General features: G+C 52.3%; 50 protein-coding genes, 4 pseudogenes and 1 riboswitch. Of the genes and pseudogenes, 12 read left to right on the top strand and 42 right to left on the bottom strand.

Features of this window, described 5'->3' with window-relative positions:
• The first annotated feature begins 52 nt into the window (after positions 1 to 52).
• Positions 53 to 424, top strand: coding sequence for a hypothetical protein (locus tag QJ48_RS10055; protein ID WP_054973485.1), 372 nt, complete (start codon positions 53 to 55; stop codon positions 422 to 424).
• Positions 425 to 588: 164 nt separating this feature from the next.
• Here QJ48_RS10055 and QJ48_RS10050 read toward each other — a convergent pair whose 3' ends face one another.
• From QJ48_RS10050 to QJ48_RS10040, 3 genes are all read right to left on the bottom strand, one after another.
• Complete coding sequence (locus QJ48_RS10050; protein WP_054973484.1) at positions 589 to 882, bottom strand: DUF6509 family protein; 294 nt, start codon at positions 880 to 882, stop codon at positions 589 to 591.
• A 103-nt stretch (positions 883 to 985) separates the two neighbouring features.
• Complete coding sequence (locus QJ48_RS10045) at positions 986 to 1,549, bottom strand: hypothetical protein (RefSeq protein ID WP_054973483.1); 564 nt, start codon at positions 1,547 to 1,549, stop codon at positions 986 to 988.
• 3 nt (positions 1,550 to 1,552) lie between these two features.
• On the bottom strand, positions 1,553 to 2,620 hold the full coding sequence (locus tag QJ48_RS10040; RefSeq protein ID WP_054973482.1) for a branched-chain amino acid aminotransferase: 1,068 nt from the start codon (positions 2,618 to 2,620) through the stop codon (positions 1,553 to 1,555).
• Between the two features lie 134 nt (positions 2,621 to 2,754).
• Here QJ48_RS10040 and QJ48_RS10035 point away from each other — a divergent pair, with 134 nt between their 5' ends.
• Together QJ48_RS10035 and QJ48_RS10030 are read left to right on the top strand one after the other, a co-directional pair.
• On the top strand, positions 2,755 to 3,645 hold the full coding sequence (locus QJ48_RS10035; protein WP_054973481.1) for a LysR family transcriptional regulator: 891 nt from the start codon (positions 2,755 to 2,757) through the stop codon (positions 3,643 to 3,645).
• A 93-nt stretch (positions 3,646 to 3,738) separates the two neighbouring features.
• Positions 3,739 to 4,716: a quinone oxidoreductase gene (locus QJ48_RS10030; RefSeq protein WP_054973480.1), complete on the top strand. Its 978-nt coding sequence runs from the start codon at positions 3,739 to 3,741 to the stop codon at positions 4,714 to 4,716.
• Positions 4,717 to 4,915: 199 nt separating this feature from the next.
• Here QJ48_RS10030 and QJ48_RS10025 read toward each other — a convergent pair whose 3' ends face one another.
• Entirely contained in the window at positions 4,916 to 5,629 is a 714-nt protein-coding gene (locus QJ48_RS10025; protein WP_054973479.1) for a hypothetical protein, read from the bottom strand.
• Between the two features lie 438 nt (positions 5,630 to 6,067).
• Here QJ48_RS10025 and QJ48_RS10020 point away from each other — a divergent pair.
• Positions 6,068 to 6,490 (top strand): annotated as a pseudogene (locus QJ48_RS10020) (zinc-binding dehydrogenase); the annotation flags it as partial.
• A gap of 311 nt (positions 6,491 to 6,801) precedes the next feature.
• Here QJ48_RS10020 and QJ48_RS10015 read toward each other — a convergent pair.
• A complete protein-coding gene (locus tag QJ48_RS10015) occupies positions 6,802 to 7,437 on the bottom strand; it encodes a LysE family translocator (RefSeq protein ID WP_054973478.1) in 636 nt (211 codons plus the stop codon).
• 161 nt (positions 7,438 to 7,598) lie between these two features.
• Between QJ48_RS10015 and hcp the strand changes: the two genes are divergently transcribed.
• Positions 7,599 to 8,894, top strand: a complete 1,296-nt coding sequence (gene hcp / locus QJ48_RS10010) for a hydroxylamine reductase (RefSeq protein WP_054973477.1) — start codon at positions 7,599 to 7,601, stop codon at positions 8,892 to 8,894.
• 131 nt (positions 8,895 to 9,025) lie between these two features.
• On the opposite strand, the pseudogene QJ48_RS10005 reads toward hcp, so the two are convergent.
• The 27 genes and pseudogenes from QJ48_RS10005 to QJ48_RS09880 form a co-directional block, all read right to left on the bottom strand.
• Positions 9,026 to 9,364 (bottom strand): annotated as a pseudogene (locus QJ48_RS10005) (DJ-1/PfpI family protein); the annotation flags it as partial.
• 80 nt (positions 9,365 to 9,444) lie between these two features.
• Complete coding sequence (locus QJ48_RS10000; protein ID WP_054973476.1) at positions 9,445 to 10,221, bottom strand: Cof-type HAD-IIB family hydrolase; 777 nt, start codon at positions 10,219 to 10,221, stop codon at positions 9,445 to 9,447.
• 194 nt (positions 10,222 to 10,415) lie between these two features.
• Complete coding sequence (locus QJ48_RS35785; protein ID WP_337589619.1) at positions 10,416 to 10,706, bottom strand: VOC family protein; 291 nt, start codon at positions 10,704 to 10,706, stop codon at positions 10,416 to 10,418.
• On the bottom strand, positions 10,660 to 12,195 hold the full coding sequence (locus QJ48_RS09990) for a Na+/H+ antiporter NhaC family protein (protein ID WP_054973474.1): 1,536 nt from the start codon (positions 12,193 to 12,195) through the stop codon (positions 10,660 to 10,662). Before QJ48_RS09990 ends, QJ48_RS35785 begins: the two co-directional genes overlap by 47 nt.
• Positions 12,196 to 12,276: 81 nt before the next feature.
• Entirely contained in the window at positions 12,277 to 13,290 is a 1,014-nt protein-coding gene (locus QJ48_RS09985; RefSeq protein WP_054973473.1) for an SIS domain-containing protein, read from the bottom strand.
• Positions 13,291 to 13,608: 318 nt separating this feature from the next.
• On the bottom strand, positions 13,609 to 14,442 hold the full coding sequence (locus QJ48_RS09980; protein ID WP_054973472.1) for a sugar phosphate isomerase/epimerase: 834 nt from the start codon (positions 14,440 to 14,442) through the stop codon (positions 13,609 to 13,611).
• Between the two features lie 55 nt (positions 14,443 to 14,497).
• A complete protein-coding gene (locus QJ48_RS09975) occupies positions 14,498 to 15,337 on the bottom strand; it encodes a PfkB family carbohydrate kinase (RefSeq protein ID WP_054973471.1) in 840 nt (279 codons plus the stop codon).
• 43 nt (positions 15,338 to 15,380) lie between these two features.
• The gene (locus tag QJ48_RS09970; protein ID WP_054973470.1) at positions 15,381 to 16,118 is read right to left on the bottom strand and encodes a GntR family transcriptional regulator; all 738 of its coding nucleotides are present in this window, start codon (positions 16,116 to 16,118) and stop codon (positions 15,381 to 15,383) included.
• 85 nt (positions 16,119 to 16,203) lie between these two features.
• Positions 16,204 to 16,869 carry an HAD family phosphatase gene (locus QJ48_RS09965; protein WP_054973469.1) on the bottom strand — a complete coding sequence of 222 codons (666 nt, stop codon included), beginning with the start codon at positions 16,867 to 16,869 and terminating at the stop codon, positions 16,204 to 16,206.
• A gap of 33 nt (positions 16,870 to 16,902) precedes the next feature.
• Positions 16,903 to 17,916: an SIS domain-containing protein gene (locus tag QJ48_RS09960; RefSeq protein WP_054973468.1), complete on the bottom strand. Its 1,014-nt coding sequence runs from the start codon at positions 17,914 to 17,916 to the stop codon at positions 16,903 to 16,905.
• Positions 17,917 to 17,962: 46 nt separating this feature from the next.
• Positions 17,963 to 18,787, bottom strand: a complete 825-nt coding sequence (locus tag QJ48_RS09955) for a sugar phosphate isomerase/epimerase (protein ID WP_063858060.1) — start codon at positions 18,785 to 18,787, stop codon at positions 17,963 to 17,965.
• A gap of 5 nt (positions 18,788 to 18,792) precedes the next feature.
• Complete coding sequence (locus QJ48_RS09950; RefSeq protein WP_054973466.1) at positions 18,793 to 19,653, bottom strand: sugar phosphate isomerase/epimerase; 861 nt, start codon at positions 19,651 to 19,653, stop codon at positions 18,793 to 18,795.
• 6 nt (positions 19,654 to 19,659) lie between these two features.
• Complete coding sequence (locus QJ48_RS09945; RefSeq protein ID WP_054973465.1) at positions 19,660 to 20,493, bottom strand: carbohydrate ABC transporter permease; 834 nt, start codon at positions 20,491 to 20,493, stop codon at positions 19,660 to 19,662.
• Between the two features lie 14 nt (positions 20,494 to 20,507).
• Positions 20,508 to 21,392 carry a carbohydrate ABC transporter permease gene (locus tag QJ48_RS09940; RefSeq protein WP_054973464.1) on the bottom strand — a complete coding sequence of 295 codons (885 nt, stop codon included), beginning with the start codon at positions 21,390 to 21,392 and terminating at the stop codon, positions 20,508 to 20,510.
• A gap of 68 nt (positions 21,393 to 21,460) precedes the next feature.
• Positions 21,461 to 22,765, bottom strand: coding sequence for an ABC transporter substrate-binding protein (locus QJ48_RS09935; protein WP_054973463.1), 1,305 nt, complete (start codon positions 22,763 to 22,765; stop codon positions 21,461 to 21,463).
• Positions 22,766 to 22,875: 110 nt separating this feature from the next.
• Positions 22,876 to 23,836 (bottom strand): annotated as a pseudogene (gene pfkA / locus QJ48_RS09930) (6-phosphofructokinase).
• Between the two features lie 254 nt (positions 23,837 to 24,090).
• Positions 24,091 to 24,699, bottom strand: a complete 609-nt coding sequence (locus QJ48_RS09925; protein ID WP_054973462.1) for an alpha/beta hydrolase — start codon at positions 24,697 to 24,699, stop codon at positions 24,091 to 24,093.
• Positions 24,696 to 25,646, bottom strand: coding sequence for a ring-cleaving dioxygenase (locus QJ48_RS09920; RefSeq protein WP_054973461.1), 951 nt, complete (start codon positions 25,644 to 25,646; stop codon positions 24,696 to 24,698). The genes QJ48_RS09925 and QJ48_RS09920 overlap by 4 nt, the downstream gene beginning before the upstream one ends.
• A gap of 45 nt (positions 25,647 to 25,691) precedes the next feature.
• Positions 25,692 to 26,090, bottom strand: coding sequence for a DoxX family protein (locus QJ48_RS09915; protein ID WP_054973497.1), 399 nt, complete (start codon positions 26,088 to 26,090; stop codon positions 25,692 to 25,694).
• A 326-nt stretch (positions 26,091 to 26,416) separates the two neighbouring features.
• On the bottom strand, positions 26,417 to 27,091 hold the full coding sequence (gene rpiA / locus QJ48_RS09910; RefSeq protein ID WP_054973460.1) for a ribose-5-phosphate isomerase RpiA: 675 nt from the start codon (positions 27,089 to 27,091) through the stop codon (positions 26,417 to 26,419).
• Between the two features lie 91 nt (positions 27,092 to 27,182).
• The gene (locus QJ48_RS09905; RefSeq protein ID WP_054973459.1) at positions 27,183 to 27,782 is read right to left on the bottom strand and encodes a nitroreductase family protein; all 600 of its coding nucleotides are present in this window, start codon (positions 27,780 to 27,782) and stop codon (positions 27,183 to 27,185) included.
• A gap of 170 nt (positions 27,783 to 27,952) precedes the next feature.
• On the bottom strand, positions 27,953 to 29,035 hold the full coding sequence (locus QJ48_RS09900; protein WP_054973458.1) for an LLM class flavin-dependent oxidoreductase: 1,083 nt from the start codon (positions 29,033 to 29,035) through the stop codon (positions 27,953 to 27,955).
• 1,109 nt (positions 29,036 to 30,144) lie between these two features.
• Positions 30,145 to 30,651, bottom strand: a complete 507-nt coding sequence (locus tag QJ48_RS09895) for a hypothetical protein (protein ID WP_054973457.1) — start codon at positions 30,649 to 30,651, stop codon at positions 30,145 to 30,147.
• A 1,049-nt stretch (positions 30,652 to 31,700) separates the two neighbouring features.
• Positions 31,701 to 32,795: a hypothetical protein gene (locus QJ48_RS09890; RefSeq protein WP_054973456.1), complete on the bottom strand. Its 1,095-nt coding sequence runs from the start codon at positions 32,793 to 32,795 to the stop codon at positions 31,701 to 31,703.
• 255 nt (positions 32,796 to 33,050) lie between these two features.
• Entirely contained in the window at positions 33,051 to 33,296 is a 246-nt protein-coding gene (locus tag QJ48_RS09885; RefSeq protein WP_054973455.1) for a hypothetical protein, read from the bottom strand.
• The gene (locus QJ48_RS35775; RefSeq protein WP_082420437.1) at positions 33,293 to 33,469 is read right to left on the bottom strand and encodes an aspartyl-phosphate phosphatase Spo0E family protein; all 177 of its coding nucleotides are present in this window, start codon (positions 33,467 to 33,469) and stop codon (positions 33,293 to 33,295) included. The genes QJ48_RS09885 and QJ48_RS35775 overlap by 4 nt, the downstream gene beginning before the upstream one ends.
• Before the next feature lie 262 nt (positions 33,470 to 33,731).
• Positions 33,732 to 35,072 (bottom strand): helix-turn-helix transcriptional regulator, encoded by a 1,341-nt coding sequence (locus QJ48_RS09880; RefSeq protein WP_082420436.1) that lies wholly within the window; start codon positions 35,070 to 35,072, stop codon positions 33,732 to 33,734.
• A 331-nt stretch (positions 35,073 to 35,403) separates the two neighbouring features.
• On the opposite strand from QJ48_RS09880, the gene QJ48_RS09875 reads away from it, so the two are divergent.
• The 6 genes and pseudogenes from QJ48_RS09875 (at position 35,404) to QJ48_RS09850 (ending at position 39,835) form a co-directional block, all read left to right on the top strand.
• Positions 35,404 to 36,075, top strand: a complete 672-nt coding sequence (locus QJ48_RS09875; protein ID WP_082420443.1) for a metalloregulator ArsR/SmtB family transcription factor — start codon at positions 35,404 to 35,406, stop codon at positions 36,073 to 36,075.
• Positions 36,076 to 36,159: 84 nt separating this feature from the next.
• Positions 36,160 to 37,464 (top strand): MFS transporter, encoded by a 1,305-nt coding sequence (locus QJ48_RS09870; protein WP_054973453.1) that lies wholly within the window; start codon positions 36,160 to 36,162, stop codon positions 37,462 to 37,464.
• Between the two features lie 108 nt (positions 37,465 to 37,572).
• Positions 37,573 to 38,505: a CapA family protein gene (locus QJ48_RS09865; protein ID WP_054973452.1), complete on the top strand. Its 933-nt coding sequence runs from the start codon at positions 37,573 to 37,575 to the stop codon at positions 38,503 to 38,505.
• Between the two features lie 309 nt (positions 38,506 to 38,814).
• Positions 38,815 to 39,033: pseudogene (locus tag QJ48_RS09860) on the top strand (DoxX family protein); the annotation flags it as partial.
• A 56-nt stretch (positions 39,034 to 39,089) separates the two neighbouring features.
• Positions 39,090 to 39,419, top strand: a complete 330-nt coding sequence (locus QJ48_RS09855; RefSeq protein ID WP_054973450.1) for a helix-turn-helix transcriptional regulator — start codon at positions 39,090 to 39,092, stop codon at positions 39,417 to 39,419.
• Complete coding sequence (locus tag QJ48_RS09850) at positions 39,416 to 39,835, top strand: SRPBCC domain-containing protein (RefSeq protein WP_054973449.1); 420 nt, start codon at positions 39,416 to 39,418, stop codon at positions 39,833 to 39,835. The genes QJ48_RS09855 and QJ48_RS09850 overlap by 4 nt, the downstream gene beginning before the upstream one ends.
• 56 nt (positions 39,836 to 39,891) lie before the next feature.
• On the opposite strand, the gene QJ48_RS09845 is transcribed toward QJ48_RS09850, so the two are convergent.
• Together QJ48_RS09845 and QJ48_RS09840 are read right to left on the bottom strand one after the other, a co-directional pair.
• A complete protein-coding gene (locus tag QJ48_RS09845) occupies positions 39,892 to 40,326 on the bottom strand; it encodes an SRPBCC family protein (protein WP_054973448.1) in 435 nt (144 codons plus the stop codon).
• A gap of 113 nt (positions 40,327 to 40,439) precedes the next feature.
• Positions 40,440 to 41,780 carry a PLP-dependent aminotransferase family protein gene (locus QJ48_RS09840; RefSeq protein WP_054973447.1) on the bottom strand — a complete coding sequence of 447 codons (1,341 nt, stop codon included), beginning with the start codon at positions 41,778 to 41,780 and terminating at the stop codon, positions 40,440 to 40,442.
• A 158-nt stretch (positions 41,781 to 41,938) separates the two neighbouring features.
• Between QJ48_RS09840 and QJ48_RS09835 the strand changes: the two genes are divergently transcribed.
• On the top strand, positions 41,939 to 42,886 hold the full coding sequence (locus QJ48_RS09835) for a DMT family transporter (protein WP_054973446.1): 948 nt from the start codon (positions 41,939 to 41,941) through the stop codon (positions 42,884 to 42,886).
• A 61-nt stretch (positions 42,887 to 42,947) separates the two neighbouring features.
• Here QJ48_RS09835 and QJ48_RS09830 read toward each other — a convergent pair whose 3' ends face one another.
• The 8 genes from QJ48_RS09830 to QJ48_RS09795 all read right to left on the bottom strand — a co-directional run.
• Positions 42,948 to 44,123, bottom strand: coding sequence for a KamA family radical SAM protein (locus tag QJ48_RS09830; RefSeq protein ID WP_054973445.1), 1,176 nt, complete (start codon positions 44,121 to 44,123; stop codon positions 42,948 to 42,950).
• 220 nt (positions 44,124 to 44,343) lie between these two features.
• A riboswitch (cyclic di-AMP (ydaO/yuaA leader) is annotated at positions 44,344 to 44,482 on the bottom strand.
• Between the two features lie 59 nt (positions 44,483 to 44,541).
• Entirely contained in the window at positions 44,542 to 45,756 is a 1,215-nt protein-coding gene (locus QJ48_RS09825) for an MFS transporter (RefSeq protein ID WP_054973444.1), read from the bottom strand.
• A 41-nt stretch (positions 45,757 to 45,797) separates the two neighbouring features.
• The gene (locus tag QJ48_RS09820) at positions 45,798 to 47,498 is read right to left on the bottom strand and encodes an ABC transporter ATP-binding protein (RefSeq protein ID WP_237762859.1); all 1,701 of its coding nucleotides are present in this window, start codon (positions 47,496 to 47,498) and stop codon (positions 45,798 to 45,800) included.
• A 122-nt stretch (positions 47,499 to 47,620) separates the two neighbouring features.
• Positions 47,621 to 48,175: a MarR family winged helix-turn-helix transcriptional regulator gene (locus QJ48_RS09815; protein ID WP_054973443.1), complete on the bottom strand. Its 555-nt coding sequence runs from the start codon at positions 48,173 to 48,175 to the stop codon at positions 47,621 to 47,623.
• 122 nt (positions 48,176 to 48,297) lie between these two features.
• On the bottom strand, positions 48,298 to 49,035 hold the full coding sequence (locus QJ48_RS09810; protein ID WP_054973495.1) for an MBL fold metallo-hydrolase: 738 nt from the start codon (positions 49,033 to 49,035) through the stop codon (positions 48,298 to 48,300).
• Between the two features lie 129 nt (positions 49,036 to 49,164).
• On the bottom strand, positions 49,165 to 49,932 hold the full coding sequence (locus QJ48_RS09805) for a hypothetical protein (protein WP_054973442.1): 768 nt from the start codon (positions 49,930 to 49,932) through the stop codon (positions 49,165 to 49,167).
• Between the two features lie 126 nt (positions 49,933 to 50,058).
• Positions 50,059 to 54,705 (bottom strand): AAA family ATPase, encoded by a 4,647-nt coding sequence (locus QJ48_RS09800; protein WP_272948120.1) that lies wholly within the window; start codon positions 54,703 to 54,705, stop codon positions 50,059 to 50,061.
• Between the two features lie 150 nt (positions 54,706 to 54,855).
• A partial coding sequence (locus QJ48_RS09795; protein WP_193394416.1) for an invasin domain 3-containing protein occupies positions 54,856 to 57,671 on the bottom strand: 2,816 nt, incomplete at its 5' end.

The raw sequence follows: 57,671 nt of genomic DNA, 5'->3' as shown, positions 1-57,671 counted from the left end.
ATTTTATTTACAATGACTTGGGCGAGAATGAGCAAGCAAGGAGGCTTTTTCCATGTATGTGGTCCGGCGGATGGCGACGATGGTCATGACGTTGTGGATGATCGCGACTTTAACTTTTTTTCTGATGCATCTGATTCCGGGGGACCCGCTCGCGCTGTTGGACCTATACCTGGGAGGTAGCCCTAACAACCAGACGAAGTGGGTCAATCCGAAGTATGACGAGCATCTGACGCAGGGTAAGACCGAGCAGGACGAGAACCAGCGTTTTGAAATTTTGCATCAGGCTGAAGATCTATTTATGCAAGATCTTCCGGTCATTCCGATTTACTTCGCCTCGAAAAACTACTTGAAGTCGAAAAACTTCGAGATTCCGTTCGTGCCGAATCAGGAGCCGAACCTGCGCTGGGCGAAGAAGATTTCGTAATCGCCGAGAAGCGAGGTCATGCCCCGTCAAAGGCTTGGCTTTAAGGAAATTCCCCGATACACTTTGAGCCGACTGATGAAAACGGCTTGAAGTGCATCGGTCTTTTCACTTGCAAAAGAAAAAGCGCCGACGTTGTTACGCCGCGCGCTTTTTCTCTGCATTTCTTATTCCGCTTCCCCGACATGCTCCTGACAGAAAGCTTTGACCACTTCCAGCTCGTCGTCTTCCAATTCAAAGTCGAGCAGCTGCTCCGTCGTCCGCTTGAAAATTTCGTGCTTCACGATGCTTGTCTGGTCCTCATTCACGCCGTAAATGACGCGGACATACAACCCCTGCTCGGAGTACAGCTCGTCATCCTCTTCAACTTCGATATCCAGTATAAACTCGTACCGTTTGCCGGACAAAATGCCGAACGGGTCTTTCACCAGCTCTACGCTGTAACCGGTAATGGTGAACATGGTATCATCCTTTCTCAACCGCCGAACCTTTATTCCGAACCTTTATATTATACACGAAATTCAGAGAAAGGCTTATGCCGCCGAGAAATGAATCATGATCATTTCAGGATCTGCCCCATTTGTTGACGTAGGCTTGCAAGAAGACGTCGTCCAACCTTTTGTCCGCCTCCGAATTCGGGATTTTGGATTGCGATTCCAGCAGAAACTTCCGAATTTCCTTCATCTCTTTGCTGTAATCTGTGACGTCCGTTAATAACCCCTTCTCCAGAGACAGTTCCAGCACCTGCCGATAACTATAGGGACGCTGCGTGCCCATATGCACATACATCTCGTTTATAAACCCGCGGCACAACACAATTCCGCCGGAATACTCCAGAGGCAGGCCAACTTGATGATACTCCCATGCTCCGTACTGTGCTTCCGCAGCAGAAATTCCGTTCCATACCGGAGGAACCGAATCCTCTAATCCAATAGTTAGCGTATCGAGATACAGCTTCTTATCTTCGATGACATAATGACATTTGTACCCCCTCCAGCACGCAGAGCTATAAGCGACCGGGGTAAAACCATACTGCTTAGGCTTAAACGGCCAGTCCTTTTCCACCGCCGCCAGCGAATAGTCGTGATGACCAAGGTAAATGAAAGAATGGGGGATCTGTGCCGTCAAATCCTACACCTGCACCATCCAGCCGAGCTTATCTTCGAGCTTCCCGCTCTGGATGCCGGTGAGCGTCTCGTACAGCTTCGCGGACAGCTCTCCGGTCTCGCCGCCGTTGATGATCAGCTTCTCGCCGCGCCAGTTCAGCTCGCCGACCGGGGAGATGACCGCCGCTGTGCCCGTGCCGAACGCCTCTTCAAGCGTGCCTGCCCGGTGCGCTTCGTACAGCTCCTCGATGCTGACCGGCCGCTCCTCGACCGGAACGCCCCAGCTTTGCAGCAATTGAATCATCGAATCGCGCGTGATCCCTTTCAGGATACTGCCGTTCAGCGCCGGAGTGATGACCTTCCCGTTTACTTTGAAAAAGACGTTCATGCTCCCGACTTCTTCCACGTACTTCTTATGCACGCCGTCGAGCCACAGCACCTGCGAATACCCTTCAAGCGCGGCTTCCTCCTGCGCCTTGAGACTCGCGGCGTAGTTCCCGGCCGTCTTCGCGCTACCGGTTCCGCCAGGGACGGCGCGGACGAATTCCGACTCGACATGGATTTTGACCGGACGAATGCCTTCGGCATAGTACGCTCCGACCGGCGACATGATGATCATGAAGATATACCGTTTCGAAGCGGCAACGCCCAGCACAGGCTCCGTCGCAATGACGAAAGGACGAATATACAGCGAAGTGCCTTCGTTGTCCGGTACCCAATCCCGATCCGTTTGGACCAGCTTCTTCAGCCCTTCCAGCGCCAGCTCCACGTCCAGATGCGGAATGCTCATCCGGTCGTTCGAATGGTTCAAGCGCTTGAAGTTTTGATCCGGGCGGAATACCAGAATGCGTCCGTCCGCGGTACGGTACGCTTTCAGCCCTTCGAATACCGTCTGGCCGTAATGAAACACTTTTGCCGCCGGGTCCAAGCTGATCGACTGGTACGGCACGACGCGGGGAGAATGCCACCCGCGGCCTTCCTCATAATCCAGCATAAACATGTGGTCCGTGAATACGGTTCCAAACCCGACTCGGCTTACATCGGGCTTTTGTTTTGGGGCCTTGGTCAGCTCCACTTCGATATTAAGCGCCATTCTTCGCATCTCCTCTTCAAAGGTATATTTCTTATTATATTAGTTGAATGGTATCAGTTCTTCCGATATATTGAAAATATCTGTTTTATTGGAGAACGATACCTTAAAGGTATGAATGAAGGGAGCGGCCCGGGATGGACTTGCGTCAGCTGAGATACTTTTTGGCGATTGTGAAGGAAGGGCAAATTACGCGCGCGGCCAAAGCGCTGAACATGGAGCAGCCCCCGCTCAGCCGGCAGCTCAAGCTGATGGAGGAGGAGCTCGGGGTGACCTTGTTCGACCGGGACGGCAAACGGCTGCGGCTGACGCACGCGGGAGAGCTGCTGCGGCAGAAGGCGGAAAGCCTGCTGCATCAGTTCAACGAGTCGATGCAGGAAGTGAAGGAGCTGGATGAGAGCGTCCAAGGCGTACTGTCCATCGGCGCGGTCGTCTCGTGCATCTCGCTTCTGCCCCAGCGCATCGAGACGTTCCGGGAAAAGTACCCGGAGGTCACCTTCCGCATCTGGGAGGGCGATCATTTCCTCCTCGGGGAGCAATTGGAGAAGCGGAGCGTCGAGCTGATCGTCGCCCGGCTCCCTTTCGAGGCTTCCTCCGAGTCGCAGTCGTATGCGGTTCGGCCGCTGCCGTCCGATCCGTTCGTCGTCGTCATCCCCGGCAAGTGGCTGCCGGACCCGGCGCAGGAAACGATCCGCATGCAGGAGCTGGCGGACTTCCCGTTTCTGACGCTCAAAACAGACCGGACGACCGGCATGCACGACCGGGTGGTCACCGAGTGCCGCCGTCACGGCTTCAAGCCGCGCATCATCTGCGAGTGCTCCAGCGTCGCGGTTATCATCGCGATGGTCGCGGCCGGCCTCGGGGCGACGGTGCTGCCCAAATCCGTCATGACGGCGTTCCCTCTCCCGTCGATCCGGACGCTTCCGCTGGCCGATGCCGATTTTCAATCCGATGTCGGCATTTTGTGGCTGAACAACCGCTATTTGTCCAGAGCCGCCCGCCGCTTTATCGATCATTTTCTGGAGTAGCAGCCGATCGCCTTCGCCCCACCTAAAAAAGGAATTTCCCGGCGGTCCGGCGAAGTCTTCCTTGTCATCTGCTCACAGAGGAGGAAGCAAGCCATGAAAGCCATTCAGGTAACGCAATTCGGCGGTCCGGAGCATATGAGCTACACGGACGTCGATAAGCCGAGTATCGGCCCGAACCAAGTGTTGATCCGCGTGGAGACGACCAGCGTCAACTTCGCCGATATCAAGTCGAGGTACGGGAAAAAGGGCGGGACTCTTCTGTTCATCCCGGGACTGGATGCGGCCGGGACGATTGAGCAAGTCGGGTCCGAGGTCCGGCAGCTGCAGGTCGGACAGCGCGTCATCGCTTTTCCTCATCACGGCTCTTATGCCGAATATATCGCGGCGGACGAAAATCTGACGTTCGCCATCCCGGACAGCCTTAGCTTCGATACGGCGGCCGCCTGCCCGATCGTATCGTTCCTTTCGTATAAGCTGCTCGCGGACATTGCCAGACTGGAGCCGGGCGAGACCGTCCTGATCCACGCGGCGGCAGGCGGCGTCGGTACGACGGCCATCCAGCTGGCGAAGCTCTTGGGCGCAGGGAAGGTGATCGGAACCGTCGGCAGCGAGAGCAAGGCGGGCATCGCTTTGGAGGCGGGCGCGGATCATGTGCTCTCTTACCAGCAGGGAGATTTTTCCGCGAAGGTCAACGAATTGACGAACGGGGAAGGCGTAAACGTCGTTCTGGACTCGATAGCAGGAACCGTGACGGAGCAAAGCCTGCTCTGCCTGGCTCCCTATGGCCGTCTGGTTCATTTCGGCAATTCAGGCGGTCCCGCGGGGAACATCAAGACCTCTGACTTGCATGCGAGCTGCCGTTCCGTCCTCGGGTTCAGCCTGGGCACGACCCGGAGCAAGCGCCCTCACCTGCTGCGCGGCGTCGCCGAGCGGGTGCTGCCGTACTTGGCCGACGGGCGCCTGACGATCAAGATCGGCGCACGCTTTCCTTTGGCCGAAGCCGCCAAAGCCCACGAGTGGGTGGAAAGCCGCCAAAGCACGGGGAAAGTGCTGCTCGACGTCAGAAGCTAACACCGCTTGCAGCTAAGCATACGGCCCACAGACCCATGTCACCTGACGCGTGGCGAAAAACTTACTTATCCACAAATTTATACACATTTTATCCACGTTATCCACAAATCGTGAAAAATTGTACTTGCCCTAACCATAAAAAAGATCGTCTACCGCCAACCCTTTCGGCCGGAGACGATCTTTTGTTGTTCGGTGAAAATCATAACAAACCTCCTAAAAATGCGGCCAAAGGCGCAAATGCTCCTTGCATATTTGCTACAACTATCACCATCAATAACAGAGAAAGTACAACCGTGGCAATTCCAAAAATAAAGTATGCATTTTCTTTATATCTCCATTTTGAATCAATTTCTTTAGTCCTTTTTATTAATGCGTTCCAAAGAAATCTACTAAGCGCCACAAATATGATAAACAAAACCCCACAAACAATTGCTTTTGTAGTATGAAACTCAATACGTTCATTAATCTGTTGCTTAAGGATGGACGGAATATTTTCATTACCTGATTTTATCCATTCAATAAAAGCATAGCGCAATTCACCCTTGTATGTTTCTCCATTTGATATTTCAAACGAACCAACAAGCAAAGAAAACCCATGTAACGGATTAAATGTATTTGTAGCGTTTGCCACAACAACCAAAATCATCAATAAAGCGACACTACAACTCAGAATTCCAAAAGAAAAGTATACCTTTTTTTCAAATTTCCATTTTGACTTGCTTATCTTAGGCATTCTTTTAAATTTTGCCCAAAATCTTATGCTAAGCCATGCAAATATCATCAGCAGGACTCCGCCAACAATAACGAGTACAGCATGATACATAGCATAATCATTGATGACTGTATTCAAGGCAGGATTAGATTGTGGGCCTGATTCAATCATCTCATGTAGCGCATTCTGTAACTCATTCAATAAAATTGCCTCCAATTCCAGCCTTTTCGTTTTTATTGCAAAATTTTAACAAAAAGAAACCCGTAGTAACCTCTCTTTGAAATCAGAATAAGCACGCAAAGTTCGAGCGCCCTTATTAAATTGCACATTCAAACCGCATCCCCCCTTTTCACTCCCGCATCTCAAGAATTGTCTTTCCGCTTCCGACTTCCGCCTCTCAGTGCCGCGGTGTCTTCGAGATTGACGGCGGATTCGATCTGATGAACCGGCCGCCGGACGGATTCGCCTTCAACCATAGCCTGCTGCCAGAGAAAGAACAGGCTCGCCCCAATAAGGGACCCGCCATAGTCAAGAGGTTCAAGTAATACGTTTGGTGAATCATCCGCGTGTATAGAGATTATCAGAGGATTGTCAATTGAATGTTAACAACCCCGTAAAAAATGAAAGGCTGCTTCCTTCGGATATGACGAATTATTGTCCGGTCAGATTTTGTGGAGCAGACCTTTGAAGGCAACTGGACGGAAGGGCCTTCATGCCGTCTTTGACCCGGTCGGGGGAACGATGCGTAAACAAAGCTTAGAGGTGCTTCGTCCGTTGGGGCAGTTGATTGTCGTGGGAAACGCAAGCGGTGAACAGGATGTTTTGCATTCTTTTAACGAAATATGGTTTTCCAATCGTCAACTCGCAGGCTTTACATTAGGCGGATACAGCGACAGCAATTCCGTTGAGACCGGGAAAGCGGCGCGGGAAGCGTTAAGCATGCTGGCAAGAAAAGAGATCCATGCCGAGATTCACGGCGTATATCCTCTGGAAAACGCGGCAGAAGCTCTTGCTCTCTTGGAAGAAAAGAACACCGTCGGCAAACTGGTTTTGCAGATATAAGCCTGAATAAAAAAGAGAGAGCTTCACTGAGGCTCTCTTCAGAGTGTTGAGAAAGTGGTCTAAGCAAAAATAGAGAAACATACGGAGGTGGGGTATCCACTGGAGAAGCGATAGCGGCCGCCTTTGTCTTCGGGAAATGTCCGCTATTAAGCGGCTTCCAATCAAATTTCCCGAAGACAAGAGTGGTCGGAAGTGGATACCCCACCCCTTCGTTACCTCTATAATCCCATTTGATCACTTTCTCAACAAGCTCGAGAGAGCTTCACTGAGGCTCTCTTTCTTTTACGCTAATGGACATTTGGGTTCTGTTGTCAGTTGGAAATTTTGGCGCGGAACAGGTTGGCTCCCATCAGGATGAACACGCCGCCGGTGATCCGGTTCAGCCATAGGCCGATCTTGGGGTTTTTCCTTAGCTTTCCCGTCGCAAAAGAAGCGAGATACGAAACGAGAATACTCCACAGTATTCCGGTGAAAATAAACGTTGCGCCCAGAATCATGAACGGCAACGGACTATGAGCCTGATTGTCCACAAACTGGGGAAGGAAGGCGATAAAGAACAACGCTACCTTCGGATTGGTTACATTTGTAATCATGCCCTGGACGAAAATTTTGCGCGTGCTCATCGGCTCCAGCGATCCGGTGTCCGATGCAACGGCGGAGGATTTCGACAAAATCATCGTAATCCCGAGATAGATCAGGTAAGCGACCCCGATCATTTTGATGACCGTAAACAGCAATAGCGATTTCGCCAAAAGAAAAGATAACCCCAGCGCCGCGAGCAGCGTGTGGATAAGCGTACCGGCCGCAATCCCCATGGTGGACCAGATGCCCGCTCTTCTGCCCTGCGCCACGCTTCTGGCAATGATGTACATCGTATCCGAGCCTGGGGTCATGATAAGCAATATTCCAGCGATTACAAACAAGAAATAATGATGAATGCCAAACACGCTCGTACGCTCCTTTACGTAAATAAGTAATGTAGGTTGCCGCCCAGCGGACTCGGATGTTGCGACTTTGCCATCATTGTTGTGCTTTCAATCACATATTTCCGTGCTTCCCCGTGTTACTCTTGTCACATAGCAAACCAAACGTAACGGAGGGATTCGCGATGTTTTGTTATCAATGTGAACAGACCCCGACAGGCGGCTGTAAGGTGATCGGCGTATGCGGCAAAGATGAAACGATTGCAAGTCTGCAGGATACGATGATTTTCGCTTTGAAAGGCATTGCCGCCTATGCCACGCATGCAAGACAGCTCGGCTATTCCGACCCCGAGGTCGACCGCATTACACACGAAGCTTTGTACATGACGCTGACGAACTCCAACTTCAACCTGCAGGAGCACATCGACATGGCGATGAAGGTCGGCTCGGCGGCCGTCCGCATCATGGATGTGCTGGACCGGGCGCATACGACGCACTTCGGCATCCCGCAGCCCGTAGCCGTGCCGCAGAACAGCATCGAAGGGCATGCCATTGTCGTTACCGGGCATAACCTGTACGCGTTGGAGGAGCTGCTCAAGCAGACCGAAGGAAAAGGAATCAACATCTATACGCACTCCGAGATGCTGCCCGCCCACGGTTATCCCAAGCTGAAGCAGTATTCGCACTTGAAGGGCAACATCGGAAAAGCGTGGTACGACCAGCGCCGCCTGTTCGAGAAGTTCCCGGGCGCCATCCTGGCAACCACGAACTGTGTCATGCCGATCAAAGGCACCTACGCCGACCGGTTCTTCTCCTACGATATCGCGGGTCTGGAAGGGGTTACAAAAATCATCAACGACGATTTTACCCCGCTGATCGAGAAAGCCTTGTCGCTGCCGGAAGCCCGGATTGAGTCGGATCAGACGCTCATGACCGGCTATCATCACGAGACCGTGATCGGCCTGGCCCCGGAAATCATTCAAGCAGTCAAAGCGGGCAAAATCAAACGCTTCTTCGTCATCGCCGGCTGTGACGCTCCGGGAAGCGGAGGCGAATATTACCGCGAGCTCGCCACCTCGCTGCCTAACGATACCGTGATCCTAACGACATCCTGTGGGAAGTTCCGCTTCAACGACGTCGATTACGGCACCGTTGCCGATACGGGCATCCCGCGCTACATCGATTTGGGCCAGTGCAACAACTCCGGCTCCACGGTCAAAATCGCCTTAGCGCTAGCCGACGCGTTCGGATGCAGCGTGAACGACCTGCCGGTCAGCATCGTGCTCTCCTGGTTCGAGCAAAAGGCGGTCGCGATCCTTCTCGGCCTGTTCAGCCTCGGCATCAAAGATATCCGCATCGGCCCGAAACCGCCGGAATTCATCAATCCGGGCGTCATGAACGTGCTTGTCGACACATTCGGACTGAAGCTGATCGGCAACGCTCAAGAGGATATGAAGGAAATGCTGTCGCTTTCTCACTAAGAAAGCTAGCATAAAGAAGCTCCCGCGGCACCCTGCTGCTCGTACGGAGCAGGAGATGAAAAGCGGGAGCGGGCGTCTTGGACATCAGTTTCAAGGCGCCCGCTCCCTTTTTCCCGTTCACCATCCGTCAACTAGGCCCTCCAAACGACGCCTCGCCGCTCGTACTCCATCCGGTGTTCGACGGCGGCCGCGATCGAAGCCCCGGCGAATCGCTCGATGATCCACAGCGCCAGATCTACGCCGGAAGTCACCCCTCTGGCCGTAATGACGTCCCCGTGATCGACAATCCGGTAGACTAGGACGTCCGCATCGTAGCGCTTCAGCTCGTCCTTCGCCAAGTAATGCATGGCGGCTCGCTTTTGCTTCAAAATTCCGGCTTCGGCGAGCAGCATGCCGCCCGTACATACTCCGGCCACGACCGTTCCAGCGGCGTGCAGCTCCCGGATCAATCGGGGCAGATCTCCCCTCTCATCGCTCGCGCCGCTGCTCCTTCCATAACGCATTCTCCAAGCCATTGTACCATAAAAGGGGTTTCGCGCACGTCCTTCTTTTAAGCGATCAATCCGGCTTTCGCCAATCCGTTGCGGATACCGCCTTCATCCACATGGCTGGTTACATAATCGGCATAGGGAAGCAGCTCCTGATGCGAATTCCCCATCGCGATGCCCAGGCCTACGAATTCCAGCATCTCCTTGTCGTTCAAGCCGTCCCCGAACGCTACCGCCTCGGACGGCGTGATTCCGAGCCGCTCCAGCATCGCCTCGATCCCTTGCGCCTTCGACCCGCCGGCCGGCAGCACGTCCATCGCTTTGGGATGCCAGCGAATCAGCTTGAGCTCCGGCACCTCCCCTTGATACAAGTGCTCCTCATGGCTCTCGCAGTGGAGAAACATCTGAAGAATGTCATTGGCTTTCCAAAACTCCGGGTCATGTCCAGGAAGCTCTACTTTTAAAGACAAGACCGATTCCGTCACAAAAGGATGCTCCGCCCGGTCGGAGCAGTACGCATGCTCCCCTTCAAAGACGAGCGAGTGTCCGTGCCCTGCCGCCAGGTTAACCAGAGCCTCGATGCTTTCCTTCGGAATCACCCGTTTATATACCGGCTTCCCCCGGTAAACGGCATAAGCGCCGTTCATGCAAACGAACGATTCGATCCCCAATTGATCGGCCAACGGTTTAATAAAATAGGGGGGGCGCCCCGTGGCGATGACCGGCTCCACCCCGTTTGCCTTGAGCGCCCGGACGGCTTCGACCGTATCCGGGGGAACCTCCTTGTTCTCGTTGACCAATGTCCCGTCGATATCAAAAAATACGATTTTGTACGCCATTGCCTTCATGTCCCCTATTCCTCGATGAATGTTCCTCAAAACAAGCCTAAAAACCAAGTATAGCACCGGCGCCGAAGATGACAAGAACCTCCCGTTCGATTTTTCCGAAATGCCGCCTTCTCCAAAAAGGGAAAGAAAGGAACAAAGCCGAAGCTTCGTTCCTTTCGGTTATGGTATATACCATTTATTCATTCCTAATCTTCTACGGACAAACGGTTGCCGTCCGGATCTTCAAAAAAGAAATATTTTTGCACTCCCTCGTAGAGCAAAATATCGGTAACAGAGACGCCGTGATCCATCAGCCGACGGTGAGCGGCCTCCGCATCGGGCGTTTTGAAAATAAAAAAGTTGCCGTCGATATGCCGGTTGCTCGGAAAGCGCACGGGAACGTCTTGTTCCGCTTGGAACAGCACCAATACCGGCCCGCCGTCACTGACCTTAAACTCGACCGTGATGTCGCCGCGCTGGAATTCCTGCAGCCCCAATACCGTACTGTACCAGGCTGCGGACCGGTTCAAATCCCGGACGGGTACAAAAATCCCCGGAATGCCGGTAAATAAAGCGTTGTTGTTTTGTTTTGAAATGCCGGTACACCGTCGTTTTCGTGGAATACGCCGTCAGCAGTCCGATATCGGACGTGATGCAAGTGGAGGCGCCCCAGATGCCGGCCGAAAGCAAGGCCGCCAACGTTAAAGGCGTGTTGGCTCCGACGGAGGCCGACAATTGCAGAAGGACGGGAATCGCCATAATATACAGGCTCCAGTTCAATGTCACCAAAAATTCCGTAGCCGAGAATACCAGGAAAATGATGAACGGCAGCCATTTCGGAATGACGAAAACGGATACAATTCCGACAACATAATTGGTAAAGCCGATATCGGTAATGGAGTCCGCCAGCACGAAAGCCGCAGCCATAATCACGGCGAGCTCCAGCATATTTTTCATTCCATCTAGTACCGTGACAATATACGTTTCTGCTGTAAAGATGCCTCTGGCTACGTAAATGACGCCGGTGGCGAGAATCGTAATAAACGCGCCCAATTGGGTGTTTGACTTGAAATAAATCGTTGAGGCAATAAAGATCGCAATGGGAATGAAAAAATAAATGAGATGAGGTGACGGTTTGCCGGCGGGATCGCCTTGGCTTCTGTCCGAAGCATGCTCTGCAGCCGCTCGTTCCGGTTCCTGTTCTTCTGTGAGCGAATCCGCTTTCAATTCGGCGTCATCGCGGTTGGCGTAAGCTTGCTTCATCGGGCCCATATTCGGTAGAACCCCTATCACATTCAGAAGCGTGACCAATAAAAAAGCCAAAGGAAAAAACAGCAGTGGCACCAGCCCGGTAAACACCCGGATGCCTTCCCCCTCCGCCGCGTATCCGTTCGTGACCAATAACCCCGCGATAAAGATCGCGCCCGTTCCGATCGGATACAAATGAGTCAGCGTAATGGCGGTCGAAAGCGTAACGTACGCCGTCTTTTCTCTCGGCGTCTTGTATTTGTCATTCACCGGCGTCATGCAGGTGCCTACGGTCGAGGAGCTTAGATAAAGATCGAACGATAGGAAGAAGCCCATCAAGTAATTGATGAGTAAAGCCGTCTTGCCGCTCTTGGCCCTGCTTCCGGCCCACAGACCGAATTGCCGGGACAGGCCGCTTTTGTCCAGAATCGCTACGATGCTGCCGATCGTCAGCAGGACCAGGATCAGCCACAGGTTTCCTTCGGTCGTCACCTGCTTCAGCAGCTTTTCGTTATAGGTAAGAAGGAAGCCCCACTTATATTTCATAAAGACCGCCAGCAAGCCTCCCCATACAAACCCTTCCAGCACCTTCTGGGTCAGCAGAATGAAGGCGAACATAACGACCGGCGGAATCAAGGACCAGGCCCCGTACGTTCCCGGGTTCGCCGGAGCACCGAGAGCAACGGCGACGAACACGGCCAGTATTCCGGCATAGATGTACGTATTCTTGTTTTTCATCGCCATACTCCCGTATTTGAAGGATATCCGTTGCGAGAAAGAAAGGAATGAAGCCGGAGCTTCATTCCACTCTTCGTCTTCTTAATACTTGACGACGCGGTAATAACGGCGGGTCGTCAGCGGATGGTTCCGCTGCACTTCAAGATGGGCGCTGACGCGCTCCATCACCGTTGCAATTGTGACGGTCGACAGGAACTCGCGGAATTCCGGATGGATTCCGTCCAGCGCGTAATTCTTCGCGTCGAAGATCGTGACTTCATCCGAGTATTGCGTAACGAACCGTTCGACGCGCTCCATCAACGGACGAGTGGCATCTTCTCCCTTAAAGAGTATAATGCTCATATCTTTTTCGACCAATTCGATCGTCCCGTGGAAAAACTCCGCGGCATGGATGGATTTCGCGTGAATCCACTGCATCTCTTCCAGCACACACATGGCGTACAGATACGTCCAGCCCCACAGGTTGCCGGAGCCGACGAGCATATGATACTTCTCGTCCTTATATTTTTTCGCGAAGGCTTCCGCTCTTGCGTCTTCCTTCTCTTTGATCGCCGCAAGCGCTTCGGGAACCGTGGCCAGTTGGTCGGCGAACAGAGCGTAATTGTCAAATTCTCCCCGGCTGTTCAGGAACTTCAGCACGATCAGCAGCAGCTGCAGATGGAACGACTCGACGAGCGTATCGTTGGCCGCCGCGTTGGCGAAGACGTAGTCGCTGGCCTGCGCCAACGGCGTTGTCGCATCGCCGACGATTCCGATTACCGTCGCGCCTTTCTCTCTGCAATACTTGGCGGCATCGACGGTTTCCTGCGTCGTGCCCGACAAAGAGGAGGTGATGACAAGAGACTTGTCCGTCAGCTGTTTGTGTCCTTCCACCAGCAGCTCCGCCGCGATCTCCGCATAAACGGGAATGCTGGAATGCGTTTTGATGATATATTCGAACGGATACTTAATGGCGATCGTTCCGCCGCTGCCGACCAGAAAGACGTTGTCGATCTGTTTTTTCGTAATTTCATCCATCGCTTGTTCGATCTGGCTCCGGAGGCCGACTGCCCCTTTCATAATGCCGACGAACCGCTGACGATCAAAGTTTAACATGTGACTCATTCCTCCTGATTAAGGGTTTGCTTTGCACGATTAGCGAACTTAGTGGTATATACCATTTTCGACGCGGGCGAGCCGCGCGAGGGTCGCCCCGCCATTCATATTGGTATATACCAATAATAAAATATTAGCTTGCTTTTCCATTCTTGTCAATGCAAACGCTCTAATTTCAAGCCCGCCGAGCCCGCTCGTTGCTTGCACTGACGTGCCTCGCATGCTTCCACACCGGGATGTGCCCCGGCTGCCGGCCGTTCCCGCTCCCGGTCCCGGCCGGCACACATCCGGTCTCGCGCATCGGCGCTTCTTCGAAGATTAAGGCAAGAGCAGCGGACGAAGCCTGTCTACCGACCGGCCGAAGGCGACGTCCGGGTCCGTCAAATAGGCGGAATCCGCCAGCTCCAGGGTCAAATACCCCGCGTAGCCATGCTCCGCCAGCTGCTTGAGGTATGCTTCCACCGGCAAATTGCCGTCCCCCAACGCGAGATGGCCCGAAGGCGTCCCGTCAATCAAATGAACGTGCGGAACGCCGCCAAGTGCTTGGAAATAATCGTCGATCGTTTCTCCGGCGACCGCCATCGCCACCGTATCGATCAGACCGGTCATCGCACCGGAGCCGACCTCGTTCAGCATCCGCCGCAGCGAAGCGAGATCGGTCACCAGATTCGATTCCATCGGCTGTAATACCTCGAGCAGCAGCGTGACTCCCTGACGCTTCGCGTTGTCCGCAAGAGTCCGAAGCGCCTCGCACGATCGCTTCCAGGCTTCTTCCCGGGGTTCGTTATAATAGCCCCAGCCGGAGGTGATCAGCATGTACTTCGCTTCGAGAGCCGAGGCGATCTCGATGTTTTTGCCGAAATAAGCGATGCCCGCTCGGCGGGCCGCTTCGTCTTGGGCCGCGATATTGAACGGATACATAATCTGTTCGGGCGTATAACAGACCAGACTGAGCCGCCGGCGGTTCAGCTCTTGACGGATCTGTTTCACCTGCGCATCCGTCGCCGTGTCCGAATACAGATGCGGCGAGCCTCCCCACAGCTCGATATGGGATACCCCGTGCTTGTCCATCGAATCGAAGAAATAGTCCAACGAATACATCCGGTAATGCAGGTTCATCCCTGCGATCTGCGCGAACCGAAGATGAGCCATCGTCGTTCCCCCTGTCTTCATGGTATATACCATTAATCCGGAGCCGCTCCGGGCTTTAATAAGGCTTCCCGTAACCGAAAGCTCCTTCGACCAGACATGTTTTGGCGGCAAACGCCGCGCCCGCGTCGAGCGCCTTCCGAACGGACGCCTCCGGGGCCTTGTTCCACTCCCCTTCCGTCAACAGCGCGAGCACAAAGGCGGTAAAGAACGAATCGCCCGCACCCAGCGTATCGACCGGCTGCACGAAATGAGGCTTTTGCAAATAAAACGCGCCGTTATAATAAAGCAGCGCGCCCCGGCTGCCCATCGTCCCCAGCACACCCGTGCAGCCATATTCCGAGGCGACGAACGCCAGCTTCTCCCGGACGGCGTCCTCCCCCATCGTCCCGCACGAAAGCAGGCAAAGATCGACATGCGGACATACCCGCTTCAAATCGTCGTCGTCCCATTCGTCGGAGCAGTCGAAGGACAAGGGAACGCCCAGCGCCCGAAGCTCCTGCAGTTGGGACTCGATGCCGCTGTAAATGCTGGTATGAATCCATTGAAACTGCTTCATATAGGCATAGTCCGAATCATCGAATACGAGCGGATGCTCCTGCTGGACGCCGCCTTTGTTCCATCCGACCATCACCCGGTCCCCGTCGATCAATTCGATGAGCGAGCAGCCGTTCTCGCCCTTCGCCGAACGGCAGCGGGACGTATCGACGCCAAGCTCATTCAGCACCTGATGCACATGACGGCCTTCCTCATCGGTGCCGAAAATGCCGAGATATGCCGCCTGCGCTCCCAATTGTTTAGCATATACGCTGAAATTCACCGCGTTGCCGCCCGGATACATCATGCTTTTATATACGTATTTATCGACGACGTTATCACCTAAGCCCAGTACATTCATGGTTTGCCTCCACTTTTGGTATATACCACTATCAATAAAAAAATTAGTTATTTTTCACATTCAGCTTCGAAAAGAATCGGACGATATCCCCGCGGGTCAGCGCCTGCGAGAACTCGATCAACTTGTCGTTCTTATCGAAGGCCTGCGCCTCGACCAGAATGCACGGGCTGTCGTTGCCGACGCGCAGCAGCTTGCTTTCCGCTTCGTCGCTAAGGGAAATCCGCATCGTCTGGTCCGCACGCACGAGCTTGATCCCGTAATGCTCCTCCAGCACCTCGTACAAGGAGATGTCCTCCAAATTCATATGCGCTTCGATTCCCGGGCAGTAAGCGTAAGGAATATACGAAAGCTCGATGGAGACGGGAATTTCGTCGGCATAGCGGACCCGTTTGATCGACCAGATCTCCTCTTCTTCCGCAATCCCGAGCATCTTGGCCACGAAGCCATTGGCCGGTTCCTTGCGCTTGTAGATCGTATTCGTCGAAGGACGAAGCCCTTTGCTCAATATATTTTTGGAAAAGCTGGTGAATTCGACGAAATCCAATTGAATCCGCCGGTTCGTCACGAACGTGCCCGATCCGACGACCCGTTCCACGAAGCCCTCCCGCTCTAAAATAGAAATCGCATGACGGGCGGTCATCCGGCTGATCTGATACTGCGCGGCTAACTCACGCTCCGAAGGAAGCTTGTCGCCTTGCTTCCATTTCCCGCTTTCGATTTCTTGAATGAACAAATTTTTAATTTGCTGGTAAAACGGGATATGGTCTCCTGCTTTATTCATATGGAACCCCTGTCACGCGCTCGATTAGCGAATTACCGTCCCCATGGACGGCCAATTCCAGCATAGCAGATGACCGTAAAAACGGTCAAGGAAGCGGCGAAGCCTGCAATTCCCCGATCACGTCCTCCAGCGGCCGGTCGGTCATGGAACGAAGACGGCCGTCCACGCTGCCAAAGGCCAGCTGCTCGGTAACCGGATTCGGAACGATGACGCACCATAACCCGGCCGCTTTCGCGGCGGCGGCTCCGTTGGCGGAATCCTCGAAGGCCAGAGCTTCATGCGCCTCGATTCCCAGCGCTTGGATCGCCTTGAGATACAGCTCGGGGTCCGGCTTCACGTTCGCGACGTCGTCTTTGGTCTTGATAACCTCGAACGAATCGAGCAAGCCGAATCTGCGCAGAAACGATTCCACCCACGCCCGATCTGAGCTGGAAGCCAGTCCCACTTTCAGCCCTAACCGCTGCGCCGCTTCGATATATTCCGCAACCCCGTCGCGCAGCGTGACCGTCTCCATCTTCACGGCATGCAGCTTGGCCGCCGCTTTCCTCACTTCGGAGATATCCGTCCGTCCTTCGGCCATTTGCCGGATATAGGCTTCGATCTGGCCTCCGTGCGATCCGACACAGGCCGCAAATACTTCCGTCGGAAAGGGGATGTTGTAACCGCCAAACACCTCGGCATAGCAGTCGAACCATGCGGATTCCGTATCCACGATTAAACCGTCGAAATCAAATACAATCGCTTTAATAATAGTCGCTCACTCCTGCCGGTTCTGTCGATTCCCTCAATATTGAACCCGCCTGTAGTACCTTCTGGTCGTTAAAGGGTGGTTGCGGACGTGCTCCAAATGACAGCTTACGCGTTCGAGCAAGGCCGCCGCGACGACCGGCGACACATATTTCCGATAGGCCGGCGATATGCCCGCCAGCTCGTAGTCCGCCGTATCGAATACGGTCAGCTCGTCCGTATAGCTCTTGGCAAAACGCTCCACCCGATCCATCAGCGGACGGGTCTCATCCTCCCCTTTGAGCAGGATCAGACTCATGTCCTTCTCGATCAACTCAAGCGCTCCATGAAAGAAATCGGAAGCATGGACCGGTCTTGTTTTGATCCACTGCATTTCCTCCAGAATACACATCGCGTAATAATACGCCTCGCCCCAGGTATTCCCGGAGCCGACCATCATATGATAGTCTTCGTTCCGGTAGCGCCCGGCAAAAGCTTTCGCGCGCGCCTCCGTTCGTTCCTTCACGTCAAGCAACGCTTCGGGGAGCCGCTCCCACTCCGCGACCAGGCGGTCATAATCGGGAAACTCCCCTCTATTATACATAATCCGGAAAGCCAACAAGTAAAATTGGATGAAAAAAGATTCGCAGGACGTGTCGTCCTCGGCGAAATTGACGATGCTGTAGTCGGTCAGCCCGGCTAACGGAGTCCCGGCTTTACCCGTAAAGCTGATCGTCGCTGCGCCCCGATCCTTGCAATATTGTGCCGCTTCGACGGTTTCCTGGGTCGTGCCGGACAAGGAAGCCAGAACGACAAGCGACCGCTCGTTAAAATGCTTATGATCCATCGTCACGAACTCCGCGGCAATTTCTCGATACACCGGAAGCGTCGAGTGAGTCCGAAGCACGTATTCGACGGGTGACATCAAGATTCCCGCGCCTCCGGAGCCGATCAGAAACAAATTCGTAAAGCCGCGCGCGGTGACCTCCTCTAGGGCTTGATTGATTTGGTCCCGGCAAGCCACGGCACCGCTCTGGATTCTCTGATAACGGTCTCTATCGAAATTGAACATGTGGATTTGCCTCCCGGTGTGTGAATTTTTCCACGATTGATTTTTATTAACCAAGCGCCTCGCGAACCGCTCGCAGCCCCTTTTTTAAAGGCCCGATCGGATCGAGCAAGTACCTTTCCGCACAAATTTCGAGAGTCAGGTACCCCGGATAGCCGTGCTTCGAGAGCTGATTCAAATAATCGCGCAGGGGAAGCTGGCCGTCTCCCCAAGTCAGATGATCGCTATCGATAAAATGAATATGGCGCAGGTCGTTCCCCAGCGCTTGAAAGCAATCGTCGAACGTTTCGCCCGCCGCATGCATCGGACAAGTATCGACGACCGTCTTCAGCCGGTCGGAACCGACCTCCCGCAGCATTCGGGCCTGCATCTCCGTGTTCGTCACCAGATTGGATTCGAAAGGCTCCAACTGCTCCAGCACCATCGTCATCCCCAGCTCCTCCGCCTTGCTGGAGAGCTGCTGCAGCGAGTCACGCGAGCGTTCCCACGCCTCCCCGACCGGTTCGCTCCGGTAGCCCCACCCGGGCACGATCTGCAAGAGGTCCGTCCCGAGCTCCGCGGCGGCCTCCAGCGCTTTCGTGAAGTAACGGAGACTGCGCTCGCGGATATCCTTCTCCCTGGCGGCAATATTAACCGGATACACGCACTGCTCGGGCGTGAAGCAGATGACGTTTAAGCCTCTCCGCTCGATTTCTCTTCGAATGCCGCCGACCTGGCGCAGCGTTACATCCTCCACATACAGATGCGGCGAGCCTCCCCACAGCTCGATATGCTCCAGTTCGAGCTCGACCATGGCATCCAGAAAATAATCCAGTGTATACAGCGGAAAATGCTCGTTCATTCCCGCAAGGCGCGTCAGCGAAATCGTTCCCATCACCGTCAGACCTTCCTCCCTTCCGGCCCCTGCAGGCCCAACGCCTTCCGGATCGTGCCGATCGATTGCTCCAAATGCCGGTCAGGCTCCAAGTAGTGCTTGACTCCGCACGTCTCCAGGCCGATGTACCCTTGATATCCCCACTCGCCCAGCTCCTTCAGGAACGAGGCAATCGGCAGGTTCCCCGACCCGAGCGGCACGTGCCCCTGCGGACTGCCGTCGCACAAATGGATATGGTTCACGCGTCCCGCCAATTCGCTAAAATAAGCTTCCAGCGAGTCGCCTGCGACGACCATGGGCACCGTATCCACATTGCAGCCCAAATGCGGCGATCCGATCTCTTGCATCATCCGTTTGGCGGTTTGCAGATTGTGAACGAGGTTCGACTCATGGTACAGCAGCGGCTCCATCGTCAGATGTATCCCAAGCGTCTCCGCTTTCCTGGCGATGAGCTCGAGGGCGTCCCTGGACCTTTTCCAGGCGTCGTCCGTCGGTTTATCGTAATACCCTCTCCCGGCCACGATTTGCATCCGTCCGGTGCCGAGCTCGGACGCGATATCCAGGCTCTTGAGCGCGTAGGCAATACTGCGTCGGCGCAAAGCCTCGTCTTCGGCCGCAAGGTTGATCGGATAGACGCACGTTTCCGGCGTGAAGCAGGCGATCGTAAGCCCCCGCGCTTCAATTCCGCGCCGGAGGCTGCTCACGTCAGGCAGCTTCAAGTCTTCAATCGGCACGTGCGGCGAGCCGCCCCATAATTCGACGGCCTGCAGCTCCAGCGAAACCAGCTTATCGAGAAAGTAATCCAGCGGATACAGCACATAGTGAATATTCATCGGCGCAATCTGAGACATCGTCACGGTTCCCACGCCCGATCACCCCTTTACGCTTCCAGCCGACAATCCGCGGACGAATTGCCGCTGGAACAGGATAAAGACAATAATCATCGGCAGCGCCGCCATCGATAACGCGGCCAACTGCATGCCGAAGCCGGCGGTCAGTCTGCCTTTCAGGTTCAGGATGCCGACCGGAATCGTCCATTGGTTGCCATTTTCGAGGAACGTGATCGCGAACATAAATTCATTCCAGATGACGATCGTCGCAAGCAAAGCCGCAGAGATGATAATCGGCCGGCTCATCGGAATAATGACGCTCCACAGAAGCTTCCACGAATTCCCTCCGTCCAGAAAGGTCGCCTCCTCCACATCCCGCGGAATCGATAGGAAGTAAGAGCGGATCAAGAAGACGGAGAAAGGAATCTGAAAGGCCGCATAAGGAATAATGAGTCCCCAATACGTGTTGTACAGATGAAACAACTTCAAAATTTGATATAAAGAGACGATGCTTGCTTGGGGGGCCATCATTAGTCCGCTTAGAATAATCAAAAAGATGACATGCCTGCCTTTAAACTGAAACCGGGAGATCGCGTAAGCGGCCAGCGTGCTGATCAGCACGGCCAGCAGAACGGATACGGCGGTGACGAAGACGCTGTTGAAAAAATACCGTCCCACCCCCGACTCCCAGGCGACTTGGAAATTGCTGAATTTCCACTGATTCGGCAAAATCCAGCTGTTGGCAAAAAACTCCTGATTGTTTTTGAAGCCGTTCATCATCATCCACAGGATCGGATAAATCACGCTTAAGGCGTATAGGACGAAAAAGACGAGCAGCAACCAAAAGAAGATACGGCTTTTTATTGTTCTGTGCACGTTCCTTTCGCCTCCTAGTCGTCTTTGGCCGTACCGGATAGTTTGATTTGACATAGGGACAGGAGCATCGTAATCACGAAGACGACCGTCGCAATCGAAGCGGCGTAGCCCATCTCGTCGTTCCGGAAAGCCGCTCGGTAGAGCATGGTGCCCAGGACCTCCGTGGAGCGGCCGGGACCGCCCGAGGTCAAAATGTAAATTTCGTCGAACAGCTTGTATGCGCCCAGCACCGTGATCATCGACGCGACCAGAATCATCTCTTTGACGCTAGGGAGCGTCACGGCGAAAAAGCTTCGGACGGGGCCGGCCCCGTCGAGATCGGCGGCTTCGTAGAAATCCTTCGGGATATTATGCATCGCGATCAAAAACAGCATCACGTTATAGCCGATATACTGCCATTGGGACACCCAGATTGCCGCATAAATGGCCAGGTTGCTGTCTCCCAGCCAAGGCTGTGCCAAGGAATGCAGCCCCAGCGCCTTGAGGCCCAGATTGATGATGCCCGTATCCGGGTTATAGATAAATTGCCACAGCAAGCCGATCACCACGAACGAGATCACGGATGGGATAAAAAATACGGTACGGAAAAAAGGCTGCATCTTCTGAAACAGCTTATGCTCCAGGATGGCGGCAATCACGAGCGCCGCGCCGACCTGAAACACGAAAGAAATGACGGCATACAGCGAATTGTTACGGATCGCCGTGTAGAATACGGGATCGGCGAACAAACGCTTAAAGTTAGCGAAGCCGATAAAGGTCTTATTCGGGGAAAAGGCATTGAAGCTGAACAGGCTATAGTAAAGATTCAAGGCGATCGGAGCGAGAACAAAAACGCTTACAAATACCAATGCCGGTAAAGCGTACAAGCTTGCCAGCCTGCGATTCCGGAAAACATTCATGTGCCTTTTCTCCTTTCGGGAAGATCAAGGGGCTGCCGATTCGGCAACCCTTTGACGGGGACTTCCGGTTATTTAAGCTCTTTGACTTCCTTCGCGACCTGCTGAACTTCCTTCATAATGTCCTCGGGCGACTTAAAGCCTTCCATCAACGGAGCGGCAGAGGTCCAGTATACGTCGACCAGCTTGGAATTGATCTGCACGTCGAGCCATTCGTTCACTCCGTGATCCAGCAGCAGCTGCATGGCTTTCACGTTTTGCGGGAATGAAGTGTCTTTGTTCACCGCGCCGATGACGGAGCTTTGCCATGTATTCATCTTCACCATTTTTTCCGCATTCGCCTTGCTGGTCAAAAACTTCAGGAAATCGATGGCTTCGTCCGGATGCTTGGACTCGGACGAGACGACGAAGCCGTCCGCCCCTCCGACAATGGACTTCAGATCGCCGTCCTCCCCTTCCATCGGCGGCATCGGGAACACATCCCAGTTATCCCCCATCGCCTCGACCATTTGCGGGAATTCTTCAGAGTAGGAGTAGTACATGGCGCTTTTGCCGGCCAGGAACGATTGGAGCGCCATATCGGCCGGAGTTGTATTGACATTCGAGTTAAAGTAGCCTTTGTCTTGCAGCTCCTTGAATTTTTTAAGCGCATCCACATAGCCGGGATTCGTCCATTCGCCGGTTTTGTAATTGTAGTCCTTCGCGCGGACCTCCGGATTGACCATCATGAGATTGAAGGCTGTCTCGTAGTGAATCGATGCCCAGATATCTTGCTGGCCATAAGCGATTGGCGTCACGCCCGCATTTTTCAGGGTCTCGCATAATTTCATGAATTCGTCGTACGTTTTAGGCTCCTGCAAATGATGCTTGGCGAAAATTTCTTTATTGTAGACGAAAAATTTGCCCAAGAGACGCAGCGGAACCCCGTAGGTCTTCCCTTCGTACTGGTAAGACTTCAGCGCCGAAGGAATGAAGCTGTTTTTCCATGCCGGATCGTTCTCCAGATAGGAGCTTACATCCTTGACCACACCGGCCCGAATATATTTTTGGGCGTATTCGCTGCCCCAGGAGAAGAAAATATCCGGTACGTCGCTGCCTCCCAGGATGACCTTCATTTTATCCTTCAACGTCTCGTCATAAATGGCCTCCGCCTGAATCTTGATGTTCGGATGGGTTTGCTCGTATTCCTTGATCACTTCATCGAAATAACCGCTGTAAACGGGCTGCGGCCACGATCGGAGCACCTTGAGCGTAATTTGCTTGCCGTCGCCGGCTGCCTTGCCGCCTCCTTCGTCGGATTTGGAATTGGAGCAAGCCGTCATCGTGAGCGCCAAGCACAGGGTTGCCGTCGTAGCCAGGCTAATTGTTTTGTTCATCGCAGTCACTCCCGCCTTTTTGTTATATGGTATATACCATTTATTTGAAGCTTCGGCTCTCTTGCAGCCAAGATGCTGACAAGAAGCGTGCCAACCTGTCGTTGTCCTTTTTAGATCGATAAATTTTGCAGGATCGTCGCCAGCGACACGTCGTTGTGATTCTCTTGTCGAATCGGGTCGTCGTACCGGTGTGCCACGATTTTATTGTTTACGATGCCCAGCAGCCTGCCCCGCTCGCCGCGGGTTAGCAGATGAACGGCCTCCACGCCCCAGCGGCTTCCGAGCACCCTGTCCGCCGCCGTCGGACTCCCGCCTCTTTGAAGGTGGCCGAGCACGGTGGTCCGGACGTCGTAGCCCGCCATCGCTTTGATGCGGCTTGCAATATCCGCGCCCGATCCGACACCCTCCGCCGAAAGAATGATGCTGTGCCGCTTGCCGTCCCGGATCGAAGCCTGCAATTTCCGGATCAGACCGTCGATTCTAAATTCAATCTCCGGAACAATCACATATTCCGCGCCGCAGGCGACTCCGGCCCATAGGGCGATGCTGCCGCTGTTGCGTCCCATCACCTCGATCAGGCCGATACGGTCATGAGAGAACGAGGTGTCCCGAATCCGGTCCGCGGCTTCCACCACCGTATTGACCGCCGTATCCGAAGCCCAGGGTCATCTCCGTTCCCGGCATGTCGTTGTCGATCGTTCCCGGGATGCAGACCGTAGCGACGCCTTCCGCCTCCAGCTTCTTCGCTCCCTCGAAGGACCCGTTCCCGCCGATCACGACAATCCCCTCGATCCCGGAAGCCTGAAGCTGCCTGACCGCCTGGGCTCTGCCTTCCTCGGTGCGGAATCTTTCCGACCGGCTGGTCTGCAGCATCGTTCCTCCGCGATGAATGATTCCCCCCACATCGCGCTCGGACAGCCTCTTGATTCGCCCTTCGATCAGCCCCTCGTAGCCTCCGTATATCCCGAATACTTCGCAGCCGAGTCGGATGCCTTCCCGTACGACGGCCCGGATGGCGACATTCATGCCCGGAGAATCCCCGCCGCTTGTCAATACAGCTATTTTTCTCATCCGTATCCCCCTATGTCCAATTTACTGTAAGCGTTTTAATGGTATATACCAATATTACATGACTTCCTCCGTTCCCGCAAGTCTTTTCTTCCGGGGCCTTGCGAAGGATCGAATGGTTTACATGAAAAAAAAGGCCTCCGGCCGTCGGAAAAACAAGGTTCATCCCTGCTTCCGGACGGCCCAAAGCCCAACTGCTTTATACAAACATTTACTTGCTGCGCTTTCGTTTCGTTCGTTTCGCCAATCCCGGCTTATTACTCAAATTGCGCTTGGAACCATGTTGCGGCTGCATCGGCTTCCATCGGCGTAAGCTGGTGGCCGTACCGCTCCCAATGAACCGTCACGGAAGCCCCCGCCCCGCTAAGCAGCCCCTTCAGCTCTTCGGTTTCACGCGCCGAGCAGATCGGATCGTTCGTCCCCGCTCCGATAAATACCGGGACCCCGGACAAATCCGGAAGCGCGATGCCCCTCCTCGGAACCATGGGATGATGCAGGATCGCGCCTTGCAGGGCGTTCCGGTAGTGAAACAACAGACTGCCTGCGATGTTGGCTCCGTTCGAATAGCCTACCGCGACGAGGCGGCTGCGGTCAAATCCGTATTGTGCGGCGGCCTGATCCAGAAACTCATTGACCTCCTGCGTACGGAAGACGAGATCCTCTTCGTCGAACACGCCTTCGGCGAGCCGCCGGAAGAAACGCGGCATGCCGTTTTCCAGCACATTGCCCCGAAGGCTGAGTACGGAGGAATCCGGCGATATGCGCTTCGCCAGCGGCAGCAGGTCCCGCTCGGTTCCCCCCGTACCATGGAAGAGCACCAAGGTCGGCGCTTCTTCCCGGCGGCCCTTTTCGAAAATATGCTTCATGGGCGTTTCCCCTCCAATGCTCTCACTTGAATCGGCAGCAGATTCGCCTCAATCGCGGCGCGATGGGGCTCATACCACGCGGGCAGCATTAATTTCTCGCCGAGTGTTTCGGCCGGTTCGTCACGGGCGAAGCCCGGCGGATCGGTTGCGATCTCGAAGAGAATGCCCCCGGCCTCGCGGAAATAGAGCGCGTTGAAATATTGGCGGTCGACGATGGACGTCGGGCGGTAGCCGTAGCTCTGCACTTCGCCCTGCCACTGGGCATGCTGCTCGAAATCCGCCGCGCGCCAGGCGATATGATGAATGGTGCCCGCACCTTCGCTGCCCCGGCTCACAGCCGCGAGCGGGACATCAATCACGTTGCCGAGCTCCCCTGCGGACCGGAAGCGGGCATACTCGCCGTCTTCCGCGACCTTCTCCAAGCCGAGCAGATGTACCAGCGCGTCCGTCGTTTTGTTCGGGTCGGTGCTGAATAGAACGGCGCCCCCGAAGCCCTTGATCGCTTTGTCGGCCGGAATCCCGCCGAACGACCAGCCGCTGTTCGGGCCTTCCTCCCGTTCGACCAGCTCCAGCCGCAGCCCTTCATTATCCTCGAACTGCAGGAACGTCTCCGAGAAGCGGCTTGCTTTGGTTACGGCAATCCCGAAGCTTGCGAGACGGTCCTCCCAATACCCGAGAGCGCCCGTAGGGACGGCATACGTCGTTATGCCGACTTGACCGCCGCCGACCCGGCCTTTGCGCGAGTTCGGCCACGGGAAGAACGTTATGATCGTTCCCGGGCTTCCCGCTTCGTTGCCAAAGTACAAATGGTATACCTCAGGAGCGTCGAAGTTGATCGTTTTCTTCACCAGACGCAGCCCCAGAATGCCTGCGTAAAAATCAACGTTGGCCTGCGGATCTCTTGCAAAAGCCGTAATATGATGAATACCGGATGTTTGTAATGTCATAAGAAACTCCTCCTCTATATTAGTCATTTCATGATTCGTGCCCAATTATTTAAGCAATGCATCCAGCGAATAAGCGCCGGCGCCCGTCAAAGCCACGCCGATAGCGACAACCAGCAGCACGAGTTGGTATTCGTACCCGTTGGCGGTAGACCACAGGCCGTTTGGACCGTGCACCTTCACGATCGCGCCGAGCATAGTCGCGGCAATCAGCACTGCAGCCAGCGGGGTAAGCAGACCGGCTGCAAAAAGGACGCCTCCGAGCAATTCCATCAGTCCGGCCAGTACCGCCATGACAACGCCCGGCTTAATGCCGACCGACTCCATCCACCCGCCGGTTCCTTTCGGACCGTAGCCGCCGAACCAGCCGAACAGCTTTTGCGCCCCGTGCCCGATAAACAGCAGCCCAACCACCAACCGAACCAACAACAATCCCAATGCCAACATCATCATCATCATCCTCCATTATTTTCAATTTGTTATTCTTAAATTTAAGATATTTGGCGCAACTTCCTTACAAACACATGACCGCATAAGCTTATGGCTTCTCGGCGCCACATACATGACCAATTACACTACTTTACGCCTTCATTCCAAGCAAGCCGCCTTACTTCCCAACCCCACGGCCTACGCTTTCCCCAATCGCTCCACCCTTTCGTTCGCTACCGTTTATACACCCCGAACTCCTCCTTGCTTATATCTTTAATTTAATTATCTTTATTTAAAGATAAATCATTTTACGATCCGTGTCAATAGTCAATTTAGAAATAAAATCAGGATCTGGACTTCGTCCTGACCTTCCCGTCGGGATGCCCTACCACGATCAGATCCGCCATGTTGACGAACAACCCGTTCTCCACGACTCCGGGCAGCTTATTCAGCTCCACAGTCAATTCGCCGGGATTCGGAATCGACCCGAACCGGCAGTCTATCACGTAATTGCCGTTATCCGTTACGAAGGGAGCTCCGTCCCTCATCCGCAGAACCGGCTCGCAGCCCATTTGCCCCAGCTGCTTGCTTGTCATCTCCCAGCCGAACGGCACGACTTCGACCGGAAGCGGAAACCGGCCCAGTGCGGACACGCATTTGGAATCATCGACGACAACAATGAACCGGGCCGAAAATGACGCAATCATTTTCTCCCGCAGCAAAGCTCCTCCCCCGCCCTTAATCAGCTCATCCTTCGGACTGACCTCGTCCGCACCGTCCACGGTCAGATCCAACGGAGCCTGCAGCCTGTCAAGCGGAAGAAGAGGAATACCCGCCTCGCGCGCCAGCTTTTCGGTCTGGACGGACGTCGGCACGGCCTCGATCCGCAGCCCTTCCTTTACCAACTCGCCGATTCGGAGAATGGTCCAATATACCGTCGATCCGGTTCCAAGGCCAATTTTCATCCCATCGCTGATGTATTCCGCCGCTTTCACGCCGGCTGCTTTTTTCGCATCCATCTTAGCGCCCCCGATTGTGCAGACTTCCCCCCGGCAGCCGGTAGACCGGCAGGACTAACCTCCACACCGGTCGGCTGCTCATGCAGGCTCTTTAAGTATAAATTTTAACACGCTCTTCCAACGGTTTAAACTCCTTGTCGCCAGGAGGCGCTGTAGGCTTGCCGAACGGCATTTGCGCGATAAGCTCCCACGTTTCCGGCAGGCCCCATTCCGCTCTCACCTGTTCGTCGATCAGAGGATTGTAGTGCTGCAGCGATGCCCCCAAGCCTTCGTTTGCCAACGCGGTCCAGATGACATACTGGAGCATGCCCGACGACTGCTGGGCCCAGGTCGGAAAACGCTCCTGATAGGTAGGGAATTGAGCTTGCAGCGCTTCGATCACGGCCATGTCTTCGAAGTACAAAATCGTGCCATAGGCAGCGCGGAACCCGTCCATGCGCTGCTGGGTCGAGGCAAACTGGTCTTCCGGCACAATCGCCTTCAACACCTGCGTCGTAATCTCCCACAGCTTATCGTGATGGTTTCCGAACAAAACAACGGCCCGCGCGCTTTGCGAGTTGAAGGAGGAAGGCGTGTGCTTCACCGCTTCATAGACGATTTCCCGGATTTTATCGTCCGGAACGGTCGATTCTTTGCTTAATGTGTAAATGGTCCGCCTTTTCTTCGCCAAGGTTAGAAATTCATTTGCCACTGTTCCACAACTCCTATCGCAGAATGGGTATTAGCTTTACACCTCTTACAAGCTTCCCGAAAAACTATCGCCTTTATTCGTTGACTTGTCTCGATAAGCTTCATTAACCGTTCTGCCCCATCCGTGAACCGCCCTCTACCATCTACCGCAGCCCCGCTTCCGCTCTCGCTCTATGCCTGCTGAACGGAGAGTATGTCTTGCCGCGGCGTCGCGGATTGGCTCTCCCAGACGGTGCTGGGAATCTCGCGCCGCAGCACCGGGGCTACATCGGACGCGAACCGTTCGATCTGCTCGCGCTGCTCCGCTTCCGTCAATCCGTCGACACTGATGCTGAGCACTTGATGCCCATAGGCCTGATGGTAATTCAGAATCTTTTCAATCACGAAGTCTGCGCTCCCGATGAGAACAGGGCCGTTCTTGATGTTATCCTCCAGATCCCGGAAGGGCGATTGGTTATGCTGGGCCGCTGCTGTGGAGGTAAATGCGTCGTAGTAAGGGCGAAAGCGTCTGACCGCTTCCTCGGAGGTATTGGCCAAATACAAGCTTCCTGCGCCTGCGCCGACGACGGCATCCTTCGGATCGCGGCCGTAATAGGCCCAGCGTTCGCGGTAATGATCGATTAGCGCTTTATACTTGGCTTGGGGATGAAATGTATTGGACGAAAAGATCGGCTCGCCGTATTTTGCAGCCAATTCGGTGGATATCTTGCTGGATGCGCTGCCGTGCCATACGGGAATAGACTGCTGGAGAGGTCTTGGCTGTGTGGTCACGTTGTCCAGCGACGGGCGATAGCGCCCCTGCCAACTGACGTTCTCTTCATTCCATAATCGCTTGAGCAGAGCATACCGTTCCGACAGCGATTCCCACTGCTCCTCCTCGGTGATACCGAAAAGCGGATAGTGGCGGGGATCGTTGCCTTTGCCGATGATCAGCTCCAGCCGACCGCCGCTGAGGTGGTCAAGCGTGGCGTAGTCTTCGGCCACACGCACCGGGTCGAGCACGCTCATGACGGTTACGGTAGTCAATAAGCGGATTCGTGAGGTTCTGGCCGCAATGGCGCTCAGGATCACCGGCGGCGAGGTGGACAGAAACGGGGCACCATGCCGCTCGCCCACGCCATAAGCGTCGAAGCCGAGCTCTTCCGCGAGCATCGCTTGCTTCAGCACGTTCTGAAATTTCTGCTGCGCCGTCAAAGCCTCCCCCGTTACGGCGTTGGGGAGATTCATCACAAGGCTGGACAAAACAAATTTCATTCACACGACCTCCTTCGCTACAACGAAGTCTTTGGATTATGAAAATGTTACCATATGCCCGGTGAACCTACAATGAATTTTTCTTACTATTCCAATTAAAATACTATGTATAAACATCATAGCTTTACAGCGTGCCTCGGGAGCTTCCATTAACGGAAAATCGCCCTCAGCTGCAAGTTGGAGTGATTCGAGCAATTAGCAAGCGGGTGGGCTCCTGCATAAGATGCCTTATCACTTACAGAAACACCGAAACCCCTTCAAAAGGAGTGAAGTCAAATGGCATATATGCCGGTGTCTCCCCCTCCTCCATTCGTCCCAGAAGAACCTGCTACATCTTATATTATTGACTGCGTATTTCAATACACCTATGTCTGGTTATGGAACGGTGACAGCTTCTGGTTTTACCCAACTCGAGTCGAGTATGGTGAAGTTTCAGGTTATCGTTGGAACGGGCTGTTCTGGTCTTATTATGGAATAGATCCAAGATTGATCAGATCCGTTTCATGTCCTCCAGTTCCCACGTTATATTAAAAAATAGAAAACCATATTAGTCAGCGCCGTCGAGGGCTCTACATAATATGTATGACTAATATGTAGAACCCTTTATGTGTTAGCCAAAGCTGGTCGAAATACACGTTTAGCGAATTTTAAGACCATGCTCCGAGGTAGTAAACGCGGGATCTGGTCCATGAAATAATTATTTCCTCCAGCTATCTATGTTGTTGCGATCATGGTTTTTTCTTTTTTGCGTCTAACATAGCAACAAAAAGTGTCATAAGAACAGAGTACAAATAAAGACTTAGCATGGCTTGGTTCAGGGAAAATGTAGTAAGTTAGCACACAGTTGGCTATGAAAAAAATTAAGTAATTCATGATGATATTCATGTAGGTTTAACCGTCCTATTCTTAGAACCAAGGTTCTATAATAGTGGGTCTTCGAGCATCAATACTATACTAACCGTCAGTACCCTTTATGCTTTAGTTCGGTAAAAAACTTAAACATTCTTATATGTTAAAAAATCCCCTACAAATTAAAGGACAACTAACAAAGATTGGCCCTTGCCGCAAAGGATGCGAACAAGAGCCTTTTTTTTGTGGAGACGATCTTTTTATTTAAGATTATTTACCGGAAGATTTAACTCTTTACGTAATTCTTTTACTGTTTTTTCCCCGTTTAGGTAGGCTTGCTTTTCTTTTTCAAACCTTTCAATTTTTTTCTTAATTTCTTCAGCTTGTTTTAAGAACTCCGGATTTTGTTCTCTTTCCGCGCGTTCTTTCAGCTCAACTACTCCCGTGCCCATACCGCTAATGTACGAAGTCAATTGCATTAAGAAATTAGCTTCGTCATCCGGGTCCGTTTCTCGTCTCAATTTTTCTTTTTCAATATCAAGCTGTTTGATCCTTTTTCCTTCCGCAACAACGGCATCCTGTTCCTCTTTGGTTTGATTTGGCATCGCATAGAACTGATTTACTTTAGCGTCATACTCAGATTCGAGTTCCATCAGTCTCGCGGATTTCGCAAATGGATCAATTTTTGCGATTGCGGAAGTACCGATAGCGCTGAGTGCAACTACACAACATAAAGCAGTTGCTATTAAAGCGAATTTTTTATTCATTCTGTTTTCCTCCGATCCCACTCAAATTAGTTTGAGCTATATTTGATTTTAATGGAATAGACATAAGCTGAGGTACCATTATCCATTCTTGATTGAATTATATCCTTAAGACTTCGACCACTAAACCAATAAGCATAGTTATCATCATTGGTCGAGTGTTGAGATACATACAGATTTCCGCCCCCATAGGAATCTACCGTTACGGTATGAGTTGTATGGCCGCTGCTATCCGCAAACTGAACTTGATCCCCAAGCCATAGGTCAGCATTGAGTTCATCAAAATGATCATAAGCGTCATTTATACTATATTTTACCATCGAAAAGGCGTGCCGGCCATTTCCACTGTCGGTATTCCTCCAGAAGGGCCGGTGAACCGGGGCAACCATGTAGAAAAAAGGGCTTCAGCGCAAGGCTGAAGCTCGGTCGATTTTGCCCGATACGGACCGACGTTTTACGAAAAACTCAATCGTTATTATTCATTAAACAACGATCTTTAGGAATATATCGGTAATAAGAATACCCCCTACTGGTAGGCATGGCCTTATCCAACTACACTTACGGCCCGTTTACATGCGGGCTGCTTTGAAGACATTTTCATTCTATCGTTTGAAAAGCCAAGACAACCAAAATAAATTCGAAGAAAAACAAAAATAGCCCTTCGCCGCGTAGATGCGAACAAGAGCCATTTTTTGTATTGTTCCACGAAATCGAAGTCGCCGCTCAGGGCTAAAATTGGAACTTTCGTTAATTCGTTGTGGTTACAGGGCGACCGCCAACATTACATTTTTCCTTGGATTATCCATTTTCTTATAGTAATAACTCCCAGAATAATTACCCCTAATAGCAATAATGAAAAAATGAGGTACATAATTCTTACACCTTGAAGCTCTTCCCATTTTATAAATGTAAATACAAAAAGAGCGATATCTAATAAGGTCAAAAATATTTGTGGAATAATCCAAGCCCAACGTAACTTAGTGTTCTTTATGTTGATCCCTCCTTTTCTAAAGAGAAGAGTAAGCGCGTCGAGTTGACGCGCTTACTTAATTTTAAAATCCATTAACGACGCTGAATGAGGTATTTTCCCAGTATGCCCCACCGTTGAAATTCATCACTCTTGCATTTTCACAGTATTGTGCTGCCACTCTGCTCAGCTCCAATCGAGAAACAGTTGCATAAACTGTGGAAGTTAATCCAGCAAATGTGGACAGAGCACCGCCATAATATAGTGCTATTGTAATCCAACCTGCTGGTCCTGTACCATAGCCAGCAACAATTGTAATAAGTCCCATAATTGCCGATCCCCAACCTACTACTTCTGGCCATTTCGGTGCTTCCATGTATTGATTAATGTAACTATCGTAACCATTAATACTAGTCTTAAATTGAGTCATAGAATTTGCATTTTTAGAACTTCCATAAGTGGAACCTTCATATCTTAAGTACAGATGACCTTGTGCACCTAGCGTTTGTACACGGAACCATCCTGTACTTGTATTGTGATTATAATAATTATCATATGCTCCGGCCATTTCAATAGAAGCGGCGGCGTTACTTAGCGCAGCAAATGCTTTTTTTGCTTCAGGATCATTTTTTAATTTTTCAAGATCAGCCTTCTTCAAACCCTGTGCTTTCTGTGGAGCAGCCTCGGGGAGTTTAGCTACATAACCTTCAATTTCCTTCTTAATTTTAGTTTTTTCGTCATCCGACAAGTTTACTTGGACGAATTTTTCTGTTTTCTTTGCGGTAAGCCCTACTTTTTGTTGGACATGTGGAGTATTTGACGTTTCTGTTTGTTTAATAAATGTAGCTTCTCCTGAATCCCAATTATTATAGTATTCCTCGTGTTTGATAACAGAGTTCTTAAAGGAATTGTTCTGATCAAAATAGTCTTCAACAACACTTATCTTCGTCTTGATTTCTCCGTCCACATCAGTAATTTCAGTTATTGCATTGACGTTTTTGTACCCCGTGGGAACATACAATCCTTCAGCATTTTTAGTATCCGATAAAGTTTCAATACTGTAAGATTCAACAGTAATTTTAGCGTTATCAACGGGTTGGGCATTAACTGCGGGGACTACGACTGAGACACAGATCATTGTAGCTGTTAAAATAGAGCTTAAAGTCTTTTTAAATACCATTGATAACGCCTCCGATAGATTAAGATGAATTTGCTGAAAATGAGTCTTTTGCGAATACACCTGAAGGAGCTGTTCCAATGTAACTCATGGTGGAAATTTTTTTGATAGCAATATTCGTACTTACTTTTGTGGGATTATTGCATTTCTCCCCCCCTCCAATTTTGGCCAATATTTCAATATTTTGGTGTTTCAAGCATATTAACGTAAGTTGGGTCAAAAAGGTTTCGCAGGAAAAAAATTTTTTTTAAAATAATGCTAACGTCCCATGTTGTTCATCCGATAAAAAAACAATCGCTCGCGTAACAGTTTCTCAACTTGCTCATCGCTGTAACCAAGCTCTGCCAATCTTCGGGCGGCAAACCCGGCACCTGTCGATGCCCTGTATACCGCGTCATGTAAATCCTTTATACCGTATAACCGTTCAAAGATTGCACCGATCCGGGCAAGGTAGACAATCCGCACCTCACTTTCCCCGACCAATAACATTTCATACTGCATCATCCACACACCTTCAGCTTCAGCTTAGAAGAAGACTTTTGAGCCATCAGAATATACCGATCTAAACGCTGGCTGAGCTTCACCACCTCCTTATCCGAAAACGAACCCTTTTTCTCAACTAACCGTACCAATTGCCGCTGTAATTTTCTGATTTTCCGCTTTAGCTTTTTATTCATATCATCCATCCCTCGAATTCAATTATAATACTTCAATTCCAAATAAAGGGTATTTAGATTTTATGAAGAATTTTTATTGACATAAAAAAGCACTCTGCTTTGTGCAGAATGCTTCAAGGGATGGGTATTGATTGTTCAAAATGTTATTCTGTGCCGTGTTGGTCAAGCGGCTTAACTATCGGGCCGTCACTCGGACCCGGCACAAAAGGTCCGGCTGTACCAAATAGCCCCAAGGCTATAACCAGGGCCAGGAAATATGCCTTCATTCTAAATACACCTCCTCTCTCACGCCCATAGCTAACTGATACGTTTTCAATTGCTCCGCCGATGCTTGTTCTCGATACGATTCAAATAACGAAACACATTGAAAACCATCTTCATACTTTTTCATATCTTTTGCCAAGGAAAGACAATACAACGTCTCATCGAGTCCTTCTTCAATACGGCCATTCCTAAACTCATAAATAGCTTTGTGGTACCTATATTGAAGATGTCGATCTGAAAGAATCAGATGCTTGTTAAATATATCGAAACGTTCAATAAAACCAGAAAAACGCGCCAGCACATGATCAACATTAAACCCATGAGTATTCGCTGATGAAACGATAGCAATCAGCCCGGCCACAACGTCGTTTAACTGGTTTAAACTCGCCAAATAATCGGCATATTCGTCAATAATGTCTTCGTTCCCCGTTAGCACCTCAAGCGTATATAAATTCGCTTTTCCCCATATCTTAAACTGCTCTACTTCTTTCTGACCAGATTCATCGAGTGGCTCTGGCCATTCCAGACCAGCATAGCTACGTACATATTTTTTTGACTGCTCATATAACCCTCGTCTTTCCAACACAGACCCCAAATACAAGAGTCCCTTGCCATAATAATACACCGGATGCTTTTTAAGCGCTACCACTTCATCGCCAGATACAACAGTGCTTAGCTCCACCAGCTCGCCCGCATATTCTTCTACCTCTCTCCACTTTTTCAATGAATAACAAACTCGCGCTAATTGATACAACGCGTCCAAACGATAACCCTCCGGTAACCGGTTTCGAAACGGATCAAAACGGATAACGGCCTTCCAATTCCTTTCCGCATCTGTACCTTGCGTGACCGTAAATAACCGATAATGACTTATCGCCAGCATTTCGGAAAAGCTGTCTTTGACGTTCTCCACGACAAGCTCATAAAAGCGTTCCGATTCTTTTTGTTTCCCCTTATGAAAGAGCTTCTCGGCTGCCGCAAAGATGACTTTAACGTTTTTCGGGTTATCGAGAATTTTAGATACGACGGCGTCAATACAATCATTTCGGCCCACTTCTGCACATCGTACCAAATAAGGAACTAACCGTGGCCGGGACAATCTTTCTTCGGAGATGCATTCTTCCGTGTACAGCTCATATAACCATCCAGGCACCTTTCCGAAAATATTGCCCAAGGCATCTAGTTGGTTTATCGTCATTGATCGGGAAATGCCATTCAAGGCCATGCTTAGATTACCTGGGTTAATCCCAGAGAGTTCCGCCAATTGATTGATATTATAACCATGCAGCTTCATTTGGTCTTCAATTTCCCAACGCAAAGAGCGATTAACGACCCGCACGAAAAAACCAACCTCCCCTAAAAATATAAAACAATATTACCACATTATTCCATAAAAATAAACAAAAAATTTGCAGTTGTTAAAATAATGAGGTTGATGTTTACATATAGTAAAATTCGATCCTTCCATACCCTTCGGCCACACTTGATGAATCAGGCTTTTTCCGTTTTGCATAGGATGGAGGTTACGAAAGGGAATTACACGAATATTAACCTTTGGTGAAGAGGCGGATAATTTCAATACAGTTATTTCTTGACACTACAAGAAGGAGACTTTACACTTTATCTATTCAATAAAACAATTGAATGATTGAGGTGTCACTCTTATGAGTATGGAACGAATATGGAAAGATCAGTTGTACCAAGAATTTGCTCGTATAGGTAAATGTTTATCCAGTCCTAAACGCTTGGAATTGCTTGACTTGCTTTCTCAAGGCCCCAAATCTGTAGATCAGCTCGCTAAAATAACAGGGATGAGTGTCGCAAATGTATCCCAACACTTACAAACGTTGCATGAATCCAGACTGGTTCGATCCCACAAACAAGGCAACTTTGTGATATACGGACTTGCTGAACTTTCTGTGGCCGATTTCATGGTGTCATTGCATCGTCTCGGTGAAAAACAACTAGTAGAGGTACAGAAGCTTAAATCCGATATCTTGCTAAATCATGTAAGTATGGAGCCTATAGCTTTAGAAGAGCTCCTCGAGCGGATGCATAGAGGAGAAGTTGTATTACTGGATGTCCGACCAAAAGATGAATATGCTACGGGCCATATTCCAGGCGCAATCTCTATACCTATGGAAGAGCTGGAGAAGCACCTAGCGTCCTTACCAGCGGATAAGGAAATCGTGGCTTATTGCAGAGGACCCTATTGTCTAATGTCCGCACAAGCCGTTGAATACTTAAAAAGCAAGGGGATCAAAGCATCCCGTTTGGAAGAAGGCGTACACGAATGGAAACGCTTTGTGGATTCAACTACGTCAAACAAGGAGATTATTTAGTATGAATCCAGAAGATGAAACCACTTGTCCAATCTCTACCATGAACGATTGTGTTGAACATACCTAGAAAGGTGGTTCTAAGCGATGACGCGTGAACCCCAATTATTTGACAGGCATATTCATCAATACATTAATTCAACGGATATGCAAAGAAAGCTGTATAAGCGTTCCCTATTCATAGTGGTCCTATCCCAAATTTTCGGAGGTGCAGGTCTTGCTGCCGGTGTAACGGTCGGCGCGCTTCTTGCTCAAGAGATGTTGGGAACCGAAAGTCTCGCAGGTGTTCCTGCCGCTTTGCTTACCCTTGGCTCAGCTGCAGCCGCCTTGTGGGTAGGCCGACTTTCAGAACATTACGGGCGAAGGTTAGGACTTGCTGCAGGATTCTTAGCAGGCGGGCTTGGTGCTGTGGGGGTAATATTGGCTGCGGTAAATAATAGTGCAGCGCTTCTGTTCATATCGTTGCTAATCTACGGTGCAGGAACAGCAACAAACTTGCAAGCCCGTTATGCCGGAACAGACTTAGCTAGGCCTAATCAGCGGGCCAAAGCAATTAGTATCGCTATGGTTTCGACAACATTAGGTGCAGTTGCTGGCCCTAATATGGTAGATGTTACTGGTCGTTTTGCAACTTCCATTGGGGTTCCAGCGCTTGCAGGTCCATTTATCCTAGCTGCTGTAGCGTATATCCTCGCAGGAATGGTTTTCTTAATTTTTCTGCGGCCCGATCCATACGTCGTTGCAAAGGCAGTGTTTGAATCACAACAATCTTTGGGACAGAAAGCAGCTGAGGGTAAAAGGGGTCATAAAAGCAGCAACAGCGGTCTGGTTGTAGGAGCAACAGTAATGATCTTAACCCAAATAGTTATGATTGCAATAATGACAATGACCCCAATCCACATGAAACATCACGGTCATAGCTTGGCAGAGGTAGGATTAGTTATCGGTATTCATATAGGCTCCATGTATTTCCCTTCACTCATTACCGGTGTACTGGTTGATAAAATCGGTCGTACAGCCATGTCAATTGCTTCGGGAGGCGTTTTATTGCTTGCAGGTATTGCAGCCGCAGTAGCTCCTCCGGATTCTATGCTGGTACTAGTTCTTGCTCTATCGCTGTTGGGAATCGGTTGGAATTTCGGCTTAATCAGTGGGACAGCAATCATTGTAGATGCAACTGATCCAACCACACGTGCAAAAACACAAGGAACGATCGATGTGTTGATAGCACTTGCCGGGGCTTCCGGTGGAGCGCTATCCGGTATGGTAGTCGCTCATTCAAGCTATGCGATATTGTCGCTTGCTGGCGGGGGTCTGGCCCTTTTACTTGTACCTGTGGTTATATGGTCTCGAAGCAAATCAACTGCACAAAATCAACCTATAGAGGGTTAGAATGCAAAAGCTCAAGCCGATCCAGGCTTGGGCTTTTTTCTTCTGGCTATACCGAGGGTGCCCAACTTACAAGCATTTCGCTTGTCCATCGCATAAGGTGGTGTAATCATGAAAGGAGTGGGTGAATTGACGAAAATCACAATCGCTGCCGTCGGGGATTTGTTGATGAAAAAGAAGATGATCGCCTCGGCCGCGCGGGAAGGCGGATTCGCCCCTATTTTTTCCAAAGTGAAACCCTATCTGCGGAAAGCTGATTTAACGATAGGCAATCTGGAGACGACCTTCTCCGGCAAAAATTTTCGCGGAGAGCCCGGAAAACTGTTGTTCAACTCCCCGGACAAATTCGCTGCTACGCTCCGGAACTTGGGCTTCGATGTATTAGGCACAGCCAATAACCATTGTATGGACGGGAAACGATCCGGTTTGAAGCGGACATTAAACGTCCTCGATCGACACGGTCTGCGGCATACGGGCACGTATCGCTCCGCCCGGGAAGCCCGCCGGAAACTGATTGTTAACGTAAAGGGAATAAACATCGGAATATTGGCTTATACCAAAGGAACAAACGGGATCCCCGTGCCGAAGCCGTGGTTAGTCAACAGGCTAAACCGGAAAAAAATGATAGCGGACGTGCGCAGCTTGAAGAGTAGAACAGATTTTATCATCGCTTGCCTGCATTTCGGGAAAGAATTTCGAACTTATCCCGACCGCAACCAAATCCGGCTCATGCGGCTGTTGTTTAAGAATGGTGTGAATGTCGTGCTGGGAGCGCATCCCCATGTGCTGCATCCGATAAGAATGTTTAAGGTGAAGGACATCGACGGACTCGTTAGAAATCGGGTAGCGGCGTCTTCTCTAGGAAATTTCGTATCCACCGAACTTCCCCGGCATACCGCTAGACTGCGAGGAACAATCTTGATGTTAACCTTGACGAAAAATGCAAAAGGGATAACGGATGTGTTGAAAATGTCATGTGTACCAACCCGCATTTTGCAAAATATAGGGAAGAAAAACGTTTATCGGGTTGTGCCGGATGGATAGAACGGATTATCGATAAAAGAACTGCTAAACCGGAAGGTCTCCGATAAGGAGATCTTTTTTTTTGCGTGCGGAATGGTAAGTTGAGACACGATCATAAAGCCTCGGCATTATCGCACTGAGGCTTTTTAACCTGTTAAGTTTAATAATGTTATTGACACGACACTAAATGGTGTCCTATAATCAAAGCGTCACTAAATGGTGTCCAATTTGCAGTTAGTCATTTGGAAAGTTTGGAACCTGAATAAGCTTCACTTGAACCAATGAAGAGGAGGAAACAACCGTGAAAGTAGAAACCCAGCCCGAGGAAAAATGATAGCTTATTGGACAGTCACATTACTACTCGCAGCAGCTGTTATGTTAAGTGGTATCGGGCAACTGATGCAATATGGGGGAAACGTCGAGTTAGTGAAGAATCTTGGTTACCCCTTATACGTCTTGACCTTTCTCGGGATTTGGAAAGTGCTTGGAGCCATCGCTCTTGTCTTGCCAGGTTTTCCTCGGCTTAAAGAATGGGTTCACGCTGGTATCCCTTCGTACCACCAATAGATTTCTACTACAGAAAATAATATTTAGGAGAGGGTGTTGTGAGCGAGAACAACCCGTTGCGGGATGTGTTTGACGCGATTGCAGATCCAACTAGGCGCCGACTGATTCGTCTGTTAGCAGAGAAAGAGGAGATACCGCTTCATGAGTTAACGGCACAGTTTCAAATGGGCCGTACCGCGGTATCCAAGCATTTGACAATCCTTAAAGAGGCCGGACTGGTCCTTGACCGAAAAGTCGGCAGAGAAACGCGATTTAGGCTTAATGCCTCTCCACTCAGAGAAATTCAAGATTGGGTGGCTTTCTATAGCAAGTTCTGGGGTATGAATATGTTGCGCTTGAACCAACTATTAGAGGAGGAAGAAGAATGAGTTTAACATTATCCTTGGATTTTCAGTACACGACATCGATCGAGAAGCTTTGGTCCGCCTTAACCGATTCAAGCAAGCTTGCCAAGTGGGTGGTCAACATCCACACCGGTCAGGCGATGGAAAATGATTTTAAGCCCGTCGTAGGACACCGTTTTCAGTTTCGCACGCAGCCGACCGAATGGTGGAATGGAATTATTGAAGGCGAAGTGCTTATCGTGGACGCACCAAACCGGTTGTCCTATACTTGGGAAAGCGGAGAGAAGCACACGGTCACCTGGACGCTGCAGGATTTAGGGGACGGAAAGGTTAACCTTCATCTCGAACAAACCGGAATCTCCAATGCTCAAGCCCTCAATGGAGCTAAGTATGGCTGGAGTAATTGGTGCGGCGGGCTTGAAAAGGTGTTGGAACAATAACCACTATGCAAAGCGCATGCCGATGTCGGCATGCGCTTCTAAGGCTGCGAATGATCTTATTCTTCTTTAGCTGTTTCCACATATTTTTTGAAATTGTCTGCAATCGCCTGCCACCCGGCTTGCTGCATCTCGACGCTATTGGTCTCTTCCGCTTCGAATGATGTGATGATTTTCGTGTCGTTGTCTTGGCGAATAAAAACGATCTTCACTTTTCTACCATCGGCGATCGTATAGGAGATGCTCTCGTTAATGCTCACCTCGTCGTATACTCCGCTGAAATCAAATCCAAAGCTGCCGTCTTTGGCTTCCATTCTTGAGAGGAATTTACCGCCGACCCTCAGATCATTCTCGGCGTATGGCGTGTGCCAATCATCGGAAGCCTTATTCCATTGCGTGATATGCTTCGGATCTGTCCAATATTTCCACACGCTTTCGACGGGAGAATGAACGATCGTTTCCACTGTTATCGTTACCGGATTACCTGTTCCCATTACATAACCTCCTTGATGACTAAGATACACACCTACACCTATTATAGCATGAAGCGTTAGCTAGAGTTCTTTTCGATTGCTATTATACAAATCTCCCAGACACCCGACTTGCTCTACCACCCGCTCCCCCGCCGCACCTCCTCGACAATAGCCCGGACCCCTTCGTCGATCCGCTCCCGCTGCGCCCGTGAAACGCTGATGCGGATAAATTTCTCCCACTCCGCGTAATCCGCCAAATAAAACGGCTTGCCGGAAACGACGCTGACCTTCCTCTCTGCGAGGCGCTTCATCAGACGCTCAATATTGGTCGTCCTCGGCAGCTTAAACTGAACATAGACGCCCGAACGGACGTCTGCCACCTCGATCAGCCCCGCATCGTTATGACGCCGCAGTGCCTCGTTCAACTCGCGCATCCGCTCCTCGTACAAGCCATATATTTTGTGCTTGTGCCGCTCGTACATGCCGTTTTTGATGTAAATTTCGAGCGCCGCCTGGGAGAGCAGCGAGGTGTCGGGGTAATTTTTGTACTTATGGTACGTCTTCAGCAGCCGCTCCGGCAGCACGACGGCTCCGAGCCTCAGCCCGGGAAAAATGATTTTGGAGAAGCTCTTCAAATAAACGACATGCGAGCTCCGGTCATAAGCGTGAATCGGTTCGAACCGCTCGGCGCCGAGGTCCGCCATATAATCGTCCTCCACGACGTACACGTCGTATTTGCCGGCCAGCCGGGCGATCGCCTTCCTCTCCTCCGCGCTGTACGAGGTGCCGAGCGGATTGTGGTATCTCGACATCGTGTAAAAAAATTTGATGCCGCCGCTGCGAAACTGCTCCTCCAGCTCCTGCAGATCGATCCCCTTCGCCGTCCGCGCGATGCCGCGAACCGGAATGCCCTCCGCCTCCAAAAAGCGCAAATACAGATCGTAGCTCGGCTGCTCGACCAGAACGGTCGTCTTTCCGTTCGGAAACGGCATCTTTGCCAAAATTTCCAGCGCCGGCTGCGCACCCGAGCTGACGAGAATCCGCTCCGCCTTGGCAAATACCTGATCGCCGGCCAAATGGGAAACGAGCGTCTGGCGCAGCGATTCCAGCCCATGCGGATCGCCGTAAGTAAACAGATGGTATTTGTACGTATCGATGGCCTTGTTCAGGCAATGCTGGAAATCCAAATACGGAAACACGTCCAAATCCGGCGACGCCGAAGCAAAATCGATCGTTTCGCTGACCGTGCCGCTGCGCCAGTCTCCCGACTTCTCGACTACGTAATAGCCGCTCTGCGGGACCGAATAGATCGCGTGGCGCTTCTCCAGCTCGGCATACGCCCGGATAATCGTGCTGACGCTGCAGCCGTACTCCTCCGCGGCGCTGCGGACGGAGGGCAGCTTCCGACCGAGGCCGTAGTGCCCCTCCCGGATTTTATGCTCCATATCGGATAAGATCGAGACATACTTTTTCATCACGCGCCTCCTTGTTCCCCTCATTATACACGAATCCGGCCAACTGTATCGATACAGTTGCAGTAAAATGACATTGTCCAGTTTTTCCATTGGCCTTACCTTATAAGTAACGGGTGAGCGAACGCGCACCCGACTGTCCAGGAGAGAAGGTTGCCCCCATGAACCAAAAAGGATTAAAGCTCGCATATGTATTCGCCATACTGAATGCGGCGATCATTGGATTCTCGTTTCTGTTTACCAAAATCGCGCTCGAACACGCCCACCCGCTCGACACGCTAACGTTTCGTTTCGCCGCATCGTTTGCGGTCATGTCGATCCCGGTCGCGCTGGGCTGGGTCAAGCTGACCTACCGCGGCAAGCCGCTGTGGAAGGCGCTGCTGCTGGCCACGATGTACCCGCTCGGCTTCTTCACGCTGCAAGCGTTCGGGCTGCAGCACGCCACCTCGGCCGAGGGCGGCATTCTGTACGCGTTCACCCCTGTCGTGACGATGGTGCTCGCCTCCGTATTTTTGAAGGAAGCGACGACCGTCCTGCAGAAGCTGTCGATTTTCCTGTCGGTCTTCGGCGTCGTCTTCATCTTCGTCATGAAAGGAAGCCGCATCGACTTGGCGAACATGACCGGAATCTTCCTGCTGTTCCTGACGTGCGTCGCTTTTGCCGGATACAGCGTGCTGGCCCGCTCGCTTTCGAAGCAGTTCAGCCCAGCGGAAACCACTTATTTTGTGCTGGGCGTCGGCTTCGTCGTGTTTCTGATCGTTTCGCTTGCCAGCCACGCGTCCGCCGGGACGTTTAACCAATTTACCGCACCGCTGGTCGACGGGACCTTTCTCGTCTCGATCTTTTATTTGGGCGTGATCTCCTCGCTCGTCACCGCCCTGACGGCCAACTACATTTTGTCCAAGATGGAAGCTTCGAAAATGAGCGTATTCAGCAATCTGGCGACCATCGTCTCGATCGCGTCCGGGGCTCTGTTTCTCGGGGAAGAGGTGACGGTGTACCATCTGATCGGGTCGGTCATGATTATTGCCGGGGTCCTCGGAACGAACCTCTTGGGGCGGAAAAAGACGGCTCCGCAAGGCATTCAAGCGAAGCGCGCGGAAGCATGAAGCGATGTGCAAAAAACAGCCAAGCCCCTGAAATTCCAGAGGATTGGCTGTTTTCGCTGGTTTAACTTGAGATCGCCCGTCGAACCGCGGGAGCCTCGGGCAGCTCGTTCACGGAAACGATGGCGTCCGTCTTCTTCACCGGTTTACTCCAGTACCGCTCGTTCCCCGGCAAATCGTCGAACCAGGCGGCCTCCTCCGGACAATCCAGCACCATAAATTTACCGTACTCCCCGTCCCGGGATTGATGGTACTTCAAGTAAGCCTTGCCATTCTCGATCGCCAGAATTTCGATTTTTCCGGACGTATGGCTCATCGACAGGCGTACTCTTTTTCCCAGACCGGAGGTTAAAGCTTTCGCTTGCTCGACAATAGCGTATACCTTCTTCAGAGGCAGGACAAACTCGCTGTTGCCGGCCACCGGACGATTGACGAAGAAGTAGTAGGGCGTGACTCCGGCCCAGGAAAGCTTGTCCAGAAGCTCGCCCAATACCGCAGGATCGTCGTTAATCCCCTTCAGCACCGGCGTCTGGTTCACGACGATGGCCCCGGCACGATGCAGCGCCTCGAATCCCTTCTTGGCCTCCTCCGTGATTTCGCGGGGATGATTGATATGCGCCATGACGTAGATACGCTTATCCGCGGAGGAGAAGGACCGAATGAGATCCTGCAGCGCTTCGTCCTCGTAGATGCGCATCGGATTGAACACGGGCAGCTTGGAGCCGAGCCGGATGATCTTCACGTGCTCGATGGCCCGCAGCTTGCTTAATATGTTGCCCAAGCGTGCCGTCGACAGGATAAGACTGTCCCCGCCGGTCAGGAGCACGTTGTTAATTTCGGGATGCCGGGCGATGTAAGCGATTCCCTCTTCGACATCGGACATCGCTTCTTTCACATCGTTGCGGAATAACCGTTTGCGGAAGCAGTACCTGCAGTAAGCCCCGCATACTTCCGATACGAGCAGCAAGGCCGTCGTCCGGTATTTATGCTGGCAGCCGGGAACGACATAATTCGTATCCTCGTCGGAAGCGTCCCACCGGCCGTATTCCATCAGCTCACCCTCGTTCGGGATGACAAGTTTTTTAATCGGATCGTTCGGATCGTTCCAATTAATGAGGCTCAAGTAATAATCGTTCACGCGAAACACGAATTTCTCCGTAATGGGCTTAAGCTTCTCCCGCTCCTGAAGCGGGATTTGGGGAATCTTATCCATATCGGTGATATATTTCGGCTGTGGCATGGCTTTTACCCTCCTTGTCATGGATGTAACTACACCAACAGTACCGCAGGACACCTCCTTGTTCGCATTTTTCCGCAGATGGGCGAATAAAGCAAAAAGACCCGTACAGCAGCGCATCCCTGGGCACAACGTGCCGCAGCTTGGCTGACTGTCGCGGGTCTATCCCTATACGAAGACCCGCATCACGGGTCATTCATGCCATAAAATTTGCACGAAAGCATGGACCCATCTACTGCTGACGAGGTTAGCTGACGGACTCGGGAAAGATGGTTCCCTACGCGCACAAGGCGATTCGCCCCACAAAAATGGTTCCCCCGCTTTCCAACTCGGAGAAGTTGGAAATTAAGCGTATTTTCATGATACACAACGGAAGTTTCATTCGTCAACCGTTATGAACGGATCGGGAAATATTTCTCCCTTAGTTCCTGACTGCCGCCGGTTTCTCGGGTGTCTCCCGGTGAATGAGCAATGCGGCCACCAAACCGATGCCCAGAATAAGCGCCAGCAGCACGAAGGTCAGCCCATAGCTGCCGGCTTCCATAAAACGAATGGAGAGGATGGGCCCCAGACTTGTTCCGGCGAAGAGAATAAACGTGTAGACCGAAACCGCAATCCCGCGCGATTTGCCTCCCAATTGGCCGACGAGCGAAACGAGCGCCGGGACAGAGAGCGCAATGCCCGCCACAAAGACCAAGCTCAGCATAATCAGCAGGGGCAAGCTGGACGTCAGCCACAGCGAAGCAAGACCCGCCATCGCCAGCAGCAGTCCTCCGCGCAGAACGGCACGAACGCCATACCGTTTGGCCAAGCGTCCGGATAAAGGAGACAACAGCATGCCGATTACCCCGATGGAACGTACATACAGAATTTCCTGCTTGGTCAGCCCGAAGTCCGGTCCGCTCAAGTAGCTGCCCAGCACCGTGTACATGCTGACAAACGACATGAGCAGCACCAGAGCGACAGCATAGCTGAGAAGAAGATTTTTCTGCGAAAATACGCTGCCGATTTGCTTCAAGGGCTCCCATATATTAGCGTGCGCCTGTTGAATTTCCCCTTTCGGCAGGAAGCGGATAACGAGAAACGCAGTCACGACATAGGCGCCTGCGAGAACATAAAATACCGCATTCCACCCGTATTGCTGGCTGATTAAACCGCTGACGACCTGCCCTACGATTCCGGCCACCAGGAAGCCCGTGCTGATAAACCCGATCGTCGTCACCCGTTTTTCCGCCGGAAACATTTCCACCGCGTAAGCCAGAGCCACCGGCGAGAACGTGGCTGCCGCAGCGCCTTGCAAACCCCTTAGCACAATGATCCAGAAGAAGCTGTCGATGACGCCGAGCAGCAAGGAGATGAGCGTTAACGCCATGAGTCCGATCACGATGACCTTTTTGCGGCCGTATTTGTCCGACAATGCGCCATAAATCAGGCAGCCGATCGCGAAGCCGAGGGAAAATACGCTTCCCGCCGCAGCCGCCTGCGTAGGCGTGACGCCGAACAGATCTGCGAACAAGGATATTAGCGGAATGGTGACGTAAAGGCTGGACATCACCGCCATGCCGGACCAGCACAGCACCGCCGTCATTAAAGAATAGTTTCTCTTGGGAAGGGATGAATTGGCCATTTGCAACATAAAACACCTCTTTCAAATTTCGAATTTCGAATAAATTAGGATCAAGCCGTCTCGACGGCCGTTTGCGGAAACTGCATATCGTACAAGGTCTTGTAGCGGCCCGAACGGCGAAGCAAGGCTTCATGCGTGCCTGTTTCCACCACCTGTCCTTTCTCCAAAACGACAATCCGGTCCGCATGCTGAATCGTGGACAGGCGGTGCGCGATGACCAGGCAGGTGCGCCCGGGAAGCAGCCGGGAAAGCGCCTTTTGAATCAATTGCTCGGATTCCGTGTCGAGCGCGGCCGTCGCTTCATCCAAAATGATCAAGCGCGGATTTTTCAGCAGCGCCCGGGCTATCGACAGCCGCTGCTTCTGCCCGCCCGACAGCTTGACGCCCCTTTCTCCGATCAACGTATCGTATCCGTGGGGAAAAGCCTCGATAAACTCCTGCGCATTCGCCGCTCCCGCCGCCGCTTCGATCTCTTCGGGAGACGCGTCCGGCTTGCCGTAGGCGATATTGTCCCGGATGGAACCGTTCAGCAGGATCACATCCTGGGATACGATGCCGATTTGACGGCGAAGCGACTCAAGGGTGACTTCGTCCAGCGGATGACCGTCGATGAAGATCACCCCTTTTTGCACATCGTATAAACGGGCGATCAAATGAGCGACGGTCGATTTGCCCGAGCCGGACGAGCCGACCAGCGCCGTCACTTGATTGGCGCGGATTCGCAAATGAAAATTTTGCAGAACCGGCACATTCGCTTCATACGCGAAATCCACGTCATCGAAGAAAATATCCCCTTGGATCGCCGGTAAAGCGAGCGCATTGTCTTTGTTGCGAACCTCCGGCAAGGTCTTCAACACTTCGTGAATTCGTTCGTAGGCCGCGGCCGATTGTTGAATTCGGCTCACCATGCGGCTGAAGGAACGAATCGGGCCCTGCAGCAGACGCAGGTAAGCGAGGAAAGCCACGATGTCGCCGACGGTAAGCCGTCCGCGCATCGCCTGCCAAGCCCCGAACAGCAGCACGATGACCATTCCGATGGAATTCAGCATGTCGATGATCGGAGAGAACAAAGCGGACAGCCGTGAAGCCGCCACTGCAGCGTTCCGGTTCTGCTCGCTCCACCCGGCGAACCTCTGTGCCTCCTCGTGCTCGTTCGCGAAGGATTTTTTAATCATCCGAATTCCGGACAGCGTATCCTGAAGGTGATTGCTCAGCTCGGCGGAAGACTGGCGTACCGTCCGATAAGCCGACTTGATGCGGCCGCTGAAAAACCGCGACGTATAGAACAGGATGGGGAACTTGCTCATCAGTAGAAGCGCCAGCTCCCAATCGACATAAAGCAAATAACCGCAAACCGCGATAAAGGTGAAAAAATCGGCCGCGATGGATAACGTATCGGGAGACACCAATTCCTGCAGCTGGTTGACATCGCTAGTAAGCCTGGTCATGAGATCGCCGGTACGATTGCGCTCGAAAAACTTCAAGTCCAGGCTCAAGGTATGCCGGTACAGCTTATTCCGCAGCCGCAGAATGGCCCTTTGGCTAACAAGCGTCATCATATAGCTGCTGCAAAAGCGAAAAGCTCCGAGCAATAACGCAGCGCCGACAATGCAGCCCCCCATCTCAAGCAGCGCATCGTATCGCCGGTTGGGTATGAGCTGATCGATGACGACTTTAGTGAATTGAGGAATCCAAAATTCAAGAACGGAAATCGCAAGAATCGCTGCCGCCGCGAGCGAGATCAAAGCCATTGCCCGCTTGCTTGCGCGAACAGCTCCTTGAACATTTCCGCAAACTGTTTTCGCCCCTTCATGGCATGACCCGAATTTCTCTTCAATATAGTAAGACTATCTAACTATTATTCTAAAAAAAATTATCTCCCTACGCCCACCTTTTTCTCGATGCTCTGATGCAGCTTGCTCAGGATCTTCTCAAACACCTCGCGTTCCTCGGTATCCAGATCGTCAAGCAATGAGCCGCAGGTCGACCAAAAGGTCGGCAGTACTTGGTTCACCAGTGCCCGGCCTTCCGGCGTAATGCTGACATGAATCATGCGGCGATCCTTGGCGCTTTGTTCGCGGGAAACCCAGCCGCGTTTTTCCAGCCAATCCAATAGCGCCGTGACGGAAGCCCGGCGAATTCCAAGCCGATCTGCGATGGCGGAAGGCGTAACAAGCTCCCTGCCTTCATGCAGCATAAGCAGCAATAACATATCCAGCTTGCTCTCGGTAATGCCAAACGGAGCCAAATCGACGTCCATCACGTCGAGGATGTTGTCGCTAAGCCACAGCATGACCAATCCCATGCGAATCGATTTGCGGTTCGCGTCTTGAGACGTCGTTTTGCCCATAAGCTCCAAATAAGGGCCGATGCCCAGCGCAGGCAGCTGTTGATCCGCCGTGCATTCATTCGCCGTTTTTCTTTCCATGCCCTCACCCTTCAAGATTGCGTTCTTAATAGTTAGATTATCTAACTATGACTATAGCTTATTTTGTACGCCACCGCAAGCCTTTAATCTTCGGGCCATGGAAGTCGGGGCGCATGGCCCCGCTAAGACGTATATTCGTGAACGAGCTTCCGCAGCGCTTGCTTCACATCGCCGTGGAAGCATCCGCCATGATAGCAAATAAGCCGCTCGACGTCGTAATCAAGCAAGCGCCGCACAGAACGGACGGCCTCCTCCAAATCTAACGTGAATTGCGGATTCGCAATGTCCAGCTTCCCCTGCTCGATGACGACGGCGTCCCCGGCGATCAGCGTCCGGCTCTCGGGAAGATAAAGCGAAATATGCCCGGGCATATGACCGGGCGTATGCACGATCTCGATCCCGCCGCACCATGGCAGCCGCTCCCGATCGGCGACCGTCCGATCGACGGCAGCCGACTCGATCGACTGCAGGAAGCGAATAAACTGCTCCGCTTGCGGCTTCGCTTCTTCCGGCAAGACGTCGAGCGTCGATTCGGCCTGTTCCAGCCTGAGCGACTTCTTCGTCCCGGCGATATAGGGCGCTTCCACCTCGTGAGCGATAATCTCGATCCGTGGAAAAGCCCGCTTCAACGCGGCCAGCGGACCCATGTGGTCCATATCGTGATGCGTTACAATCAGCTTGGTGATCGAATCGAGCCGAAAGCCGCAGCGGACGACCGCTTGTTCAAGAAAAGGCACAAAATCCGGATACCCGCAGTCGACGAGAATGATATCTTCCTCATCTTGAAGCAGCACCGGGGTAATCGTTTGCTTTTGTCCGCCGTACTCAAACTCGATATCGAGCAAATGACAATGGTTCATACCTACCTCCAGATTCAGCATTTTTATGTTCCCTCGTCCTTATTGGTCGTCGGGGACAAAGTAACCGACCGTCTTTCATTCACCGGCACTAAGCCGAGGGATTTCCCGGCCGAGGATTTTACCGCAAAATCAATCGGTGCATTCTTGGCAGCCGGCCATAATTTGAAGCGAGTTTATGCGGCTGCCGAATTCTTCGGAAAGAAGCGGTCCCTCAATCTTCATATTGTACGAGGTCCCCGGCCGAATCCGGTTTGTTATCCTCGGACGATGATCGAAGCCACCCAGCAATTTCCCGGACTTGTCGAAAAACATGATCGTCATCCTTAAATGATTCGTATCGACGTTTTGGTTCGTATCGTTCTTCAAACCGGTCTGAACGTTCAATTGGACACTATCTTTTCCTTCCAGCTTGAACTTCGGTTTATCCGGCGTCAGCATCGTAAACGGCAGATTGCCATTGTTTTTCTCCGCTTCCAGCTCAAGCTTGGTCGTACCGAAATCTTCGCTGAATTTGAAATCCGTAAACGATGTATCCGCCACAAACGCCGTTTCCCCCGGCTGCAGCACGTACGGAAAAGCATATAACGGTATCAGCTTTTGTTCGCGCTGCTTTTTGTCATACAGGCGATTTAGGATTCTGGAGACATAGACCGGAAACGAATTGTTATTTTTCAAAATTAATGCCTTCGTGATCAATACCGTTTCGGGAGAGCCAGGGGTCTTTATAATTGAATAAGACATTACATTTTCCGCTTCTTGAACGATATCAAGCGTAACTTTTGGCTTCGGCTCGTAAACGACTTGATCCGCCTTGTCATCTTTGTAAAAGTATAGCCAGAATAATACAACGGATAGCATGGCCAGTACCAAAACGAATGTAAAACAACCTTTTAGCATAAAAGCTCCTCCTGGACGACAGATCTGCAAATATTTATGTATTCATCCGCCATTGTACTGTGCTGTACAGATAGTGTCCAGATTAACGTATTCCTGGAAGCACGGCTCGCCTTCCGGCTCCCGCACTCAATCAAGCAATTGAAGCTCCTTCGCCTGCGCGATCGCTTTGGTTCGCCGGTTAACCTTGAGCTTTGTGAAAATATTTTTCACATGAACCTTCACCGTACCGACCGCCACAACTAACTGCTCCGCAATCTCTTTATTCGACAATCCCGTAGCGAGTAAAGCGAGTACTTCCATCTCACGCTCCGTAAGAGGCTCCTCCATCGCCTGCGGCGTTCTCGGACTCTCCTTCCCATCGTCCGGCTCGCTGTCGAATTGGCCCAGCGAACGCAGCAGCTCACAAATATATAAGCTCTGCGCGGCCATGGCATGAAAGATGCTGATCCGTTCCGGCGAAAAGACGCCTGCCACAAGCGTATTTTCAAGATAAAGCACCCCAACCGACGCCCCGTGAACGGTCACCGGCATGCATAATGCGGATTTGGGCCGATGCTTCAGCAGGTACGGATTGTGCAGCAGCCAGCTATCCTCCGTCCCGGTATAATGGACCGACTCCTTCGTTCTGGAGACATAGCGCGCAATACCGCCGGGCAATAGCTCGTTATCCTCCAATGGCGTAAGCGTGCCGAAGATGTTCACTTCGTCATCCGCATAGACCCGAACATACAGCTCGCCATGCGATTCCGTAAGCAGCGCGCCTTTTTGCGCTCCGGCATATTTCATCAAGGTACTCATGATCTCCACCAGGACGGCGTCCAAATCCATCTTGTCCGCGATAGCCTGTGTCGCTTTGAGAATGGCGACCAGATCCATCCGCTCCGCGGCGTGCGCCTCCTGGCGGATGCCGAAGTCACGCGGTGCAGCATCCGCTGCCGTTAGACTGCTTAATGACGGCTCCTCGGGCAGCAAACTTTCGGCCTTCCCGGTACCGCGCAGCGAGTGAAGCCGCTCCTCCAATAGCCGGGCTTTACCACGGATTCCCCACTGGTTGTAGCCCTCCACGGCTGCCTGCCAATAAAAGAATGCGATCTTCGCTCTTCCCCGACTTGCGTAATAATTGGCCGCCAATTCATAGGCTACGCTCTCGATTTGGATATTTCCCTGCTCCTTGGCTTCCCGAATCGCTTTGTCATACATCGCCTCGGCTGCCGCGTAACGTTTTGCGACTTTGGCCCATTCCGCTTCCATTAGACATAGCTTCGACAAGAAATTGTCCGGACTCCATCCTACCCAGGTTTTAAATCGGCGGACAATTCGTTTCACACGTTTCACCCTGTTGTTCCCGCTTCGCAGCATATCTGGATCGGACAGCAGCGCAAGCGCTTCATAGAACAAACATTCCGGCAGATGAGGCAGATGGGTGGCGTACGCGGCAAATTTCTCCGCTTGCTGCGCCCACTGCGCGGCTTCGTCGAATTTGCCGTTGAAGTAGCATAATTGGGTCTTGTACGTATTGTATTGAAACAAAGTCGTCGAGAAGGTCTCCTCGGAATAAATGTGCTTCAAGAACCGTTCTTCTTCAAAATCCTTATCGTTAAACGAACAAGGCTCCGCCGTTTCCCCTTGCAGCGCCAATATAAATTGCCGGTACAAGTGAAAATTTTGCAGCACAAACTCATCCTTCGTTTCCGCCAGCACAGCCAAATATTCGGTAATCTTCTTGGACAACGCGTCTAGCGGAGCTCTCGTATACAAGGAATTGATATGCGCCCCCATCGAATAGCTCGAATACACGTAATCGCCCGACTCCATGCCGAATCGGAGCGCTTTTTCCAAGTGTACGTCTCCTTCGTCCGCGCTTCCTACGAACTGGCAGAGCACCCCTCCGAAAATCATATGCGTGATCCCTTTGATCGAAGTCACATTGTACCGCTCGGACAACTCCAGACCGACCTTGGCCATCTCGTAGCCTTTCTCATACCTCCCTAGCGCAATTCCCAAAAACATACCGTACATCGAGTAAATGGCGCCGGAAACAGCGGTATTCCCGTACTTCAACAACAATCGTATCGCTTGGCACAGGAGCAGAAAAAACACGTTTTTATTGGTAAAAAAAGTGGAAGCCATGATCGCAAAAATCATATGGATAGCAGCCACTCGGTCTTTATCCGTCATTTCCGGAAGGAAAGCAAGCCGTTTATCGTGGCGCCTGAGCCATAGCTCCACCCGCAAAAGCTCCGCCAAAACGACGGCCTTCGAAGGGACAGGCGCGATGTCGATCCGGAACTCTTTCAAGCCCTGCAAGCCGAGAACTGTAGCTTCTTGATATTTGCCCAAGTTAATGCACTGCGTGATCCGAATCATCCATACTCTGGCCCGTTCGATGGGATTGCGCGTTTGAAGCAGCAACTGGCCGACCAACCGTTCCGTATCCTCATGATTCCCGTACAAATACTCGCATTCGGCCCGCTCCGCACACAGTTCGAAGCACAGTGTATAATGCCGGTCCCAATCCCCGGCACCGAGCAAGGCCGCCCCTTTTCTAAAGAAAACCAACGCGATATCGAAGGCTGTCGACGCCTTGGCCCGTTTCCCGGCAACGAGATTCATCTCCATCAACTGAACCGTTTCTTGCCGGTCTTCGATGACGCCCGAACCGATATTGAGGTGGTGGACAGCCGTGAAAAAGTCTTCGGACTGCTCTCCGTTCAGGTCTCTCAGCCATCTGCCGATCGAAAGATGCGTACGCTGCCGCGTTTCGTCATCCATCCGGTTGTATAACATTTTCTGGAAGTTATCGTGAAGGAAGCGATAGCGGTCCGGACTTGACGACGCAATTAAGCCTTCATCGAGAGCCGAAGATAACACCGAACCAACGGTCTCCGCCGGTCGCCCCGAAACCTTCGCAATAAAAGAAGCGTGAAACTCGCTGCCCGTGCATGCCGCAATCCGCAGCAGCTCCTGAGCCTCGCCGGAGATTCGAAGCAGCTTATGCTCCATCAGCTCATGAACCGTAAAGAACGGCTGGCGTTCGATAATTTGCCCCAAGCTCCAGTGCCAGCGCCTATCCTCGTGACTGTAGCTCAAGAGCTTGTCATCTTGAAAGCGTTGAAACATTTGTTTGAGGTGAAACGGATTGCCTCCGGACTCGTGGTACAGCACTTCGGTGAGAGGCATGGCTTCATCGGCATCGCAGTTTAGCGCATCCATTACAATAGGATTCATTTGTTCCAAGGTCAACGCGCGCAGAGGAATATGGCGGACCGCGACCTCTTCGGTAACGCTTCCGTCCTCCTCATACCCTGGAAGCTTCTTCGGCCCCGGCTCTGCGTCACGATAAGCGCCGACAAACATCAAATACTGGCTTTCCGGGTCGCACAGAAGCGAATGAATCAACTGCAGCGACGAGGTATCGGCCCACTGCAAGTCGTCAATAAACAGAACGAGCGGGTGCTCTTGCGAGGCCAACGCTTGAACGAATTTGCGAAATGCATAAATAAACCGCTTTTTGGCTTCATCCGGGGGCAGCTCTTCGGCAGCTGCGAAATCGCCAAGCAGCAGCTTGACTTCGGGAATGATCGCGGCAATGATCGCTTCGTTCGAGCTTAAGGCGTCACGAAGCTTGCTTCGCCATGCTTCGATCCGATCCGAGCTTTCTCCCAGCAGATGGCGCAACAGCCCGCGAAAGGCTTGAATAATCGGGTAATACGGGCTTTCCTTGGAAATTTGCTCGAACTTCCCCGTGATATAGAACGTCCCCCGCAAATGCGTTTTCTGCCGGAGGAACACTTCTTCCAACAGACTCGTTTTTCCAATTCCCGCCGGGCCCGAGACATACACAATTTCCGTCGATCCGAAGCAGGTCGATTGGAAAGCTTGGGACAGCAGCGAAATCTCGTCTTCCCTGCCGTACAGCACGTCTTTCATCCTAAACGGCTCGTACATCTCTCCGATTTTGTTCAGATCGGCGATTAAAGCATCGCAATGAGGATAACGGTTTTCTGCGTTTTTTTCCAACAGCTTCATCACGATAGCAATAACCGTCGAATCCACAGCCTGACTCGGATGGATGAGCGGCAGCGGCGCTTGCGCCAAATGGGCGTGAATCCACTCCAGCGGCTCTGCAGCCTTATACGGCAATTGCCCCGTCAGCATCTCGTAAAATAGGACCCCTAACGCATACAGATCGCTTCGTTCGTCAACCTGCCGCTGCATTCTGCCGGTATGCTCGGGGGAAATGTACGGAAGCCGGTCGATGAAAACGTGCAAGTCATCTGGACGAACCGGATTGTCCATGACCATGTGTCGAGCGTGGCCTAAGCCGGTCAGAGACGCGTCCAGCGTATCCGGATGAATCAGAATATGGTCCGGCCGCAGATCCAGATGAAGAATCTGTCGGCGATGAAGCTCCTTGACGATGGCGGCGATTGCGCCGGCCAGTTGAACAAAGGTGCCTTGATCGAGGCCGCTGCTCCTGCTCAAGTACTCCCTTAAGGAGGTTCTCCCGTCGTCCGCGAGCACAAGAGCGAGCGAGTTCTCAAATGTTCGCAAAGCAATCGGCTTCACGATACCGTCCAATTGTAAACTTTCGGTGATCTCGAATTCACGGCGAAGAAAGTCTTGCTCGGCTGCACCGCCGTCTTCGCTTTTGTCCGTTCGGATAAGTACAGGGTTCAATGGATCGAAATCTACTAGAATCCCCCGGTACAGCCTCATGCGGCTGTCTTCACTCACTATGTCCATCACTTGGAATTCCAGATTAGGATTCATGTCCGACACCCCTAGCGTACTCCTTGATAAACCTTATTTTAGAAACCTCCGCAGAAGCAAGTCAACCCCTCGTCTGCCGAAAGGCAGGGGGAAGGGCACGTTTTCCATACGCATAAAAAGACGGGCCCATCGGCCCGTCTCTTCATCTGCTTATCCATCGATGAATCCCGCTTTTAGCAGCATCCGGTAAATGAGCACCGCCGTCTCGGCACGAGTTAATGTCTTCTGCGGCCGCAGCTCATCTCCATACCCGTTCACCAATCCCGCATGAATGGCGATCCGGATCGCGTCGCTTGCCCAGCCGCCAATCTGATCGCGGTCGGCGTAGACGGTGAGATCCGCTTGCCCTGCGCCATGGCTTGCCGCCGAATCGGCATCGGCCATCCGTAGCGCCCGAACGAGCGTCACGATCGCCTCTTGCCGCGATACCTTCCGGTCGGGCCCGAATGTGCCGTCTCCGAAACCATCCATGATGCCGTATGCTTTCACAGCCGCTACGGCCCCGCTGTACCAGCTCGTTTCGCTTACGTCTTGGAAACCCGCTTGATCTACGGCTTTCGGAAGCCCCATCGCTCTTGCAAGCAATGCGGCGAGCTCGGCCCGGGTAATCTCCGCTTCAGGAACGAATCGGCTTTCATCTACGCCATCGACGATCATCCGGCTGTTCATGCCGCCTATTTCAGCAGCCGCCCAGTGCCCTTGAATATCCGTTAATTTGGACATTTTGGATACCGGTACGTAAGCGCTATTCGTAAGACTGTGGATGACAGCGGCCTGCTGCCCGTTTACTTTGGTAAATTTCGTCGGCACCGGACGCGCACCGAGCTTCCCGTCCCACACGACGACCGTTGAAGCCTTGCCGGTGAAATCCTTAGGCAGGTAAAGGACTCTTTCCACATAACGGCTGAAGCCGGAAATCTCTCGTTTCTCGCCATGACGAACCACTTGAACGGTAAAATGAACCGGGTCGGCGGCCAACTGGAAACCGCCCTTATTCGCCGCATCCCGCAGTCCCGATATCGCTTTGCCCTTGTCAAGCTCGATCGTCAACTGTGCTTCCGCGTCGTTCGTCCAATCGGACTCCTGTCGCGTCAATTCAGCCAGAGGCAGGCGATATTGGCCCTGCCGGGTTTTCAAAGTAAGAGCGTCCGCCTTCTCGGCGAGGAGGGTAACAGCTTTACCGGGAAGCCGCAGCGCCACTTTGCCCGCCTCATCCTCAATCGAAATCGCCAGATTCGCTTTAGCCGCAGCGGATAGCGAATCAAGCACCTTTTTTAGCGTATTTGCAGCCAATACAACCTCGACAGACTTCGCTCCGTTGGCATCGACTTGAAGTGTGGCAATCCCGGACACCTTTTGATCATGGATCCAAATCGCAATCGAATGGTTGGGTGTCGGCTGACTCGGTGGGTTTGCCGCACTCGAAGGGCCCGAAGAGCCTGAGCCGGAATCGGAATCGGAGTCGGAGTCAGAGCTTGCTGCCGAACGAACCACGCTAAGCGTATACGTTTTAACGGAGCCGCTCTGCGCTTTGACCTTGACCTCGAACGTGTTTTTACCCGTCACAAGGGAATATTCATGCGGCATCGCATTGCCGGTTACCTGCAATCCGTTCACATAAACGGCAGAATACACATCCGAGGGGGTCAGCGTCATTTTCAAACCATACACCGCATGACTTACATCTACCGTATAGCTCGTAACTCCCGGATTAAAATCGAACTTCACCGCCCCGCCCAAGCCTGCAAGCTGCCAGCCGGCCAAATCCGCATTGCCGCTCATAGGAACGATGTTCTTCACCTCGATCAGACTGACGCTCGCATTGCCGGCCGTATCTGCCACATAGACCGAATACATCCCGTTTTCTTGTACCGTAAAACGGTGATCCGTCATTTCCGTGCCTTGCTTGTCAAAATACGAGACGGAACGCCTTCCTGCCGCCCACTTGATCGAAGATACGCGATTAAACTGGCCATATACCGACGCTGTTACGGTAACGGTCACACTCCCGAAGGTTGGAGCGACAGGGGCCGCCTGCAGCTTGATATTCGGCGGCTGGTCGTACGTAAACGTAATGCTCGCGGTTTGGTCTAGTGCTAGACCGCTTGCTTCATCCTTGGCGAAATAAGTCACGTTCTCTGCCGCTGTATTGCTCACCGCAAAGGTGGCCAGACCCTCCTGATCGGTTACCCCGTAAACATGATCGATAACGGATCGTCCGCCTTTGGCTTGAAGCATCACTCTCTTTCCGGCGAGCGGATGATCGTAATCGTCCTTGAGCTTCACGAAGATGGAGGCCTTGCTGCTGCCGTCCGCTCGTACGACGAGATCGCTCGCGGCCACCGTCGAGCGGGATACGCTCACCTGACCATGCAGAAATTGAACACTCGCTGTCTGTGCTATCGCGCTGCCACCGACCGTCGCGCTGATCATCGCGGTACCTACCGTCGTCGGCGCTGTCAGCGTCGCCGTATAGGTGCCATTTTGATTATCCGTCACAGCGCCAACCGTCCCTAACGTCGACGTGATCGCAACCGCCGCGCCTCCGCTCGTCAATGCATGGCCCTGCGCGTCCTTCAGCTTCACGCTGACCGTCGTCTGACTGGCTCCGTCCGCCGCTAGGGTGACGTTGCCCGCTTCGACCGTGCTCGTCGCTGCCGACGGCGCTCCCGGCACGAACTGGACGCTGGCCGTCGAGGCGATTGCACTGCCGCCGACGGTCGCACTAATCGTCGCGGTGCCTACCGTCGTCGGGGCCGTCAACGTCGCTATGTAGGTGCCATTTTGGTTGTCCGTCACAGCGCTAACCGTCCCTAACGTCGACGTGATGGCGACCGCCGCGCCTCCGCTCGTCAATGCATGGCCCTGCGCGTCCTTCAGCTTCACGCTGACCGCCGTCTGACTGGCTCCGTCCGCCGCAAGGGTGACGTTGCCCGCTTCGACCGTGCTCGTCGCTGCCGACGGCG

It is taken from the genome of Paenibacillus sp. A3 (assembly GCF_001399685.1).
Lineage (GTDB): Bacteria > Bacillota > Bacilli > Paenibacillales > NBRC-103111 > Paenibacillus_G.
The sequence above is the reverse complement of the archived record's forward strand: the minus strand, read 5'-3'. Positions and strand labels throughout refer to the sequence as shown.

Excerpts from the sequence above, each read along its gene's own strand:
- QJ48_RS10055 (WP_054973485.1), top strand. The coding sequence starts at position 53 with ATGTATGTGGTCCGGCGGATGGCGACGATGGTCATGACGTTGTGGATG.
- QJ48_RS10050 (WP_054973484.1), bottom strand. The coding sequence starts at position 882 with ATGTTCACCATTACCGGTTACAGCGTAGAGCTGGTGAAAGACCCGTTC.
- QJ48_RS10040 (WP_054973482.1), bottom strand. The coding sequence starts at position 2,620 with ATGGCGCTTAATATCGAAGTGGAGCTGACCAAGGCCCCAAAACAAAAG.
- QJ48_RS10035 (WP_054973481.1), top strand. The coding sequence starts at position 2,755 with ATGGACTTGCGTCAGCTGAGATACTTTTTGGCGATTGTGAAGGAAGGG.
- QJ48_RS10030 (WP_054973480.1), top strand. The coding sequence starts at position 3,739 with ATGAAAGCCATTCAGGTAACGCAATTCGGCGGTCCGGAGCATATGAGC.
- hcp (WP_054973477.1), top strand. The coding sequence starts at position 7,599 with ATGTTTTGTTATCAATGTGAACAGACCCCGACAGGCGGCTGTAAGGTG.
- QJ48_RS10000 (WP_054973476.1), bottom strand. The coding sequence starts at position 10,221 with ATGGCGTACAAAATCGTATTTTTTGATATCGACGGGACATTGGTCAAC.
- QJ48_RS09990 (WP_054973474.1), bottom strand. The coding sequence starts at position 12,195 with ATGAAAAACAAGAATACGTACATCTATGCCGGAATACTGGCCGTGTTC.
- QJ48_RS09985 (WP_054973473.1), bottom strand. The coding sequence starts at position 13,290 with ATGTTAAACTTTGATCGTCAGCGGTTCGTCGGCATTATGAAAGGGGCA.
- QJ48_RS09980 (WP_054973472.1), bottom strand. The coding sequence starts at position 14,442 with ATGGCTCATCTTCGGTTCGCGCAGATCGCAGGGATGAACCTGCATTAC.
- QJ48_RS09975 (WP_054973471.1), bottom strand. The coding sequence starts at position 15,337 with ATGAATGTACTGGGCTTAGGTGATAACGTCGTCGATAAATACGTATAT.
- QJ48_RS09970 (WP_054973470.1), bottom strand. The coding sequence starts at position 16,118 with ATGAATAAAGCAGGAGACCATATCCCGTTTTACCAGCAAATTAAAAAT.
- QJ48_RS09960 (WP_054973468.1), bottom strand. The coding sequence starts at position 17,916 with ATGTTCAATTTCGATAGAGACCGTTATCAGAGAATCCAGAGCGGTGCC.
- QJ48_RS09955 (WP_063858060.1), bottom strand. The coding sequence starts at position 18,787 with ATGGGAACGATTTCGCTGACGCGCCTTGCGGGAATGAACGAGCATTTT.
- QJ48_RS09940 (WP_054973464.1), bottom strand. The coding sequence starts at position 21,392 with ATGAATGTTTTCCGGAATCGCAGGCTGGCAAGCTTGTACGCTTTACCG.
- QJ48_RS09935 (WP_054973463.1), bottom strand. The coding sequence starts at position 22,765 with ATGAACAAAACAATTAGCCTGGCTACGACGGCAACCCTGTGCTTGGCG.
- QJ48_RS09925 (WP_054973462.1), bottom strand. The coding sequence starts at position 24,699 with ATGAAGCATATTTTCGAAAAGGGCCGCCGGGAAGAAGCGCCGACCTTG.
- QJ48_RS09920 (WP_054973461.1), bottom strand. The coding sequence starts at position 25,646 with ATGACATTACAAACATCCGGTATTCATCATATTACGGCTTTTGCAAGA.
- QJ48_RS09915 (WP_054973497.1), bottom strand. The coding sequence starts at position 26,090 with ATGTTGGCATTGGGATTGTTGTTGGTTCGGTTGGTGGTTGGGCTGCTG.
- rpiA (WP_054973460.1), bottom strand. The coding sequence starts at position 27,091 with ATGGATGCGAAAAAAGCAGCCGGCGTGAAAGCGGCGGAATACATCAGC.
- QJ48_RS09900 (WP_054973458.1), bottom strand. The coding sequence starts at position 29,035 with ATGAAATTTGTTTTGTCCAGCCTTGTGATGAATCTCCCCAACGCCGTA.
- QJ48_RS09895 (WP_054973457.1), bottom strand. The coding sequence starts at position 30,651 with ATGAATAAAAAATTCGCTTTAATAGCAACTGCTTTATGTTGTGTAGTT.
- QJ48_RS09890 (WP_054973456.1), bottom strand. The coding sequence starts at position 32,795 with ATGGTATTTAAAAAGACTTTAAGCTCTATTTTAACAGCTACAATGATC.
- QJ48_RS09885 (WP_054973455.1), bottom strand. The coding sequence starts at position 33,296 with ATGATGCAGTATGAAATGTTATTGGTCGGGGAAAGTGAGGTGCGGATT.
- QJ48_RS35775 (WP_082420437.1), bottom strand. The coding sequence starts at position 33,469 with ATGAATAAAAAGCTAAAGCGGAAAATCAGAAAATTACAGCGGCAATTG.
- QJ48_RS09875 (WP_082420443.1), top strand. The coding sequence starts at position 35,404 with ATGGAACGAATATGGAAAGATCAGTTGTACCAAGAATTTGCTCGTATA.
- QJ48_RS09870 (WP_054973453.1), top strand. The coding sequence starts at position 36,160 with ATGACGCGTGAACCCCAATTATTTGACAGGCATATTCATCAATACATT.
- QJ48_RS09865 (WP_054973452.1), top strand. The coding sequence starts at position 37,573 with ATGAAAGGAGTGGGTGAATTGACGAAAATCACAATCGCTGCCGTCGGG.
- QJ48_RS09850 (WP_054973449.1), top strand. The coding sequence starts at position 39,416 with ATGAGTTTAACATTATCCTTGGATTTTCAGTACACGACATCGATCGAG.
- QJ48_RS09845 (WP_054973448.1), bottom strand. The coding sequence starts at position 40,326 with ATGGGAACAGGTAATCCGGTAACGATAACAGTGGAAACGATCGTTCAT.
- QJ48_RS09840 (WP_054973447.1), bottom strand. The coding sequence starts at position 41,780 with ATGAAAAAGTATGTCTCGATCTTATCCGATATGGAGCATAAAATCCGG.
- QJ48_RS09835 (WP_054973446.1), top strand. The coding sequence starts at position 41,939 with ATGAACCAAAAAGGATTAAAGCTCGCATATGTATTCGCCATACTGAAT.
- QJ48_RS09830 (WP_054973445.1), bottom strand. The coding sequence starts at position 44,123 with ATGCCACAGCCGAAATATATCACCGATATGGATAAGATTCCCCAAATC.
- QJ48_RS09825 (WP_054973444.1), bottom strand. The coding sequence starts at position 45,756 with ATGTTGCAAATGGCCAATTCATCCCTTCCCAAGAGAAACTATTCTTTA.
- QJ48_RS09820 (WP_237762859.1), bottom strand. The coding sequence starts at position 47,498 with ATGGCTTTGATCTCGCTCGCGGCGGCAGCGATTCTTGCGATTTCCGTT.
- QJ48_RS09815 (WP_054973443.1), bottom strand. The coding sequence starts at position 48,175 with ATGGAAAGAAAAACGGCGAATGAATGCACGGCGGATCAACAGCTGCCT.
- QJ48_RS09810 (WP_054973495.1), bottom strand. The coding sequence starts at position 49,035 with ATGAACCATTGTCATTTGCTCGATATCGAGTTTGAGTACGGCGGACAA.
- QJ48_RS09805 (WP_054973442.1), bottom strand. The coding sequence starts at position 49,932 with ATGCTAAAAGGTTGTTTTACATTCGTTTTGGTACTGGCCATGCTATCC.
- QJ48_RS09800 (WP_272948120.1), bottom strand. The coding sequence starts at position 54,705 with ATGAATCCTAATCTGGAATTCCAAGTGATGGACATAGTGAGTGAAGAC.